We start from the raw sequence: 56344 nt of genomic DNA on the forward strand, positions 1-56344 counted from the left end.
GCGTGACCAACCTGCTCACCGCCGCGCCGCGCCAGCTGCTCGTCGCGGCCGCCTCGGTGGCCGCCCTCGCGCTCGCGGCCGTGATCGGCCTGGCCGCGGGCGGCGAGCAGGAGACGCCCGCCGCGCAGGTCTCGCCGCTGCCCACGACCACCACCCGGGTCCTGTCGACCACCGAGCCGCAGCCGACGCAGGCCCCGTCGACCACCACCGCGCCCACGACGACCACCACCCCGGCGCCCACGACCACGGCGGAACCCGCGCCGCCGGCCCCGCCGCAGCCCGAACCGGAGCCGGAACCCGAACCCCAGCCCGGTCCGGGGCCGCAACCCGAACCGGAACCCGAACCACAGCCCGAGCCGGAACCGGAGCCCGAGCCGACGCCGCCGAACCTGGTGCCGACCGTGCCCAGCGGGTTCAGCCTCACCCCCGGCGCGGACCCGGTCGCCCTGCCCATCACCGTGCGCAACTCCGGCGAGACCGCCTCCGAGCCCGCCGGCGCCGCGCTCCTGCTGCCGCCCGGCGTGCGGGCGACCGGCGGACCGGCGTCGTTCGCGGGCCGCCGCCCGGCCCAGCTCGACGGCCTGCCCGAGCAGACCGTGACCTGCCCGGCGGGCGTCGGCGCGATCACCTGCGCCGCACCGCGGGGCATCGCGCCCGGCGGCACCGCCACGTTCGTGTTCCACCTCCAGGCCGACTGGGAAGCGATGACCGGCCTGATCACCGGCACGGTCAGCGCCGGCGCCGCGATCAGCGTGGACGTCGAGGTGGACGTCGAGGTCGCCCCGGCGGAGGACGACCTGGAGCTGTCGGTGCGCAAGTGGCAGCACCACTTCTGGGAACCGCGGCTGGACGTCTCGGTCACCAACACCGGCGGCAGGCCGGGCACGGCGCGCCTGGTCGTCGAGACCGACGCGCACCTCACCCTCATCACGCTGTGGCGCGGGTGCGAGCGGTCGCACCGCCGGGTCGTGTGCGAGGTGCGGCTGGACCGGGGCGAGACGTTCCAGGTGCCCGTGTGGGTGTTCGGCCTGCCGTGGCGGAACGGCGTGGTGCGCGCCACCGCCACCCTCGGCGCCGCGACGAAGACCGTCGAGGTGCCGGTGTCGCTGCGCCCCGGCCACGACCACGGCGAACCGGAACCGCAGGCCGACGAGCCGGCGGGCACCCCCGGGCCGACCAACCCCGGGCCTGCCACCAACGCGCCCGCGACGACCACGACGGTCCCCCGCACGACCACCGCGCCGCCGACCACCACCGCGTCGTCGCCGACCACCGCCCCGGCCACCGCGCCCTCGACGCCGGCGCCCACCTCGCGGACCGAGCCGCCGCCCACCGGGCAGCCCACGACCGCGCCCACCGACCCGACGCCGGCGCCGACCGAACCGCCCACCCGGCGGCCCGAGCCGTGCCAACCGCTCCTCCCGTGGCTGCCCCCGCTGGTGGGGGACCTGCTGCCGGACCCCTGCCGAACCCCTTCGTGATCGTTCGAGCACGGGCCGGTAACCTGCCCCGGTGCTGCCACTCGTGCGCAGGATCCTGGCCCGCCTGCCGGAACCGGTCCGCTTCCTGGTCCGCGAGCACCGGGAGCTCATCCGCTTCGCCGCCGTGGGCGGCACGACGTTCCTGATCGACAACGGCGTGTGGTACGCGCTCAAGCTCACCGTCCTGGACGACAAGGTGGTCACGGCCAAGGCCATCGGCGTGCTGGTGGCCGTCATCGCGTCCTACGTGCTCAGCCGCGAGTGGTCGTTCCACACCAGGGGCGGCCGGGAGCGGCACCACGAGGCGGCCCTGTTCTTCCTGGTCAGCGGAATCGGCATCGGTGTGAACCTGCTGCCGCTGTACGTGTCGCGGCACGTGTTCGACCTGCACTCGGAGCCGGCCGACTTCGCCAGCGGCTCGGTGATCGGGATGCTGCTGGCCACCGGCTTCAAGTTCTGGGCGATGCGCAAGTTCGTCTTCCCCCAGGCCGACGCGCGCCCGCCCGTGCGGGAGCTGCGGGTCGTCCGGGAGCAGCGCGAAGTCGCCTGAACAGCGCTTTCACCGCGGCTCCGTACACTGCTGTGGTGTCCGTGGTCGAGAACGTCGTGCTGCGCCTGCCCGAACCGCTGCGTTCGCTGGCGCTGAAGCACCGGGAGCTGCTCAAGTTCGCCCTGGTGGGCGGCACCTGCTTCGTGATCGACACGGCCATCTTCTTCGGCCTGAAGTCGCTCGTGCTCAGCGAGCACCCGGTGACCGCGAAGGTCGTGGCCACCCTGGTCGCCACGATCGTGTCCTACGTCCTCAACCGCGAGTGGTCGTTCAAGACCAGGGGCGGGCGGGAGCGCAGGCACGAGGCCGCGCTGTTCTTCCTGATCAACGGCATCGGCATCGTGCTGAACTCCGCGCCGCTGTGGGTGTCGAGGTACCTGCTGCACCTCCAGGAGCCCCACGTCAGCCGGCTCGCGGAGGAGTTCTCCGACTTCATGAGCGCGCAGGTCGTCGGCACCCTGATCGCCATGGTGTTCCGCTGGTACGGCTACAAGAAGTGGGTCTTCCCGCAGGCCGACTACCGCCCGCGCCGGGTGACCAGGGCCTACGACCTGCCCGAGGACGAAGAGCGGTCCCTCGGGCACTCGTGACCTAGCGGCCGCCCGCGAGCACCGCCAGCGCGACCTCGTGCAGGTGGCCGTTGCTGGTCAGCGCGCTGCCGCCGTCGTGGCGGTCGGCGCCGGTCAGGTCGCTGAACCGCCCGCCCGCCTCGGTCACCAGCACCCGGAACGGCGCGACGTCCCACGGGTTCACGACCGCCTCGGCGGCCAGGTCGATCGCGCCCTCCGCGACCAGGCAGTGCTGCCAGAAGTCGCCGAACGCCCGGTTCTCCCAGCACGCGTCCACCAGCGCCAGGTACGCCTCGCGCGAGTGGTGCTCGACCCACGAGCCCAGGTGCGTGGTGGATAGGTAGGCGTCCGCCAGGTCGCGCACCCCCGACACGGCGATCCGCCGCTCCCCCGACGGGTCCGAGGTGAACGCGCCGCCGCCCGCCGACGCCCACCAGCGGCGGCCGAGGGCGGGCGCGCTGACCACGCCGACGACCGGCTTGCCGTCCTCGACCAGCGCGATCAGCGTCGCCCACACGGGCAAGCCGCGCAGGAAGTTCTTCGTGCCGTCGATCGGGTCGACCACCCAGGCGCGGCCGTCGCCGACCTCACCGCCCCGCTCCTCGCCGGCGACCTGGTCGCCGGGGGCCTCGGCGGCCAGCACGGCGCGGATGGCGTCCTCCACGGCCACGTCGGCGTCGGTGACGGGCGTGCGGTCCGGTTTGCGCTCCACCACGAGGTCGCCGGCGCGGAACCTCGCGGTGGTGATCCCGTCGGCTTCGTCGGCGAGGCGGAGGGCGAGGGCGAGATCTGCGCGAAGGGCGGACACGCGGTGGATCGTGCCACGCCTACGCTGAGTGCCGTGAGCGTGGTCTTGTTGGCCGAGGACGACCCGGCGATCGCGGAGCCGCTGTCGCGCGCGCTTCAGCGCGAGGGGTACCAGGTGCAGGTGGTCGGGGACGGCCCCGGCGCGTTGGACGCGGCCGCCCACGGCGGCATCGACCTGCTGGTCCTCGACCTGGGCCTGCCCGGCATGGACGGCCTGGAGGTGTGCCGCCGGCTGCGCGCCAACGGTCGTGGCCTGCCGGTGCTGATGCTCACCGCCCGGTCCGACGAGGTGGACTTCGTGGTCGGGCTCGACGCGGGCGCCGACGACTACGTGGCCAAGCCGTTCCGGCTGGCCGAGCTGATGGCCCGGATCCGGGCGCTGCTGCGCCGGCGCGCCCCCGGCACGCTGGAGGTCAACGGCGTCCGCGTGGACCTCGCCGCCCGCCGCGTCACCGTGGACGGGCAGGAGGTGCAGCTGGCCAACAAGGAGTTCGAGCTGCTGCGCGTGCTGATCCAGCGCGCGGGCCAGGTCGTGCACCGCGACGAGATCCTGTCCGAGGTCTGGAACGACCCGGAGCTCAAGAGCAGCAAGACCCTGGACATGCACATGTCGTGGCTGCGCCGCAAGCTCGGCGAGGCCCGGGGCGTGGAGCGCCGGATCGCGACCGTGCGCGGCGTCGGGTTCCGGTTCAACTCGGCCGACTGATGCGCAGCCGCATCCTCCGCGCCATCCTGCTGGCCGTGGCCGTCACCGGGTTCGCCCTGGGCATCCCGCTCGGCTACACGGCGCTCCAGCTGGTGGAGGGCGCCGCCCGCAACGACCTGAGCACGCGGGCGCAGCGGATAGCGGCCTCCATCGACGACCAGATCGCCAACGCGCAGCCGATCGACCTGGGACCGGTCGAGGTGGGCGTGCCGGAGGGCGGCCACCTCGTGGTCACCACCGGCAGCCGGGTGCTGGAGTTCGGCAGCACCCCCGGCACGGACGTGCTGTCGGTGCAGGTGCCGATCGCGCAGCAGGGCACGGTGCGGCTGGAGGTGCCCGCGGGCCCGGTGCGCACCACGCAGTACCAGGTGGCGGCGCTGGTGGTGCTGCTGGTGGTGCTGTCCGTCGGCACCGGCACGGTCGTGGCCACGGTCACCGCGCGCAAGCTCGCCGAGCCGCTGCGGCACGTGGCGGCCCGCGCCGCCCGGCTCGGCGCGGGCGACTTCCGGCGCGACGACCGGCGGCACGGCGTGCCCGAGCTGGACCTGGTGTCCGACGCGCTGGACAAGTCGGCGGGCGCGCTGGCCCAGCTGGTGCAGCGGGAGCGGGAGCTGGTCGGCGACGTGTCGCACCAGCTGCGCAGCAGGCTGACCGCGTTGCAGCTGCGCCTGGAGTCGCTGTCGCTGCACCCGGAGCCGGACGCGGCCGCCGAGGCGCGGGCGGCGCTGGAGCAGGCCGAGCGGCTGGCCGAGGTGCTGAACGAGATGCTGGCCGCCGCCCGCGCCGCCCGCTCGGTCGGCGCGGAGCCGCTGGACCTGGCCGCCGAGCTGGTCGCCATCGCCGAGGAGTGGCGCGAGCCGCTGCGCCGGGTCGGGCGCGCGCTGCGGGTCCGGGTGCCGGAGGGGCTGCTGGCCCGCGCCACGCCCGCCCGGTTGCGCGAGGCGATCGGCGTGCTGCTGGACAACGCCCTGCGGCACGGCGAGGGCCAGGTGGTCGTGTCCGCGCGCCGGGACGAGGGCACGGTGGTCGTGGAGGTCAGCGACTCGGGCACGGGCGTGCCGGACGAGCTGTCGCACCACATCTTCGAGCGCGGCGTGTCCGGCGGCGGCTCCACCGGCGTGGGCCTGGCGCTGGCGCGGGCCCTGGTCGACGCCGACGGCGGGCGGCTGGAGCTGTCCACCGCCCGGCCCGCGACGTTCGCGCTGTTCCTGCCGGTGCCGAAGGCCGAGGACGTGGTGGGCGTGAGCTGGCGGACGGACCTCACGCCCCGCTAGGCGCGGCCCGGTCCGGCTGGTCCGGCCGACTCGGCTGGTCCACCTGGTCCGCTCGGTCCGGCTGGTCCGCCCGGTCCGGCTGGTCCGCCCGGTCCGCCCGGTCCGGCAGCACGCCGACCGCGCCGCGCGCCACCTGCGCCCACACCAGGCGGCCGAACAGGTAGTGGCAGGCCACGTCCTCGCTGGTGAACGCGGCCCAGTCGTAGCGGTTGCCCTGCTCGCGCCAGAAGACCTCGAAGCCCTCCTCGGTGGGCAGCAGGCACCACCTGTTCTCGGCCTCCGCCCCGATCGACACGACCTCCGCGGGCACGCCGACGGCCAGCAGCCAGCCCTCGACCGACTCGGCGTTCACCGGACCTCCTCCAGGTGCCCCAGGGCGAGCAGCTCGGCCACGGGGTGGGTGGTGCGGTAGCGGACGCCACCGCCGGGCTGCCCGAACCACTCGGCGGACAGCGTGAACCACACCGGCAGCACCCTGGCGACCCGGTACCGGTGGTACCCGGCGTCGAGCAGGGCGGGCGGCAGCGAGCGGGCGGCGTAGGCGGTGCCCAGCTCGGACAGCACCCGGCCCTCCGGCGTGCCGAACCGGTCCAGCTCCACCCCGACCGCGAGCACGCCGGGCTGACCGGCCTCGTAACCGCCCTCGGGGAACAGCTCACCCGGCGGCCACGCGTACTCCGGCGGGTCGGACCGGACCAGGAAGCGGCGGTCCCAGTCGCGCTCGTGCAGGCCGGCCAGGGGGTCGTGGCCGACCAGCAGCCCCGGGTCGGGCGCGCCGCCCGGCGCGAGCACCAGGCGCGGGCGGGCGACGGCGGGCCGCGGCTCGGCGACCGGTTCGCCCGCCGCGCCGGACAGCCGGGACCGCAGCCGGTCGCCGTAGGTCAGGTCCAGGCCGGGCTGCGCGGACGTGTCGACCAGGTGCCGGTCCGGGTGGCCGTCCGGCTCGAACCGGAGGCCGGCCGCGAACACCCGCTCGCCCGACGGCGGCGGCAGCTGGCGGGCCGGCGCGGTGCGGGGCCGGGGCAGCGCGCCGCCGGGGAACATGTGCGACAGGAACAGCGCCGCGGCCTCGGTGCTCGGCCGCGCGGTGCTCGCCGCGGGCACCGGTTCGGTCTCGGGCCCCGACTCGTCGGCCTGCTCGGTGGGCAGGGTCGCGGGGGCGGGGCCCGGCAGGAGCGGGTTCCGGTCCGCGCCGCCCCGGCCGACCGGGATCGGCACGACGGCGAACGCGAGCGAGCCGTCCTGGACCGCGTCACCGACGTTCCGGGCGGCGGTGGCCGGCGCCTCGCGCAGGTCGCCGGCGACGGACTCGCCCTTCGCCTCGCCCCGGGCCTGGGCATCGGCCCTGACCTGGGACTCGGCCTTGGCCTGGACTTCGCCCCTGACCTGGGCGTCGGTCTTGGCGGCGCCCTGGTTCTGGCCCTGCCCCTGACCCTGGGCCTGCCCTTGGCCCTGGGCGGCGGACCCCGGCCCGGAGCCCTGCCCGGAACCCTGCGCCGACCCCTGGCCCGGCGCGCCCTGGGTCGGCACGGCCGCCTGCGCGGCTCGCGCGTCCACCTTCGGCGCGGCCTGGCCCTGCTGCGCGGGCGGCTGCGAACCGGTGTTGGCCGTCGGGGACTGGGTCGCCGCCGCACCGGCGGCCGGGGCTGCGGCGCCCGTGGCCGGTGCGGGCGCGCCACCGGTCGGCCCGCCGAACGAGGGGCCCTGCGGTGCGGTCTGGTTCGCCGGGGTCGCGGGCTGCGGCGCGGGCGCGTGCGGGGTGTCGACCGGCAGCACCGGCCGGTCCAGGACAGCGGCGGCCGACTGGCCGACCGTGTCCGCCGAGCGTCCGGGCGCGTCCACGACGGGCGCGCCCGGGGCTCCGCCGACCGCGTCCACGACCGGCTTCACCACGTGGTCGACCAGACCGGGCAGAGGGCCGGCCGGACCGTGTCCGGCACCCGGACCGTGTCCGGCACCCGGACCGTGTCCGGCACCCGGACCGGGCCCGTGCCCCGGTCCCGGTTCATGTCCGGGACCAGACCCGTGTCCGGAACCCGGTCCGTGTCCGGGACCCGAGCCCACCGGGCCGGGGAGGGCCTGGTCGACGGTGTCGCCCGCGCCCCGCGCCACGTCCTTGGCCGTGTCCACCAGCGGGTCCACCACGGCGGCGACGGGCGGCGCGACCGCGCCGACCACGTCCACGAGCGGGTCGGCCACCGCGCCGACCGTGTCCGCGACACCGCCCAGCAGGCCGCCGATGAGGCCGGGGGCCTGGTTGCCACCGTTCCCGGGACCGTTCGCGCCGGGGCCGTTCACACCGGGACCGCCGGCACCGGGCGCGGTCACACCGGGACCACCGCTGCCGCCCGCGTTGCCGCCGCCGTTGCCGTTGCCGCCGTTGTTGCCGTTACCGCCGTTGTTGCCGTTGCCGTTGTCGCTGCCGCCGCCGAGCAAGCCGTCCACGAGCCCGCCGCCACCCAGCAGCCCACCGCCACCGAGCAGCCCGCCGCCGTTGGACTGGTTGCCGCGCCCCTGGTCGCCACCAGGGCCGGCCCCCGCGCCACCGGGACCTTCGCCACCAGGTCCCTGCGCCCCCGGCCCGTGCACGCCGGGGCTGGTGTCGATCGGCGGCGGGCTCCCGCCCACGGTCACACCGCTGTCCAGCCGCACCGCGCTGGTCAGCGCGTCGGTCAGGTGGGCGACGTTGGTCGCCGCGCCGCGGATGGCCGTGTCCAGCCCCAGCAGGGCCGTCGGGTGGCCCGCGGTCGCGGCCTGCTGCGCCGCGTCGTTGTTCCTGGCCAGGTTCACCAGCTCGCGCACCAGCTCGGCCTTTGCCGCGCCGACCTGCTCGGCCGCGTGGTCGAGCCGGTCCGCGGCCGAGTGGCAGCCGCGCACGACCGAGTTCAGCACGCCGTCCGGGGCGGTGAACGCGGTCCACTGCCCGCGCGCCGCCTCACCGGCCGGGCCGCTCATCGCGCCCAGCGCCTTGCTCGCGGCGCCGTCGGACTCACCGGCCAGCGCGGCGAACCCGGCGCCCGCCTCGCGCCAGGCGGTGGCGGACGCGCGCATCGCGTCCTCGTCGGCCCGGGGCCACACGACCCCGGCCTTGGCTGCGACCTCGGCCAGTTCGGCCGGCAGCTCGATGCCCATGGCGGCTCCCCAGGAGTTTCAGACGGCGCGGAGGTCAGGTGGCGCTGACCGGGTGGTGCTGATCAGGTGGCGCGGAAGTCAGGTGGCGCGGAAGTTCAGAGGGCGCGGAACGAGTCGGCGTTGCCCTGCTCGACCGCGCGGTAGGTGCGGGCCGTCTCGGTCAGGCGCTCGCCGACGCCGCCGAAACCCGAGCCGAGCCCGCCCATGCCGCTCAGCACGTCACCGGACGGGCCGACGTGGCTCGCCGCGAAGCTCTGCCCGACCGCGTCGTCGCCCCAGCACGCGCCCAGCGAGTCGAGCGCGCCGCCCAGGTCGCCCGCGATCTTCCGGGCGCGCTCGGCGAACGCGCCGAAGTCCTGCGCCCCCTCGGTGAGGCGGGCGAGGTCGGTGTGGAAGCCGGTCATCTCAGGTGCCTCCCGGTGGCGTCGACGTTCAGCCAGTCGCGCTGCTCGAAGTCATCGTCGTCGTCGACCGGGCGGGACCGCGCCGACCGCGGGTCCTGCTCCGAGCCGACCCTGTCGGTCCGGACCTCCTCCGGCCGGATCTCCTCGGGCCGGAGGTCCGCGGTGCCGCGCACCAGCGCCTCCGGGTCGGTCCCGGCGGGCAGCACCGGGCTCAGCGCCTGGTACGTGTGCTCGGCGGCCTTGGCGACGGCCTCCCGCGCGGTGCGCACGACCAGCTGGGCGAGCCGGTCGGGCCGCAGCCGGTAGGCGTCGGCGGTCAGCTCCAGGTCGGTGAGCGTGCCGCGGGCGTCGACCACCGCGGTGACCTCGCCACCCGGGCTGGTCGCCGCGGCCGACACCCGGGCCAGGTCGCGCTGCACCGACGCGAGCTGGTCGCGGCTGCGCCGGTAGTCGGCGAGCAGCTCGTCGACCCGGGCGCGGTGATCGGTCGTCACGGCCACCTCCGGTTCCAACCGTCGCCGGGCGTGGTCGTCGGTCGCGCGTTGGACGTTACGACCCCGCACCCGGTTCCGAGCCCCTTCGGCCGAAATCCACCCCGCCGCGCCCGAACCCCCACCCCCGCGCGTGTCCTCCGCCCAGGCATCGCGTGTCCTCCACCCGGACACCACGAGTCCTCCACCGCGACACCTCGAACCCTCCACTGGGACACCGCGAACCCGCCGCCCGAGCGCTACCCCCGCAGCGCCCGGACCACCCGCGACGGGCTCGGCCGGCCCAGCCGCCGCGCCATCCACGCGCTGGTGTCGGCGAGCTTGTCCAGGTCGAAGCCGTGCCCGACGCCGAGGCCGTCGAGCATCCACACCAGGTCCTCGGTCGCCAGGTTGCCGGTCGCGGACTCCGCGTAGGGGCAGCCGCCCAGCCCGCCCGCCGACGAGTCGACCGTGGTCACGCCCGCCCGCAGGGCCGCCAGCGTGTTGGCCAGCGCCTGCCCGTAGGTGTCGTGGAAGTGCACGGCCAGCCGCTCGACGCCGCCGAACGCCGCCAGCAGCGCGGTCACCTGCCCCGGCGTGGCCACGCCGATGGTGTCGCCGAGGGACAGCTGGTCGCAGCCCATGTCCAGCAGTCGCTTGCCGACACCCACGACCTGGTCGCGCCCGACCGCGCCCTCCCACGGGTCCCCGAAGCACATCGAGACGTAACCCCGCACCCGCAGCCCCTCGGCCTTGGCGCGGGCGACCACCGGCTCGAACATGGCGAACTGCTCGTCCAGGGACCGGTTCAGGTTGCGCCGGGCGAACGACCCGGTGGCACTGGCGAAGATCGCGACGTGCCCGACGCCCGCCGCCAGCGCCCGCTCCAGGCCTCGCTCGTTGGGCACCAGCACCGGGTAGTCGACGCCGGCCCGCCGGTCCAGGCCGGCCAGCAGCTCCTCGGCGTCGGCCAGCTGCGGCACCCACTTCGGGTGCACGAAGCTGGTCGCCTCCAGCACCGTGCCGCCCGCGTCGGCCAGCCGGTCGAGGAATTCCAGCTTGGTGGCCACCGGGACCACCTCGGACTCGTTCTGGAGGCCGTCCCGCGGCCCCACCTCCCAGATCGTGACGCGGTCCGGCAACCCCTCGCCCGCGACCGACTCCGGCAGGCCGACCTCACGCGCGCCCATTCGTGCTCCTGCCCTCCTGTAGGTGCCCGCCGTCGAGCAGCCGACCCAGCGCCGCGCGCACCTCGACCACCGCCGGGATGTCGTCGAACTCCAGCGGCTCGTCCGCGTCGGCCTCGATGACCAGCGTGCCGCAGCCCAGCACCCGGTCCACCGCGCCCTGCTCGAAGCGGACGTCGCGGACCAGCTCCAGCGGCAGGTTCAGCCGGGCCCGCTTGACCACTCCGATCCGGCACATGAGCCGCCGGTCGGTGACGATGAAGTGCGTGGTGCGCCAGCGCAGCACCGGCGTGACCACCAGCCACGCCACCAGCACCGCGGCGATCCCGGTCAGCACGAGCCACGCGGTCGTCGACCACGACAGGACCGACACGGGTCCCGCCAGCCACGTGCCGCCGACGGCGAGCGCGGCCGGGACGGCCACCGGGACGGACAGCGCCTTCCAGTGCGGGTGCTTGTGGATCACGACGCGCTCTCCGGGTTCGAGCAGGTCGTCCGGGTGGGCCACTGCGGTCCCCTTCGGTGGCTGGTGCTGAGCTCACCGTACTCGCAGGTGCACCACGTCCCCGGCGGAAACCGGGTGGTCCGAGCCCTTCTCGTCGCGGACCACGAGCGTGCCGTCGTCGGCCAGGTCGTGGGCGGTGCCGAGCAGCGGCGCGGCGCCGGCCAGCTCGACCCGGACCGGGCGGCCGAGCGTGCCGCAGTTCGCCCGGTACTCCTCGCGCAGCGCCGGGTCGTCGCCCGCCAGCCCGCGCCACCGCACCTCCAGGTCGTGCAGCTGCCCGAGCAGGGCGACGGCCAGCGCGGTGCGGTCCGGCGGCTCCGGCGCGTGGTCGGCCAGGCTGGTCGGCGCGAGGCCGCCCGCGCCGGGCCGGACGTCGTCGGGCAGCTCGGCCACGTTCAGGCCGATGCCCAGCACCACGGCGTGGTCGGGGGTGGTCTCGGCGAGCACGCCCGCGGCCTTCGCGCCGCCGATCAGCAGGTCGTTGGGCCACTTCAGGGTGGCCCGGACGCCCACGTCGGCCGCGGTGCGCACCAGGGCGACCCCGGCCAGCAGGGTCAGCCACGGCACGCGTGCCGGTGGCACGCCGACCGGGCGGAACAGCACGCTCAGGTACAGGCCGCCGGTGGGCGAGGTCCAGCCCCGGCCGCGCCTGCCCAGGCCCGAGACCTGCTCCTCGGCGATCAGCGCGGTGCGGTCCGGCGCGCCCAGGCCCGCGGCGGCGCGCAGGTCGGCGTTGGTCGATCCGGTGCTGGCGACGACGTCGACCGCGGCGTAGGGGCCGACGAGCCGGTCGCGGAGGGTTGCGGCGTCCACGGTGTGCAGGGTAGGAGCGGCCCGTCCCGCGCGCTGCGTCGGAGCGGTGCGGACGGCGGGGCGGGCCGCTCGGCCAAGCCTGCTACCTCCAGCGCGCTGGAGGTCAAATCGACCGATCGTGACCTGGGCTACTAGCCCTGTCGGGGCCTGGTCCGGCCGCTAAGCTGCGCGGTCATGACCAGTGCGACCGCCCCCATCGGCGAGGAGCCGGACGTTCACACCACGGCCGGGAAGCTGGCCGACCTGCACCGGCGCAACGAGGAGGCCGTGCACGCCGGTTCGGCGCGCATGGTGGAGAAGCAGCACGCCAAGGGCAAGAAGACCGCCCGCGAGCGCATCGAGCTGCTGCTCGACCCGGGTTCGTTCGTGGAGCTGGACGAGCTGGCGCGGCACCGCTCGACCAACTTCGGCCAGGACCGCAACCGGCCCTACGGCGACGGCGTGGTGACCGGCTACGGCACCGTCGACGGCCGCCCGGTCTGCGTGTTCAGCCAGGACGTCACCGTGTTCGGCGGGTCCCTCGGCGAGGTGTACGGCGAGAAGATCGTCAAGGTCATGGACCTGGCGATCAAGACCGGCCGGCCGATCGTCGGCATCAACGAGGGCGGCGGCGCGCGCATCCAGGAGGGCGTCGTCTCGCTGGGCCTCTACGGCGAGATCTTCCGCCGCAACGTGGCCGCGTCCGGCGTCGTGCCGCAGATCTCGCTGATCATGGGCGCGAACGCGGGCGGGCACGTGTACTCGCCGGCGCTCACCGACTTCGTGGTCATGGTCGACCAGACCTCGCACATGTTCATCACCGGCCCGGACGTGATCAAGACCGTCACCGGCGAGGACGTGGGCTTCGAGGAGCTGGGCGGCGGCCGCACGCACAACACCAAGTCGGGCAACGCCCACTACCTGGGCTCCGACGAGGAGGACGCCATCTCCTACGTCAAGGAGCTGCTGTCCTACCTGCCGGCCAACAACCTGTCCGAGCCGCCCGTGTTCGACGCGCCGGACGACCTGGTGCACGGCTCGATCCAGGACTCGGTCACCGACTCCGACCGCGAGCTGGACACCCTGATCCCGGACTCGGCCAACCAGCCGTACGACATGCACGAGGTCGTCACCCGCGTGCTGGACGAGGGCGAGTTCCTGGAGGTCCAGCCGCTGTTCGCGCCGAACATCCTGATCGGGTTCGGCCGGGTCGACGGCCACTCGGTCGGCGTGGTGGCGAACCAGCCGACGCAGTTCGCGGGCTGCCTGGACATCGACGCCGCGGAGAAGGCGGCGCGGTTCGTGCGGACCTGCGACGCGTTCAACATCCCGGTGCTGACCTTCGTCGACGTGCCCGGCTTCCTGCCCGGCACCGACCAGGAGTGGAACGGCATCATCCGGCGCGGCGCGAAGCTGATCTACGCCTACGCCGAGGCCACCGTGCCGCTGGTCACCGTGATCACCCGCAAGGCGTACGGCGGCGCGTACGACGTGATGGGGTCCAAGCACCTCGGCGCGGACGTCAACCTGGCGTGGCCGACCGCGCAGATCGCGGTGATGGGCGCGCAGGGCGCGGCGAACATCGTGCACCGCAAGACCCTGGCCAACGCGGTGGGCAACGGCGAGGACGTCGACGAGCTGCGGGCCCGGTTGCAGCGCGAGTACGAGGACGCGCTGTGCAACCCGTACGTGGCGGCCGAGCGCGGCTACGTGGACGCGGTGATCCCGCCGTCGTTCACGCGGGCGCACGTGGCCCGGGCGCTGGCGATCCTGCGCGACAAGCGCGAGGTGCTGCCGCCCAAGAAGCACGGGAACATCCCGCTGTGAGCGCGCGACCGCACCTCCGGGTCGTGCGCGGCAACCCGGACGACGAGGAACTGGCCGCCCTGACCGCCGTGGTGGCGGCGCTGGCGTCCCGGCCCGCGCGGGAGGCCGGGCGGGCGCGCCGCTCGGCCTGGGCGGACCGCTCGCGCCTGGTGCGCGGGCTCCCGCAGCCCGGCCCCGGCGCGTGGCGGGCGTCGAGCCTGCCCTAGCACTCCACCCGGCGGCTGGTGACCTGCACGCCGGCGTCGCGGAGGACGCCGACCGCGCGGCACCGGACGCCGTCGGGCACGCGCAGGCGCACCCGCATCCACACCTGGCCCGCCACGACCCGCGACTCCAGCACCTCGACGCCGTCCTCCCCGGCCACCGCGCCGGGCACGGCGTCGAGGCGGCCCAGGTCGCGGGCCGCGGTGGTGACCTCGTCCATGACCCGGCTCTCGACGTGGTCCCCCACGTCGGCGAAGGGCCAGAAGGGCACGCCGTACCCGACCGGGTCGGAGGACACGACCTTCGCCGCCACCCCCAGGACCGCGACGGCGGGCAGGACGAACAACCACCGGTACCGACCGCGACGCCGGTCCGCGCGACGCACCACCAGAGCCCAACGCTGCACGTCTCCGAGGTTGCCCAACGGTGAACGGGCGCGCATCGGTAGATCTACGCAGCCGGGTCCGGCGGCTCGCGGCGGCGCTTCACGGCACGGACGGCGCCGACGGTGCCCGCGCCCCCGGCGGCGCCGAGACCGACCGCCAACGGTCCCAGCACGACCAGGGCGGCGAGGGCGAGGCCGCCCAGCAGCGCGGTCAGCAGGGCGACACGGACGAACGGCGCCCACGCCTCGCCGGTGAGGACCTCGCGCACCAGGGACCACTGGTCGGGGACCCGCGGACCGGTCACGACGACCTCCGGGCACGGCGGAGCCGGACGTCGATGAGCCGCCCCCTGGTGGAGCGGACCCAGACCGGCGCGCCGCGCGCCAGCGCCCGCAGGTCCCGGCCGGACAGGGACAGGACCGCGGGCCAGGCGGGGCGCTCGCCGGACTGGTCGGCGCCGAACTCCAGCACCGCGGCGAGGGCGCTCACCTGCCGGGTGCGGCACCAGCGGAACAGCCGGGCCGACCAGCTCGTCCACAGCTGGCGGGGCATGCGGGCCACCACGCTGAGCAAGTGGGCGCGCCGGTCGTCCGTGTCGGCCAGGAACCCGCGGTGCGCCTCGACCCACACCAGGGCCTCGTCCCGCGGCAGCAGGCGCCCCAGCGCCCGGAGGGCGTGGACCGGGCCCCGTTCGCGGTCGCGGAGGGCCCGCCGCACGCCGACGACGGCGTGCAGGCCGAACCACAGGCCGAGGACGGCGATCGCTCCCAGGCCCACCCAGCCGCCCGCCCCGTGCTGCGCCGCCAAGCCGGTGGACACCGCACCGCTCACCACGGTCAGCCCTCCTCGACCGGCGACGAGGTCCGCTCCAGCCGCAGCAACCGCGACAGGACGGGCGCCCGCTTGCGGCTCGCCTCGGCCAGGGCGTTGGTGGCCCGGGCGGCCCCGTCCCGCGTGAGCCGGTAGTAGCGGCGCCGGGGTCGGCCGCGGCGCTCGTCCGAGGGGTCCTCCTCCCAGCGGGCGGTCACCCACCCCGCCTGCTCCAGGCGCTGGAGCAGCGGGTAGACGGTGCCCGGGGGCAGCTCGGTCCCCTTGATCACGTCGAGGCCGTACGCCTCCTGCTCCGGCGCGTCGAGCAGCAGCCGGAGCACCAGCTGGGTCGGCAAGGTCATCCTGGGCGGCACACGCGGACCGTATCGAATTCGGCCTATATCGAGAAGGCCCTAACTCGATATAGGTAATCCCGTCCCACCACCTCCACCCGCTCGGCCTACCCTCGGCCTGCCGAGAGCCGCCCGCCCCCTCCCCTAGGCTTCCGACCGTGCGCTTCGTCCTGGCCTCGCAGTCACCCGCCCGCCTAGCCGTCCTCCGCGCCGCCGGCGTCGAGCCCGAGGTCCGGGTCTCCGGCGTGGACGAGGACGCCCTCGCCGCCTCGCTGACCGACCCCACCCCCGAGCAGCTGGTCACCGCCCTGGCCCTGGCCAAGGCCGAGGCCGTCGCGGACGCCTCCACCGGCGACGAGGTCGTCGTCGGCTGCGACTCCATGCTCCGCACCGCCGACGGCGAGGTGCACGGCAAGCCCGGCACCGCCGACGTGGCCCGCGAGCGGTGGAAGCGGATGGCGGGCACCACCGGCACCCTCCTCACCGGGCACGCCGTGCTCCTGGTGCGGGACGGCGCGGTCGTCGACCGGGCCGTCGACCACGAGGCCACCACCGTCCGGTTCGGCCGGCCCGCCGACGACGAGCTGGAGGCCTACCTCGCCACCGGCGAGCCGCTGCACGTCGCGGGCGCGTTCACGCTCGACGGACTGGGCGGCTGGTTCGTGGACGGCATCGACGGCGACCCGTCCAGCGTGATCGGCATCAGCCTGCCGCTCACCCGCCGGCTGCTGCGCCGGGTCGGCGTCACCGTGTCGGACCTCTGGTAGCGGTTGTCACATTTTCCCCGATCCGGGAAGCTCGCCCCAGGTGCCTCGCGTTGGGGGAGCCGATGAACGAGTTGCTGACGCGTCGTCGTCACATCGACTTCGGTCGCCGGACGAGCACGGGTTGTCGCCCCTGACACCCCGTCAGCCGCCCCTGCGCACCCACCGGAGCAGTCGTGTCGTTCATCCGCACCTACACCCAACCCAAGGTCTTCGGCATCGCCGTGCTCGCCGCGCTCGTCCTGGGCGCGCTCGCGGGCTACGTGGCCCAGGCCACCGACCAGGCGTGGCTCACCACCACCCTGGGCCACGTCGGCGACGTGTTCACCAGCCTGTTGCAGTTCACCGTCATCCCGCTGGTGTTCACCGCGATCGTCGTCGGCATCACGAGCCTGCGCCGCCTGGGCACGAACCGCGCCGCGCGGCTCGGCGGGAAGACGCTGCTGTGGTTCGCCGTGACGTCCCTGATCTCGGTGCTCATCGGCCTCGCCATCGCGCTGGTCTTCAGCCCCGGGGCGGGTGTGCAGGTCCAGCCGTCGGAGGCCGCGGTGGAGCGGCTCTCGGCCCGCGACCCCGGTTCGTGGAGCACCCTGCTGGAGACGCTGATCCCGAGCAACCTGTTCGCCGCCTTCACCGAGGGCGAGGTGCTCCAGGTCGTGTTCATCTCGGTGCTGGTCGGCTTCGCCGCCTACGCGCTCGGTGATCGGGCCGAGCCGTTCGTCACCCTCACCCGGTCGGTGTTCGACCTGATCCAGAAGGTCGTCGGCTGGATCGTGCTGCTCGCGCCGATCGGCGTGTTCGGCCTGATCGGCACCGCGTTCGCCACCTACGGCAACTCGTTCGTCCGCCCGCTGTTCTCGCTGATCGCGGCCGTGTACGGCGGGACGCTGCTGGTGCTGTTCGTGGTGTACCCGGTGCTGTTGCGGTTCGTCGGGCGGGTCAGCCCGGTGACGTTCTTCAGCAAGGCGTGGACGGCGATCCAGTTCGCCTTCGTGTCCCGCTCGTCGGGCGCCACGCTGCCGCTGAGCAGGCAGACCGCCGCCAACCTCGGCGTGGACCCGGACTACGCGTCGTTCGCCGTGCCGCTGGGCACCACGACCAAGATGGACGGCTGCGCCGCGGTGTACCCGGCGATCGCGACGGTGTTCATCGCGAACCTGTTCGGCGTCGAGCTGGGCGTCTGGCAGTACGTGGCGATCATCGCGGTGGCCGTGTTCGGCGCCCTGGCGACCGCGGGCACCACGGGCTGGTTCACCATGCTGACGCTGACCCTGGGCGCGGTGAACATGCCGCCGGAGGTCATCGCCACCGGTGTCGCGGTCGTCTACGCCATCGACCCGATCCTGGACATGGTCCGCACCGCGACCAACGTCGCCGGCCAGATCACCGTCCCGGTCCTGGTGGCGCGCGGCGAGGGCCTGCTCGACGACGAGGTCCTCAACGCGCCCAGCGAGCCGCCGCTGCTCTCCGGCCCCCGCGCCGCCGTCCCGGCCTGACCCCGAACCCCCAACCCACCAACCCCGAACCCGCGCGACCCGGACGTACGACTCACGCGAGAGTCGTACGTCCGGGTCCACCGTGTCGAACGTTCAGGACCCCCGAGTTCCACGTTCAGGACCCCCGGCCCCGGGCGAGGCGCGTTCCGGGGCCTCAGTCGCCGCACGGGCCGAGGTCGGCGGCGTCCGGCACGACCGCCGGCCAACCCGGCACCAGCTCCGGCGCGTCGACCACCTCCGTGCAGCCCAGCTCCTCACCACCGTCCACCAGCGAGAACACCTGCACGAACCGCCGCGGGCAGTCCTCACCGGCCGGGCACTCGCGCTGCACCGCCACCACGTCGGCCACCGCGTCCCGGTCCACGTCGTGCAGCGCCAGGTGGCCCCCGCTCGACACGTAGGGCACCTGCGCCCGCGACCACGCCCCCGACCTGCGCACGAGCACCTCGCCGAGCACCTCGCCCGGCACCTCGGACTCGACCTCGCCGCGCACCAGGCACACGCCGACCCCGGCGTCCGCGCACTGCAACGACCGGTCGGTGATCTCGGCGCCCGAAGCGGCGACGGTCAGCTCGAAGACGTTGGGCCCCGAAGCGCCGGACGTCCGGATCCGCCCCACCTCCGGCCCGACGAGCAGCGCCACCGAATCGGGTCCGACCTGCTGCTCCACCACCGTACGGCACGCCTCCGCACCGCACCTCAGCTCGCCGAGGGGCGGTTCCACCCCGGTCGCCGCGGGCGCCCCGGGACGGGTCGACCACGCGAAGGCCAGGCCCGCGACCGTGGTGACCACGGCCAGGCAGGCGACCAGGAGCACGGCTGCGGGTGGGCGCGTCACGGTCGCCGATTGTTTCACCGAAGCGTGAGCTGTCTCTCCGCCACCGCGTACTGCCGGGTCACTAAACTCCCCCTGCATTGCCGCTCCACATCCAGCGTTGCAGGAGGTAGGACGTCGTGTCGCTGCGCAAGGTCCTCGTCGCCAACCGCGGTGAGATCGCCGTCCGGGTCATCCGCGCCTGCCGGGACGCCGGTCTGGCCAGCGTCGCCGTGTACGCCGACCCGGATCGCGACGCCCCGTTCGCGCGGCTCGCCGACGAGGCGTTCGCGCTGGGCGGCAGCACGCCCGGCGAGAGCTACCTCTCGGTGGACAAGCTGCTGGACGTGGCCAAGCGGTCGGGCGCCGACTCGGTGCACCCCGGCTACGGCTTCCTGTCCGAGAACGCCGACTTCGCGCAGGCCGTGCTGGACGCGGGCCTGACCTGGATCGGGCCGACGCCGCAGGCCATCCGCGACCTCGGCGACAAGGTGACCGCCCGGCACATCGCGACGCGCGCGGGCGCGCCGCTGGTGCCCGGCACCAAGGACCCGGTCGGCGGCCCGGACGAGGTCGTGGCGTTCGCCGAGGAGCACGGCCTGCCGGTCGCGATCAAGGCGGCGTTCGGCGGCGGCGGCCGGGGCCTGAAGGTGGCCCGCACGCTGGAGGAGATCCCCGAGCTGTTCGACAGCGCGGTGCGCGAGGCCGTCACCGCGTTCGGCCGCGGCGAGTGCTTCGTCGAGCGCTACCTGGACCAGCCCCGCCACGTCGAGGCGCAGGTGCTGGCCGACCAGCACGGCAACGTGGTCGTCGTCGGCACGCGCGACTGCTCGCTCCAGCGCCGCCACCAGAAGCTGGTCGAGGAGGCGCCCGCGCCGTTCCTCACCGACGAGCAGCGCGAGCAGATCCACACCTCCGCGCGGGCCATCTGCCGGGAGGCCGGCTACCACGGCGCGGGCACGGTCGAGTACCTGGTCGCCCGGGACGGCACGATCTCCTTCCTGGAGGTCAACACCCGCCTCCAGGTCGAGCACCCGGTCAGCGAGGAGACCGCGGGCGTCGACCTGGTGCGCGAGCAGTTCCGGATCGCCGCGGGCGAGCGGCTGCGGTTCACCGAGGACCCGACCCCGCGCGGTCACTCGATCGAGTTCCGCATCAACGGCGAGGACGCGGGCCGCAACTTCCTGCCCGCCCCCGGCGTCGTGACCACGTTCACCGCGCCGTCCGGCCCCGGCGTCCGCGTCGACGCGGGCGTGGAGAGCGGCACGGTCATCGGCGGCCAGTTCGACTCGCTGCTGGCCAAGCTGATCGTCACCGGCGAGGACCGCGCGCAGGCGCTGGAGCGGGCCCGCCGCGCCCTGGACGAGATGGTCGTCGAGGGCATGGCCACCGTGCTGCCGTTCCACCGGGCGATCGTGCGCGACCCGGCGTTCGTCGGCTCCGAGGACGGCTTCACCGTGCACACCCGGTGGATCGAGACCGAGTTCGACAACGCGATCGAGCCGTTCGCCGGCGGCGCGGGGGCCGAGGAGGCCGAGGAGCGGCAGACCGTCGTGGTCGAGGTCGGCGGCCGGCGGCTGGAGGTCTCGCTGCCCGGTGACCTGGCGATCTCCGGTTCCGGCGGCGGCGCGAAGGCGGACGCCAGGGCCAAGCCGCGCAAGCGCGCCGGCGGCAAGTCGGGCGCGGCCGTGTCCGGCGACGCGGTGACCGCGCCCATGCAGGGCACGATCGTCAAGGTCGCGGTGGAGGACGGCGCGCAGGTCGAGGCGGGCGAGCTGCTGCTCGTGCTGGAGGCCATGAAGATGGAGAACCCGGTGACCGCGCACAAGGCCGGCGTGGTCACCGGCCTGGCCGCCGAGCCGGGCGCGACGGTCACCCAGGGCACCGTCCTGTGCGAGATCAAGGAATAGGCTCGGCGATGTGAGCGAGCGGGACATCCGGATCGGCGACGCGGAGCGCGAGCACGCACTCGAACTGCTCGGCACGCACCTCGGGGAGGGGCGGCTGACGGTGGACGAGTTCGGCGAGCGCTCCGCCCGCGTGGCCACCGCGCGGACCCGCGGCGACCTGTACGGCCTGTTCGCCGACCTGCCGGCGCCGCGACCGGAGTTCGCCAGGGTCGCGCCGCTGCCGCCGGCCGACCGGTCGGGACGCGGCGGGCAGCTCGCGCCGCGGCTGACGGGCGCGGTGCTGCCCGCGGTGGCGGTGCTGTCCGTGGTGCTGTTCGTCCTGTCCCGGTTCAACCCCCTGGTCTTCCTGCTGGTCCCCGCGGCGATGCTGCTGCTGAGCCGGATGGGCGACCGGTGAGCGCGCCGTCGCTGCTGCTGCTCGACCTGGACGGCGTGCTGCGGCGGTTCGGACCGGACGCGCCGATCGAGGACCGGTTCGGCCTGCCGCGCGGGACGCTGGCGCGGGTGTCGTTCTCGCTGTCCGGGCCCGCGGTCGTGGGCGAGGTCACCGACGAGCGGTGGCGCGGGGTCGTGCGGGACCAGCTGGTCCGCGACGGCGTCCCGGCCGACCGGGCCGCCGGGGCGGTGGCCGAGTGGACGCGCGTCGGCGAGGTCGTCCCCGAGGCCCTGGAGCTGGTGCGGCGGGCGCGGGAGCGGTGCCGGGTGGCGCTGCTGTCCAACGCCACCGACCGGCTGCCGCGCGACCTGGCGGAGCTGGGCCTGGACCGCGAGGTCGACGCGGTGGTGACCTCGGCGCGGCTCGGGGTGGCCAAGCCGTCGCCCGAGGCGTTCCGGCGCGCCCTGCGGGTGCTCCAGCACTCGGCGTCGGGCACGCTGTTCTGCGACGACACCGCGGTGAACGCCGAGGCCGCCCGGACCGTCGGCATCGACGCGGTGCACACGCCGGACTTCCCCGCCCTGCACGGCGCCCTGGCGTCGCGCGGCCTGCTCGACGAGGGGCCCACCGGTCCGGCCGGCGGCCCCGGCGACGCGCTGCTGGTGGTGCTGCACGACCGCGGCGACGCGGAGGAGGCGGCGCGGGAGCTGGTGGAGGCCGGGTGGTCGCCGTGCGCGGTGCACCGCGACCTGCTGGCCGGCGAGGACGACGCCGAGGACGCGGACTGGGTCGTCGAGCTGGTCGCCGGGCCCGACGGGCAGCCCGCCGCCGCGCACCGCGGGCTGCTCGAAGAGCTGGCCGCCCGTTACGACGGGTTCGTCACGGACTAGTCTGCGCGGCACCGCGAGGTCGGCGTCCCGGGACCTCGCCCGTCCGAGCGGAGCGAGGACAACCGCCATGGAGGCCGTGGAGATCAACGCGGGTGAGTTCTACCTGCGGCAACTGCGCGCCGACGACCGCATCGACGACCGGGCGGCGCTGGTGGGCGGCGGTCTGTGCCCCGACCCGGTCGCGGCGGGCGCGCACGTCGCCGAGCGCGCGCGGCGGTGGCACGCCGACGAGAGCTGCTCGTGGGCGGTGTGCGACCAGCTCACCGGCGTCGCGGTCGGCGTGGTCGAGCTGACCGCCGCCGGCGGCCTGACCTGCTGGATCACGCCCGAACTGCGTGGCAGGGGCATCGCCACCCGCGCGGTGGCCGCCGTGCTGCGGTTCGGGTTCGGCTTCCTCGACCTCCCCCGGATCACCGCCGAACCGCCGGACGACGCGGCGCGGCGCGTGGCGGTGAAGTGCGGCTTCGTCACAGAGGGTCCACATCCCGTGTGGACACGGCTACGGTAGGTGCTCATGAGGGCCGCTCGCGTGATCATCGCCACGTTGTGCGCGTTGACGATCTGCGCTTGCACGCCCTTACCGGAGCACACCGCGGACGGCCGCGCGGAGGAGCACGACATCGCCTCGGCGACCATCGCGCCGTCCCTGCCGCCCAGACCCCGGGAGATCAGGCTGGAGGGCCTGGACCCGTGCGCGGTGCTGACGGAGGAGCAGCGGTTGCGGCTGAGCCTGGACAACCCGCCGAGCGCCTACGTGGAGACGGGCTTCGGCAACGCGAAGGCGTGCACGATGCGCAGCACCATCAGCGGGAACGTGACGCGGCTCGCGCTCGTCACAGCTGAGGGAGTGGGTGTGTGGCTGGACGAGAACGCCCAGGTGGACGCCCGTCCGACGACGGTGGGCGGTTTTCCTGGACTGACGGTCCGCACACCGGGTATGGAGCAGGTGTGCAACGTCGAGGTGGACGTGGCGGAAGGGCAGTTCCTGGACGTCATGTTCCGCGACGGCGGCAATGAAACGAAAGCGACGCAGGACACGCTATGCCTAGGAGCGCAACGGGTGGCCGAGGCGGCGATCGCCGCTTTGCTGCAACGGCGCTGACCCGCGCGGGGGATGGAGCACGCCACCCACTCCCCGTTGTCGGACCCTCTGGCTAGAGTGACCCTGCGCGACGAGAACGTGACGGGAATAGGGAAGACGGGGAGGTCGTCCATGCCGTCGGAAGACCACGGGCGCGGTGGCGACACAGGCGCACCACCGCCCGTGTCGCACACCTTGAACGTGGAACCCGGTGCCATCCCCGGGCTCCGCAACGCGTTCTCGGGCGCGCTCACGAAGCTGGACGAGCAGATCGAGCTGGCGATCACCGAGATCAGGGTGCGGCCCTGGGCCGGGGACCCGGTGAGCCAGGAGGCCGCCGAGCAGTTCAACGAGCGGTCCCTGGAGTCCGGCGACTCGGCGCTGGCCGCGTTGCAGAACTACCAGCAGCAGCTCAAGTCGGCCATGGACGCGTTGAACCTGGTCGAACGCCAGTACCAGTCCATCGAAGACGACAACACCGGGTTGATGGGACAGCAGGGCGGCCGCTGAGCACCCGGCGCAGGCAAGGGGAATCTTCATGCCCGATGGACACCGCTGGAGCGGGTACAGCCACGAGGAGCTGTACCGGCAGATCAACGCCGGTCCCGGACCGGGCGCCTCGCACGTCTCGGTGGAGCGCTGGGTCGGCGTGTCGTCGGCGTTGACCGAGATCAACGCCGAGCTGCACGCGGGCATCCTGCGTTCCGGCGCGAGGTGGGAGGGCAACGCGGCCGACCAGGCCCGCAACGGCATCAACCCGCTGGCGGCGTGGGCGGACGAGGCCCGCACCGGCGCCGACGTGATGCGCACGTCGGCGGAGCTCCAGGCCGACTACATCGCCAAGGCGCGGGCGGACATGCCCGCGCCCGTGCCGGTGACCGCGGAGAAGCCGAACCTGGTCGTCAGCGTGCTGACCTCGCTGGTGGGCGGGCAGACGGACTACGAGAAGCAGGAGCAGGCGCAGGACGCGGCCGAGCAGCGGGCCCGCGAGGTCATGGCGACCTACGCGTCGAGCACCTCCTCGAACACCAGCACGCTCGGCCAGTTCCACCAGCCGCCGCAGCTGGTGGTCAGCGCGCCGGACGTGGTGCGCAACGACGGCGCGGGCGTGCACGGGCACGGCTGGGGTTACGGCGGGCCGCGCGGTGGCCGCGGGTACGGCGGCGGGCGGGGCCGGAACGGCGGCCGCGGGCGCGGCACGGCGCCGGCGACCCGTCCCGGCAGCGGCACGGCGCCGGGCGGCGCCACGGGCACTTCCTCGACCTCGGGGTCGCAGCAGGCCAACACCCGTCCCTCGTCGGCCTCCGCGCCCACGACGGGCCCGTCCACCGGCGGCGCGCACGGTCCGGGCGGCGTGGTGGGCGGCGGCGGCTCCGGCTCCGGCTCCGGCTCCGGCCAGGACCGCCGCAAGCAGTCCTCCGGCTCGTCCTCGGGCTCGGGTTCCGGCTCCGGAGCCACGTCCGACGTCACTGAGCAGCAGGGCAGCGCCGCCGCGCAGCAGTCGATCGGCGGCCCCGAGCACCGGGTGCCCGTCGGCACGACGTCGGTCAGCTCGGCCGACTTCGGCGCGTTCGCCGCGGCGAACGCCCAGCACGCGACGACGGCGAGCCCCGGTGGTTCGGCCGGCACGCTGGCGGGCGCGGGCCAGGCGGGCAACAACGACACCGTGCACAAGCGGACCGTGGCCGCGGCTCCCGCGCCCGCGGCGTTCGACCCGTTCGGCGGGTTGGGCGCGGCGCGCGGCGTGGCGGAAGAGGAGGAGGACGCCACGCACGACGCGGCCGACTACCTCCGGGAAACCGACGACATCTACGGGATCGGCGGCTTCTCGCCGCCGGTCATCGGGGAGAGCACCACCCACTGATGACGACCTTCGGCCTGGACCTGGGGCTCAACGACGTGCGCGAGCCGGTGACGATCTCGGCGCTCGAATTCGACGTGCTGTGGGAGCACCTGCGGCTGGAGACCATGCCGCTGGTGCTCAAGGTGCCGTCACCGGGCAAGACCGACGCCGAGCGGGCGGAGCTGGAGCACCGGGCGTGGACGGCGCTCGAACAACGGGGCCTCGGCCGCCCGGTGTCCCTGGACCCGACGCTGGAGGACTTGCTCCACCTGCTCAACCGCCCGCAGCAGGAGGTGGACGGCCGCCTGTGGCTGGGCCGCAGCGTCCGCGTCCTGGCGGCCGCCAAGGGCCAGTCAGCCGTCCTCGCCGTCCTCGACGACGACCGGCTGACCCTGCGCCCGGCGTCCAGCGAGGGCCTGCCCCGGGAGGCCCTCTCGGTCCTGCCCCCGCTCCCCGCGGGTCCGGGCCACTCGGTCACCCTCCCCAGCGCCGACCTGGACGCCGCGGCAGCCGCCGCGACCACCCCGGACGACCTGGCGCGGGTCCTGACCTCCCGCGGCATCCGCGCCGAGGACGCCCAGACCCTGGCCGACATGTTCCGCGACGCCTCGAACCGGGGCCAGTTCGGCGCGGCCCACCGCGACAAGTGGGGCAAACGCGTCCGCCCGGACAACGTGGTCGCCTTCTTCGACACCCCGGCCGGCCGCTACATCCAACTCCGCCGAGCCACCCCGGGCCAACAACCGTGGTCCACCGTCTCCCCCGTGGACCACCGCCGCCTACAACACCACCTAGAAACCCTAACCACCCCCTAACCCCGCGTGTCCTCCACTCAGACATCGCGTGTCATCCAACCGGACACCGCGAACTGACCACTGGGACACAGCCCAACCACACTTTCGGGTGGTTCAGGTACGGAATCGGCGGCTCTGCCCTCGGTTATGCATGATCACCCTCCCCGAGGGCCTGCACGGCGCTCACCTCCGCACCCGCCTCCACCACCACCTCGGCCGCGTCGAACTGCGAAATGCGATCGGCGACGGTCGCCTGGTCAGCTACTCCCGCACGGTGCTGGTCCAGCGCGAACGCATGAACCAGCTCCCCACCCGAGCCGCCGCCGCACTGCTGACCGCAGGCCCGAGCACGCTGCTCACCAGCCACACCTCAGCCTGGCTGCACGGCTGCACAGCCGCTGAGACCAACCGCATCCACCTGCTCATCGGCTACCACCAACGACACCGCGCCCGGCCTGGCGAAGCGGTGCACCAAGCCCACCACGACCCCGCCGAGGTGGCTGTGCTCGACGGCCTCCGCTGTCTGGCTCTGGAGCCGACGCTCGCCGAACTGCTGTGCCGCGCCGACCGCCCCACCGCGCTGGCGTGCACCGATCAGGCGCTGGCGGTCATGCCGCCGGACCGACGGGCGGAGATCAAGACGGATCTCGCGGTGCGAATCGCGCAGCGTCCCGACGTGCGCGGCAGGCGACGGGGCTTGTTCCTGGTCGACGTGGCGACAGGGCTGCCGGAGTCCCCGGCGGAGAGCGCGCTCCTGCTGATGGTCGTCGATGCGGGGTTTCCTCCGCCTGAACCCCAGCACCGCGTCACCGACCTCGACGGACGAGAGGTGTGGCGGATCGATTTCGCCTGGCCGCAGTCCCGGATCGCGCTCGAATACGACGGTTACGCCGCGCACGCCACCAAGGCCGAAGCGGACGAGGCGCGTGAGGAGGACCTCCGGAGGCGTGGGTGGAAGGTGCTGCGGGCGAACGCCTCCGACCTGCGCAACCCCACTCGGCTGTTCCGGGACCTCAGCGCGGCGCTCTCGGTGCCCAAGTGCAGGCCTCGAAGGTTCTGGATGTAGAACACGCGATGCCTGAGCGGAGGACACGCGGGGGGTTAGGGGCCTATGCCTTGGCAGGGGCGGGTTCGCAGGTCGGCCACGTAGTCGTCGGGGGCGCCGGCGGCTTCGGCGGCGTCCGCCACCACGCCTATGTAGCGGGCCGAGGGAAGACCGCCCTCGTAGGCGTCCAGGACGTAGAGCCAGGCGGTGACCGAGCCCTCCAGGGTCTGGACGCGCAGGCGGATCTTCTTGTAGAGGCCCAGCGCCCCTTCCCAGCGGTCCAGGCGGGACTCGTCACGCGGGCTCACGTCGTAGAGGACGCAGAACACCTGCGAGTCCGGGTCCTCGACGATCGTGGCGAGCGCGCCCTCCCACCCCAGGTCCTCGCCACCGAACGTCAGACGCCAGCCGGCGAGCCACCCGGTCCCCGCGATCGGGGAGTACGGGGCTCGCTCCATCATCTGGTTCGGGTCCATGTTGGATCCGTACGCGGCATAGAGCGGCACGACCACAGCCTAGCGACCTATCGATCACCCCGAGGTACCAGAAGACCGGACGACACGCCCCGGCACCCGACCGCGTACCTTTGACGAGGCTGCGAACAGCGCAGAAACCCCGGAGGAGGACGTGGCGTGACCCGCATCGTCATCATGGGCGGTGGCCCGGCAGGTTACGAGGCGGCGCTCGTGGCAGCCCAGCACGGCGCCGACGTGACCATCGTCGAACGCGAGGGCGTGGGCGGCGCGTGCGTCCTCTACGACTGCGTGCCGTCGAAGACCTTCATCGCCTCCGCCGGCGGGCGCAGCGCCTTCCGCAATGCCGGTGAGCTGGGCATTCGCACCAACAACGCCGCGGCCGAGGTCGAGGTGCCCGCCGTCCACGGCCGGGTGAAGGGCCTCGCGCTCGCCCAGTCCGCCGACGTCCGGGCGCGGCTCCAGCGGGAGGGCGTCCGCATCATCACCGGCACGGCGAAGTTCTGCGACGACAGCAAGGGCCTCGCCCAGCACGAGGTCGTCGCGCGCGCCGAGGACGGCGCCAAGGAGGTCCTGCCCGCCGATGTGGTGCTCATCGCCACGGGCGCGACCCCGCGCGTCCTGCCGGGCGCCGAGCCGGACGGCAAGCGGATCCTCACCTGGCGCCAGATCTACGACCTCCCCGAGCTGCCGGAACACCTGGCCGTCATCGGTTCGGGCGTCACCGGTGTGGAGTTCGCCTCCGCCTACACCGAACTGGGCGTGAAGGTGACGATGGTCTCGTCACGCGACCGGGTGCTCCCGCACGAGGACGCCGACGCGGCCGCCGTGCTGGAGGACGTGTTCGCCGAACGCGGCACCGCCGTGGTCAAGCACGCCCGCGCGGACCGGGTGGAGAACGTCGGCCACGGCGTCCTGATCCACCTGGAAGACGGTCGCACGATCGAGGCGAGCCACGCCCTGATGACGGTCGGCTCGGTGCCCAACACCAGCGACATCGGCCTGGAGAAGATCGGCATCGAGCTGGGTCGCGGCGGGTACATCCCGGTCGACCGGGTCTCGCGCACGAACATCTCCGGCGTCTACGCGGCGGGCGACTGCACCGGTCTGCTGCTGCTCGCGTCCGTGGCCGCCATGCAGGGCCGCATCGCCATGTGGCACGCGCTGGGCGAGGGCGTCAGCCCGATCAAGCTCAAGACGGTCGCCGCGAACGTGTTCACCAACCCCGAGATCGCCACCGTCGGCATCAGCCAGCAGGCGATCGACTCCGGCGAGGTGCCCGCGCGCACGATCATGCTGCCGCTGGCCACCAACCCGCGCGCCAAGATGGAGGGCCTGCGCCGCGGCTTCGTGAAGCTGTTCTGCCGCCCGGCGACCGGCGTGGTCATCGGCGGCGTGGTGGTCGCGCCGAACGCCAGCGAGCTGATCCTGCCGATCGCGCTGGCCGTGCAGAACCAGCTGACCGTGGAGGACCTGGCGACGACGTTCTCGGTCTACCCGTCGCTGACCGGGTCGATCACCGAGGCCGGCCGCCAGCTCATGCGCCACGACGACCTCGACTGACCCGGGGAGGGGGGCGGGAGCACCGCCCCCCGACCTCACTCGACCCAGTCGAAAGTCCTGGTCACGGCCTTCTTCCACAGCTGGTACTGCCGTTCCCGGGTCTCGTCGTCCATGGCCGGGTCCCACTGCTTGTCCTGCGCCCAGTTCTGCCGGATGTCGTCCTCGGACGCCCAGAACCCGACGGCCAGCCCGGCCGCGTAGGCGGCGCCCAGCGCCGTGGTCTCGTTCACCACGGGCCGGATCACCGGGACGCCCAGGATGTCCGCCTGGAACTGCATCAGCAGCTCGTTGACGACCATGCCGCCGTCGACCTTCAACGAGGTCAGCGCCACGCCCGAGTCGGCGTTCATGGCGTCGATCACCTCGCGGGTCTGGAACGCCGTGGCCTCCAGCACCGCGCGCGCCAGGTGGCCCCTGTTCACGAAGCGGGTCAGCCCGACGATCGCGCCGCGCGCGTCCGACCGCCAGTAGGGCGCGAACAGGCCGGAGAACGCGGGCACGAAGTACGCACCGCCGTTGTCCTCGACGGTGCGCGCGTGCTGCTCGACCTCGGCCGCGTCGGTGATCATGCCGAGGTTGTCGCGCAGCCACTGCACCAGCGACCCGGTGACCGCGATCGAGCCCTCCAGCGCGTAGACCGGTTCCCGGGAACCGATCTTGTAGCACACGGTGGTGAGCAGGCCGTTCTCGCTCATCACCTTCTCCGTGCCGGTGTTGAGCAGCACGAAGTTGCCGGTGCCGTAGGTGTTCTTGGCCTCGCCCGGCGACAGGCACGCCTGGCCGAACGTGGCCGCCTGCTGGTCGCCGAGGATGCCCGCGATCGGCACGCCGGCCAGCGCGCCGCGCTCCCGGACCTTGCCGTACTCCTCGGACGACGAGCGGATCTCCGGCAGCATCGACACCGGGATGCCCATGTCCGCGGCGATGCCCTCGTCCCAGCTCAGCGCGTCCAGGTCCATCAGCAGGGTGCGCGAGGCGTTGGTGGGGTCGGTGACGTGCACGCCCCCGTTCACCCCGCCGGTCATGTTCCACAGCACCCAGGTGTCCATGTTGCCGAACAGCAGGTCGCCCGCCTCGGCCTTCTCCCGGGCGCCCTCGACGTTGTCCAGGATCCAGCGGACCTTGGGCCCGGAGAAGTAGGTGGCCAGCGGCAGGCCGGTCTTGGCGCGGTAGCGCTCCTGCCCGCCGCCGAGGTCGCCCAGCTCCTGGCAGATCCGGTCGGTGCGGGTGTCCTGCCACACGATCGCGTTGTACACCGGGCGGCCGGTCGTGCGGTCCCACACCAGGGCGGTCTCGCGCTGGTTGGTGATGCCGACGGCGGCGACGTCCCCGGCGGACAGGTCGGCCTTGGCCAGCGCGCCCGCCGCCACCTGGCGGGTGTTCGCCCAGATCTCGTCGGCGTCGTGCTCGACCCACCCGGCCCTGGGGAAGATCTGCCGGTGCTCCTTCTGGTCGACCGACACCACCCGACCCGAGTGGTCGAAGATCATGCACCGGGTGGAGGTGGTGCCCTGGTCGATCGCGGCTACGTACTGCGTCATGCCGGCATGTCCTTTCAGACCGGTGGGGCTCGTCAGACCGGGAGGGCCAGGAACAGCAGGGCGGCGAGCGCGCCGCCGACCAGCGGCCCGACCACCGGCACCCAGGCGTACCCCCACTCGGCGCCGCCCTTGCCGCGGATGGGCAGGATCGCGTAGGCGATGCGGGGACCGAGGTCGCGAGCGGGGTTGATGGCGTACCCGGTGGGGCCGCCCAGCGAGTTGCCGAGGCCGATGACGACGAACGCCACGCCCGCGTAGCCGAGGGCCGAGTTGCCGAGCTGCGGCACGCCGTCCGCGGCCTCCTTGGCGGCCGGGCTCAGCAGCACCCAGGCGACCAGCACGAACGTGGCGATGACCTCGGTGACGACGTTCCAGCCCGTCCGGGGCACGGTCGGTCCGGTGCAGAAGATGCCGCGCGTGCCGGCGGGGTCGTCGTGCGCGTCGAACTGGGCCTTGTAGGCCAGCCAGGCGAGCACGGCGCCGAGGAAGGCGCCGAGCAGCTGACCGGCGAAGTAGACGGGCACCTGGCTCCACGGGGTCTTGTCCGCGATCGCCAGGCCGAGGGTCACCGCGGGGTTCAGGTGCGCGCCGCTGGGCGCGGCGACGCTGGCGCCCGCGAACACCGCGAACCCCCAGCCGAAGTTGATCAGGAGCCATCCGCCCCCGGTGCCGAGCGTGTCCTTGAGCACGACGTTGGCGACCACACCGGCACCCATCAGGATCAGGATCGCGGTGCCGAGGGTCTCCCACACGAAGATCGATCCACTGCTCACCAGCCGACCTCCTCGCCTTGTCGGGAGGCAGCACTGTCCGGGTCCGGCGGCGCTGCCCACCCCACAACGTCCGGTTGACGCTAGTTCCGGGTCGATCAGTTGTCCACGGGTGGCGTACCAGCGGGTAACGTGGTCGAGTCGGTTCCGCTGGTACCGGGTACTCCTGGCCGGGCCTGGTGTGCCGTCGACATCTGGGAGGCGATCGTGATCTCGCCCGCTACGGGTCGGCTGGGCCCCGCCGAGCGCTCCGGGTCCTGGGAGCGGCTGGGCGCGGAGACCTTCGACCTGGTGATCATCGGTGGTGGCGTGGTGGGCGTCGGCGCGGCCCTGGACGCCGCGACGCGCGGCCTGCGGGTGGCCCTGGTGGAAGCCCGGGACCTGGCCTCGGGCACCTCGTCCCGGTCGTCGAAGCTCTTCCACGGCGGCCTGCGGTACCTGGAGCAACTGGAGTTCGGCCTGGTCCGCGAGGCGCTGCGGGAACGCGAGCTGATGCTCACCCGCATCGCGCCGCACCTGGTCAAACCGGTGGCGTTCCTGTACCCGCTGGCGCACCGCGCGTGGGAGCGCCCGTACACGGCGGCCGGGCTGCTGATGTACGACACCATGGGCGGGGCGCGGTCCGTGCCGGGGCAGAAGCACCTGTCGCGGGCCGGCGCGCTGCGGCTGGTGCCCGCGCTGAAGCCGGACGCCCTGGTCGGCGGCATCCGGTACTACGACGCGCAGGCCGACGACGCGCGGCACACCATGATGGTCGGCCGGACGGCGGCGCACTACGGGGCGGTCGTGCGGACGTCGACGCAGGTCGTCGGCTTCCTGCGGGAGGCGGACCGCGTGTCGGGCGTGCGGGTGCGCGACGTGGAGGACGGGCGCGAGGTCGACGTCCGGGCCCACGCGGTGATCAACGCGACCGGCGTGTGGACCGACGAGCTCCAGCGGCTGTCCGGGTCACGCGGGCGGTTCCGCGTGCGGGCGTCCAAGGGCGTGCACATCGTGGTGCCCCGGGACCGGATCGTGTCGGAGGCCGGGCTGATCCTGCGCACGGAGAAGTCGGTGCTGTTCGTGATCCCGTGGCGCAACCACTGGATCGTGGGCACGACCGACACGGACTGGAACCTGGACCTGGCACACCCGGCGGCGACGCGAGCGGACATCGACTACGTCCTGGAGCGCGTCAACTCGGTGCTGGCGACACCGCTGACGCACGAGGACATCGAAGGCGTCTACGCCGGCCTGCGCCCCCTGCTGGCAGGCGAGAGCGAGTCGACCTCGAAGCTCTCCCGCGAACACGCGGTGGCCCGAGTGGCCCCCGGCCTGGTCGCCATCGCCGGCGGCAAGTACACGACGTACCGGGTCATGGGCGCCGACGCGGTGGACGCCGCAGGGGTCGACCTGCCGGGCAGGCTCCAACCATCGATCACCGACAAGGTCCCCCTGGTGGGCGCCGACGGCTACCACGCGCTGGTGAACCAGGCCGACCAACTCGCCACCAGGTACGGCCTGCACCCCTACCGGGTGAGGCACCTGCTGGACCGCTACGGATCACTGGTCCACGAAGTCCTGGGCTCAGCAGACCCGGAACTGCTCAAACCCGTGCCCGCCGCACCCGACTACCTCCAGGTGGAGGTGGTCTACGCCGCGTCGCACGAGGGCGCGCTGCACCTGGAGGACGTGCTCACCCGCCGGACCCGCATCTCGATCGAATACCCGCACCGAGGCGTGGAGTGCGCGGAACCGGTCGCCCGCCTGATGGCGGGGGTGCTCGGCTGGGACGACGAACGCGTCTCCCACGAAGTCGCGGTCTACACAGCCCGAGTCGAAGCGGAACGGGCATCACAAGCCGAACCGGACGACCAGGCGGCGGACGCGGTGCGAGCAGCGGCCCCGGAGGCCCGACCAGAACTCACCGAACCGGTGAGCTGACAAGACACCTGTCGCGAACGTAGAACTCACCGCTCCTGAACGTTCGACACGGTGGACCCGAACGTTCGACTCGCGCGTCCGGAACGTACGACACGCCCGACCGGAACGTACGACTCGCGATGCCTCACCGGAGGACACGCGATGTCTGAGTGGAGGACACGCCGACGGGAAGGGACCGGCTACGCGAGGTGGGCGGCTTGGCAAATTTGGAGCCGCTCGTGGTTTCCCGTATGGCCTGGGCGCAGCCCTACCGCGCTTGTCAAGGGGTGTCGCACGCCCTTCGCGACACCCCTTGACAAGGGTGGTTGCCTCCGGCAGGCCATGCGGGAGACCACGAGCCCCACGCACTTCCCCCGGAGGCCTGCCCAGCGGCGAGCGACCGCTCGTGAACCCCGCGAACCTATAGAAAGCCCGTGAACACCCGAAAAGGATCAGGCCAGAGCGGCCAGCGCCGTGTGCACCATCACGCGCACCCCCACCATCAGCGCCCGCTCATCCAGGTCGAACGTCGGCTGGTGCAGGTCCCGCTGCTTCCCCACCCCGTCCCACACGCCCAACCGCGCGAACGACCCCGGCACGTGCTCCAGGTACCACCCGAAGTCCTCGCCGCCGGACGACTGCTCCGTCCCCGCCAACGCGTCCTCGCCCAGCGCCGCCTCGATGCCCGCCCTCAGCAGCACCGTGCTCTCGCGGTCGTTGACCACGGGGGGCACGCCGCGGCGGTGGTGCAGGTCGAAGCCGACCCCGGTGGGCGCCAGCAGCGCACCGACGAGCTCCTTGATCAGCGGCTCCAGCTCGGCCCAGATGTCCCGGTCACCGGTCCGCAGGGTCCCGCGCAGCACACCGTCCTGCGGCACCGCGTTGGGCGCCTCGCCCGCGTGCACCGCGCCCCACACGAGCACCGTCCCGGACCTCGGGTCCACGCGCCGCGACAGCAGTCCCGGCAGGCCGGTGATGACCGTGCCCAGCGCGTGCACCAGGTCGGCCGTGAGGTGCGGCCGGGACGTGTGGCCGCCCGGCGAGGTCAGGCGCAGCTCCAGCATGTCCGAGGCGGACGTGATGGCCCCGATCCTGGTGCCCAGCCTGCCGACCTCCAGCCGCGGGTCGCAGTGCAGGCCGAAGATCCGCTCCACGCCGTCGAGGCCGCCCGCCGCGAGCACGTCCAGCGCGCCGCCCGGCATGACCTCCTCGGCGGGCTGGAACACCAGGCGCACCCGGCCGGGCAGCTCGGTCGCCGACGCCAAGGCCAGCGCCGCGCCCAGCAGCACCGCGGTGTGCGCGTCGTGGCCGCACGCGTGCGACGCGCCCTCGACGGTGGACGAGTGGGGCAGGCCCGTGCTCTCCGTCAGCGGCAGCGCGTCGATGTCCGCGCGCAGCGCCACGCACCGCGGCCCGCTGCCGATGTCGCAGACCAGCCCGGTGCCACCGGGCATGAGGCGGGGCTTGAGGCCCACCGAGCGGAGGATCTGCTCGATCATCGCGGTGGTGCGGTGCTCCTTGCGCGACAGCTCGGGGTGCGCGTGGATGTGGCGGCGCCAGGCGACGACCTCTCCGGCGTTGGCCGCCAGCCAGTCGTCCAACCACGAGGGGCCGCGCCCCTCACCGGGATCATCCACAGGGGCAATGCTGACCCCCCGTTCCGTCAACAGCACGTCGGAACCTTCTTCCGGAAGACGCGAATCCAGGACCGTCATGCGGCACCCGCCAGGAGCCGCGCGCGCTGCTCGTCGTCGAGCGCGGCGGAGATCGTTGTCCAGGCGAGGGCCAGTGCCCCGTCGAGCACTGCCCGGTCGGCCGAAGCCGAGGCGCAGGCGGTCGCGAACTCGATTTGGTGGTTCACCGCGTCTCCGCAGTCGATGGCGATGGTCGGGTGGATGGCCGGCAGCGCACGGGTGATGTTGCCCATGTCCGTGCTGCCGATCTTCTCCTTGAGCTCCTCCTCGGGGCTCAACGGACGACGCCCCAGCTCGACGGCGACACGCCGGTAGGCGTCCGCGAGCCAGGGGTCGGGGGTCAGCTCGGCGTACACCGGTGAGACCTTGACGACCTCGTGGGTGCAGCCGGTGGCCAGCGCGCCGGCCTCGAAGCAGCGGTTGATCCGCTCCTCCAGCCGGCGCAGGGACTCCAGGTCGCCGGCCCTCAGGTCGAACATCGCCGAGGTGTTGGCCGGCACCACGTTGGGCACGGCGCCGCCGCGGGTGACGATGCCGCTGACCATCTGCCCCGGTTCCAGGTGCTGGCGGGCCAGGCCGATGGCGACCTGGGCGACCGTGATCGCGTCCGCCGCGTTCACGCCCAGGTGGGGCGCCGCGGCGGCGTGCGAGGGCTTGCCGGTGTAGTGGACCTCGACGTCGGTGATGGCCAGCGAGCGCGCGGCCACCGCCTCGTACGGCGCGGGGTGCACCATCATCGAGAACGACACGTCGTCGAAAACGCCGCGTTCGAGCATCAGCACCTTGCCGCCGCCGACCTCCTCGGCGGGCGTGCCGAGCACCCGGACGGTGAGGCCCAGCTCGTCGGCCACGTCGCGCAGCGCGAGCGCCGCGCCGGTGGACGCGGCGGCGATCACGTTGTGCCCGCACGCGTGGCCGACCTCGGGCAGCGCGTCGTACTCGGCGCACAGGCCCAGCACCAGCTCACCGGAGCCGAACGACGCGGTGAACGCGGTCTCCAGGTCCGCCACGCCGCGCTCGACCTCGAAGCCCTCCGCGGCGAGCAGGTCGGCGACCTTGGCCGCGCTGCGGTGCTCGGCGAAGGCCTGCTCTGGCTCCGCGTGGATGCTGCGCGAGAGTGCGATCAGCGCATCCGAGTACCGCTCGACGGCCGAGCGCGTGCTCATCTTGAAGTCGGTACCCATTTCGCGTCCATCCTGCATCACTGCCCGGTAGGCGCGACGCACCTCGCGTTGATCAACCGGCAACCGGTCGCGCGGGTGCGCCGAGCGGTGCTCGGAGTTCGGTCAGACCGATCAAGTCTGCGCAGACTCCGCCCGGGACGAGGACGAATTCCGGCTGCGAGGTGAGACTCCGTCAGGTCCGGGGCCGGCCGGGAGCCGGCTCCGGAACCGGGTTCAGCCGGACTTCCGCCCTGCCTTCCACTTGTCCCAGCGCTTCTTGTTCCGCCAGTAGACGAGGCCGAACAACGCCAGCGCGACACCTCCGAGCCACAACTTCTTGCGGGTCTCGGGGTTCGCCGGCGCGGCGGGGTCCTGGGGGGCGTCGATGCCGGGCCCCGGCCCGACGGTGCCGCCGGGTTGCAGGGTCTCGTTACCGGGGGCGGGCGCGTCCGTCTGCGCCGCCAGGTACCCGACCTGCGAGGACGGCACGGCAGCCGCTGTGCCCGACGCGGTGAGAGCGCCGGCGAGCACGAGCAGGCACACCGCGAGCACAGAACGCCACATGGTCACCTAGCCTAGTCACCGCTTCTCCCGGTTACCACTGTCAGTGGTCATCCAAACCGGTGAGTCATCACGTCCCGTGCACGCCGGCGACACCAGCACCAGCACCTGCACCAGCGGCACCACCAGCCCCACCGCCGAACGCGGCCAGGATCCGCTCGGCGGCCAGCGTCGCGGTCAGCTCGCCGTCCCGCACCTGCCGCTCGACCTCGGGCACCACGGCCCGCACCGCGGGCGCCGAGCGCAGCCCGCTCAGCAGCTGGTCGTTGACCATCGCCCAGGTCCACTCGACCTGCTGGCGGCGGCGGCGCGCGTCCAGCTCGCCCGCCGCGTCCAGCGTCTCGCGGTGCTTCCGGACCTGCTCCCACACGGTGTCCAGCCCGTCCCCGGCCAGCCCGCTGCACGTCAGCACCGGCGGGTGCCACACCGCGTCCGGCGGGCGCAGCAGCCGCAGCGCGCCGGCCAGCTCGCGGGCGGCCTTGCGGGCGTCCAGCTCGTGGGGGCCGTCGGCCTTGTTCACCGCGATGACGTCGGCGAGCTCCAGCACGCCCTTCTTGATGCCCTGGAGCTGGTCGCCGGTGCGCGCCAGGGTCAGGAACAGCGAGCAGTCGGTCATGTTCGCCACCGCGACCTCGGACTGCCCCACGCCGACGGTCTCGACCAGCACCACGTCGTGGCCCGCCGCCTCGACCAGCACGATCGACTCACGGGTCGCCCTGGCCACGCCGCCGAGCGTGCCGGAGGTCGGTGACGGCCTGATGAACGCCGCCGGGTCCACCGCCAGCCGCGCCATCCGGGTCTTGTCGCCCAGGATCGAGCCGCCGGTGCGGGTGGACGACGGGTCCACGGCCAGCACCGCCACCCGGTGGCCGGCCGCGGTCAGCATCGAGCCGAACGCGTCGATGAACGTCGACTTGCCCACGCCGGGCACCCCCGTGACGCCGACCCGGTGCGCGCCACCCGACCTGGGCAGCAGCTCGACCAGCAGCTCCTGGGCGGCGGCCCGGTGGTCCGGGCGCGTGGACTCGACCAGCGTGATGGCCCGCGCCAGGGTGCCGCGGTCGCCGGCGAGCACGCCCTCGGCGTACGCGCCGACGTCGACCGGCCTGGCCATGCCCCGGCTACCCCTGCCCGTTGTGCTCGGCCTGACCAGCGGCGACCTGGCCGGCCACAGCCTGACCAGCCCCAGCCCCAGCCGCGACCTGCCCGTGCCCCAGCTGCTCGGCCAGCTTCCGCAGCAGGTCGCCCGCCGCGTCCGCGATCACCGTGCCGGGCGGGAAGATCGCCGCCGCGCCGGCCTCGCGCAGCGCGTCGAAGTCCTGCGGCGGGATCACGCCGCCGACCACGATCATGATGTCCTCGCGGCCCGCCTCCGCGAGCGCGGCGCGCAGCGCGGGCACCAGCGTGAGGTGCCCGGCGGCCAGCGACGACACCCCGACGATGTGCACGTCGGCCTCCACGGCCTGGCGGGCGACCTCGTCCGGGGTCTGGAACAGCGGGCCGACGTCCACGTCGAAGCCGAGGTCCGCGAACGCGGTCGAGATCACCTTCTGGCCGCGGTCGTGCCCGTCCTGGCCCATCTTGGCGACCAGGATGCGCGGGCGACGGCCTTCCTCCTCCGCGAAGCCCTCGACGAGCTCGCGGGTGGCGTCCACGTTGGACACGGCCCCCGCCTCCTGCCGGTAGACACCCGTGATGGTGCGGATCTGCGCGGAGTGCCTGCCCCACACCTTGCCCAGCGCCTCGGAGATCTCGCCGACGGTCGCCTTGGCGCGAGCCGCCTCGACGGCCAGCTCCAGCAGGTTCCCCCCGCCGCCCGCGGCGCCGGTCAGCGCGTCCAGGGTCCGGTCCACAGCGGACTGGTCGCGTTCGGACCGCAGCCGCTCCAGCTTCGCCAGCTGCTGGGCCCGCACGCCCGCGTTGTCGACCTTGAGCACCTCGATCCGCTCGTCGACCGCGACCTGGTACTTGTTCACGCCGATCACCGGCTGCCGCCCGGAGTCGATGCGCGCCTGCGTGCGCGCCGCGGCCTCCTCGATGCGCAGCTTCGGGATGCCCGCGTCGATGGCCCGCGCCATGCCGCCCGCCGACTCGACCTCGGTGATGTGCGCCCACGCGCGGTGCGCCAGGTCGTGGGTGAGCCGCTCGACGAACGCGCTGCCGCCCCACGGGTCGATCACCCGCGTGGTGCCGGACTCCTGCTGGAGCAGCAGCTGGGTGTTGCGGGCGATGCGCGCGGAGAAGTCCGTGGGCAGCGCCAGCGCCTCGTCCAGCGCGTTGGTGTGCAGCGACTGGGTGTGCCCCTGGGTCGCGGCCATCGCCTCGACGCACGTGCGGGCGACGTTGTTGAACACGTCCTGCGCGGTCAGCGACCAGCCGGAGGTCTGGCAGTGCGTGCGCAGCGACAGCGACTTGGGGTTCTTCGCGCCGGAGGCCTTGACCAGCTTCGCCCACAGCAGCCGGGCGGCGCGCATCTTGGCGACTTCCATGAAGAAGTTCATGCCGATCGCCCAGAAGAACGACAGGCGCGGCGCGAACGCGTCCACGTCCAGGCCCGCGTCCCGGCCGGCGCGCAGGTACTCCACGCCGTCGGCCAGCGTGTACGCCAGCTCCAGGTCGGCGGTCGCGCCCGCCTCCTGCATGTGGTAGCCGGAGATCGAGATGGAGTTGAACTTCGGCATCCGCCGCGAGGTGAACGCGAAGATGTCGGAGATGATCCGCATCGACGGCTGCGGCGGGTAGATGTAGGTGTTGCGGACCATGAACTCCTTGAGGATGTCGTTCTGGATGGTCCCCGCGAGCTGCTCCGGCTTCACCCCCTGCTCCTCGGCCGCGACCACGTAGAGCGCCAGGACCGGCAGCACCGCGCCGTTCATGGTCATCGACACGCTCATCCGGTCCAGCGGGATGCCGTCGAACAGCTGGCGCATGTCGTAGATCGAGTCGATCGCCACGCCCGCCATGCCGACGTCGCCCGCCACGCGCGGGTGGTCGGAGTCGTAGCCGCGGTGCGTGGCCAGGTCGAACGCCACCGACAGGCCCTTCTGGCCCGCCGCCAGGTTGCGCCGGTAGAAGGCGTTGGACTCCTCGGCGGTGGAGAACCCGGCGTACTGCCGGATGGTCCACGGCTGGTTGGCGTACATCGTCGGGTACGGGCCGCGCAGGAACGGCGCGATGCCCGGGTAGGTGCCCAGGAAGTCCAGGCCCTCGGTGTCCGCGCCGGTGTAGACGGGCTTGACCCCGATGCCCTCGGGCGTCTCCCGCACCAGCGCGTCCGCGCCCTTGCCGGTCGCCTCCTGGAGCGCGGCGTGCCACCGGTCCGCGCCGACCGGGGCGGGCTCGCCCAGCTCGACGTCGGCGAAGTTCGGGATCATCGCGGCACCCCCAGGAAGTCGAACGTGCGCTCCAGGACGTCCAGCGCGCGGCAGCCGGTGAACACGTGCTCGTCGACCCGCGCCTCCGACTTCTTCCCCGCCAGCAGGACGCGTTCGGCGCCGGCCTCGCGCAGGGCCTCCGCGACGGGCGCGGCCAGTTCGGCGTAGCTCTGCTCGCTGCCGCACAGGCACGCGATCCGGGCGCCGCTGGCGCGGAACCGCTCGACGACCTCCTCGGGGGTCCTCGCGGGCCCCGCGTCGGGCGTCTCGATGCCGCCCGCCTGGAAGAGGTTCGCGGCGAACGAGGCCCGCGCGGTGTGCGCGGACACCGGGCCGAGCGTGGCCAGGAAGACCTTCGGCCGCTCGGGGCTGGCGTCGGCGGCGTCGCGCAGCGCCTCGTAGTCCTGGGCGTACCTGATGCGCGGCAGCGGCCGGGACGCCGGAATTGTCGGACCCCTCTGGGAGAATGAATTCAGGGGACCCCCTGCGGGGGACTCCTGCGCAGCGCGTTCGCCGGTCATCTCGCCGGCCGCCTCGCCGGTCGTCCGTGCGGCGCTTCCGCCGGCCGTCTCGCCGGTCGTCTCATCGGTCGTCTGCCCAGCGCGTTCGCGAGCCGTCTCGCCGGCCGCCTCGTCGGGCGCGGGCCGCCGGACCACGGGCTGCTCGGCCAGGTTGGGGAACTCGCTGACGCCGGTGATGGCGTCGGTGCGGTCGGCCAGGTTGGCCCGGCGCTTCTCCCAGGTGGCCGCGATCCTGTCCGCGACCAGGTCGAACGCCTCGGGCAGGCCGCCCACGGCCTCGATCTCCCGGAACCAGGACCACGCGGCGCGCGCCAGCTCGTCGGTGAGGTTCTCCACGTACCAGGAGCCGCCGGCGGGGTCGATCACGCCCGCCAGCTTCGACTCCTCCAGCAGCAGCGACTGGGTGTTGCGGGCGATGCGGCGGGAGAAGTCGTCGGACAGGCCGATGGCGGAGTCGAACGGCAGCACGGTGACCGCGTCGGCGCCGCCGAGGCCCGCGCCGAAGCAGGCCACGGTGGTGCGCAGCATGTTCACCCACGGGTCGCGGCGGGTCATCATCGCGGGCGAGGTGACCGCGTGCTGGAGCTGCGGCGCGGGCTCGTCGACGACCTCGGTGACCCGGGCCCACAGGCGTCGGGCGGCGCGGAACTTGGCGATGGTGAGGAACTGGTCGGCGGTGGCCGCGTACCGGAACTCCAGCAGCCGCACGGCCTCGGCGGCGCTCAGGCCGGCCCCGGTCAGCTGCCGCAGGTAGGCCACGCCGGCCGCGAGCGAGGCGCCGAGCTCCTCGGCGTCGCTGCCGCCCGCCTCGTGGAACGGCAGGCCGTCCACCACGACCAGGCGCAGTTCGGGGAACCGCCGCGCCTTCGGCAGCAGGTCGACGAGGGCGTCGAAGTCGGCGGGCTGCCCGGTGCGCGCCCGCACGCCGAGGGGGTCCGCGCCGACGTTGCCCCGCACCTCGCTCGGCAGCACCGGCCGCTGGTCCCACAGGCGCAGCACCGCGCGCCCCGCGGCGTGGAAGTCCGCGCCCGCGTCGACGACCACGGGCGCCAGGTCCAGGTAGACGTCGGCGAGCAGGTCGTCGTAGGAGGCCGGGTCGAGGCCCTTCAGCCACAGCGACGTGACGCCGTTCTCCAGGTCGGCCATGACCGCCTCGCGGTCCGCGACCCGGTGCTGCTGGCGCACGTCCCAGCCGTCCACCGCGCCCTGCGGCCTGCCCGCCCTGGTGAACGGGGCGAGGCCGGGGAACCCGGCGGCCGGGGCGCGGTCGTCGGCGGTGTAGAGCGGCCGGACGTCGATGCCGTCGTAGGTGGTGGTGATGAGGGACCCGAACTCCGCGCCCGACTTGTCCAGCACGCTTCGGACGAGGCCCAGCCATTGCTCGCGGTCGGGCGCGGGGAACTCCGCGGCCAGCGCCAACTCGCCTGACGGCTCCATCATGCTCCGCAGTGTTACTCAACAGTAGGGTCACGGCTATGTGAGGTGCGACGCCGTGAACGATGCAGATGGCAGTCTTTCACGCTGATGGACGATGGCGCAGTGGAGACCGCAGACGGCGGGGGTAACTCTGGGGTAACCCCTGAAGATCTCGATGGGGTGACCCCAGAGACCCCTGGTGGTACCCCAGAAGGGGTTTCGGGTAGCGGACGGCTCATCGCCGGCCGCTACCGGCTCGAACACGTGCTGGGTCGCGGTTCGATGGGCACGGTGTGGGCGGCGCACGACGAGGTGCTGCGCCGGGACGTGGCGGTCAAGGAGATCCTGCTCCCGCCCGGCGCGCCCGACGGCGAGGCGACGGTGCTGCGCGAGCGCACCCTGCGCGAGGCGCGCTCGGCGGCGGCGCTCGCGCACCCGAACCTGGTGACGCTGCACGACGTGGCGCAGGTCGACGGCGACCCGTACGTGGTGATGGAGCTGGTGCCGTCCTCGTCGCTGGCCGAGGTCGTGCGGCAGCGGGGGCCGCTGACCGACCAGCAGGGCGCGGTGGTGGCGGACGCGGTGGCCGCGGCGCTGGAGGCGGCCCACCGGGCGGGGATCACGCACCGGGACGTGAAACCGGGCAACGTTCTCGTCGCCGACGACGGCCGGGTGAAGCTGACCGACTTCGGCATCGCCCGCAACGTCGCCGAGGCCACCCTGACCAGCCGCGGGATCATGCTGGGCACGCCCGCGTTCATCGCGCCCGAGGTGGCCGCGGGCGAGCCGGTGTCCTCGGCGGCCGACCAGTGGTCGCTGGGCGCGACGCTGTTCGCCGCCATGACCGGCAGCCGGCCGTACGAGGGCGCGAACGTGCTCCAGACGATCAACCAGGTCGTGCACGGCGAGGTGCCGTCGGCCTCGGTGTGCGGCGCGCTGGAGCCGGTCGTGGCGGGGCTGATGGTCCGCGACCCCGCGGCCAGGATGCCGCTGTCCGAGGTCCGGCGGCTGGTGCGCCCCCTGCTGCCGGAACCGGGCGCCGACGTCTTCCCCTCGGACGCGCCCGCCAGACCGGTGGTGAAGGTCGCCCGCCCGCCCGCGGTCGCCCCGGACACCCCGTTGGCGGCGGACCCGGGCCCCCTGCCGTTCCTGCTGACCGCCGCACCGCCCCCTCCCCCGCCCGCGCCCCGGTGGCGCCGCGCGGTCGTGGCCGTGGCGGCGGCGGTGCTGTTCGCGGCGGCCGGCGCCGGCGGTTTCGCCCTGACCAGGGCGGTGGCCGGCGCGCCGCTCCTGCCGCCACCTGCCGCGGCGCTCCACGAAGCCCCGCCGCTGCCGTCGCTGACCGGCGCCCCGCCCCTGCACCCCACCACGGCCTCCGCCGCCACGGCGAACGGCGAGCAGGGCGGCGAGTTCACCATCTCCGTCGGGGCCGGGTGGACCAGCTTCCTGGAGCAGCGGGCCAACCGGGGACTCGTGCCGAGCACGGTCGTGCACCTGGTCGACCCGACCGGGGCGTACGAGGTGGCGGTGCAGCGGTTCCCGGACTACCACCCGCGGCGCGCGGTCGAGGACTACGTCGGGATGGTCCGGTCCCGGTGGGACGGGGACCGGTACTTCGGGGAGGTCGTGGAACCCGCCGACGCGGCCGGCGGCTGGGAGGAGGCGGTCCGGTACAGCTACCGGACGGCCGAGAGGGCGACCGACGTGGACGGGGAGGGAGGCCCCGACCTGCGGCGGACGCGGTACTCGCTGGTGCTGCCGCGGGAGGCGGACCTGTGGGTGGTGGAGGTCGTGGTGCCCACCGAGCAGGAGGAGACGGGGCGGCAGCTGTTCGACGCGATCGCGCCGACGTTCACGGTGGCGGGTTAGCGGTTCCGCCGTGCCACGGCACCACGGGCAGGCGTTCCGGGCGGCTATTAGGCTGCCGGCCGTGACCGCCATCAGTGAGAACACCACCCCCGAGGCCCTGGCCACCGACGCCGCGCGGGCCCTGGCCGAGCGCACCGGGGTGGACAGGCACGACATCGCCGTGGTCCTCGGGTCGGGTTGGCGCCCGGCCGCGGACCTGATCGGGGAGGCCGCCGCCGAGGTGCCCCTGGCCGAGCTGCCCGGTTTCGAGGCGCCCACCGCGGTCGGGCACGGCGGCACGATCCGCTCGGTGCCCGTCGGCGGCAAGAACGTGCTGGTCATGCTGGGGCGCACGCACGGCTACGAGGGCAAGGGCGTGACCAAGGTCGTGCACGGCGTGCGCACCGCCGCCGCGGCCGGGGTCGGGACCGTGGTGCTGACCAACGCCGCCGGCGGCCTGCGGCAGGGCATGTCGGTCGGCCAGCCCGTGCTGATCAGCGACCACCTCAACCTGACCGCGTCGTCACCGCTGGTCGGCGCACGCTTCGTCGACCTCACCGACCTGTACTCGCCGCGGCTGCGCGACCTGGCCCGGGAGATCGACCCGTCGCTGGAGGACGGCGTCTACGCGGGCCTGCCCGGACCGCACTTCGAGACGCCCGCCGAGATCCGGATGCTGCGCGCGATGGGCGCCGACCTGGTCGGCATGTCGACCGTGCTGGAGGCCATCGCGGCGCGCGCCGAGGGCGTCGAGGTGTTCGGGCTGTCGCTGGTCACGAACCTGGCGGCGGGCATCACCGGCGAACCGCTCAACCACCAGGAGGTGCTGGAGGCCGGCCAGGCCGCGGCGAGCCGGATGGGCGGGCTGCTGCGGGAGCTGGTGACCCGCGCATGAGCCTGTCCCCGGCGCTGCGCGACGCGGCGTTCCGCTGGATCGCCGACGACCCCGACCCCGACACCCGCGCCGAGCTCCAAGGTGTGCTGGCCAGGGCCATGGCCGGCGACGCGGCGTCCGCCGACGACCTGGCCGACCGGATGGCCGGGCCGCTGGCGTTCGGCACCGCCGGGCTGCGCGGCCCCGTGCGGGCCGGGCCCAACGGCATGAACCGGGCCGTGGTCGTCCGCACCACCGCCGGGCTCGCCGCGTGGCTCAAGGCGAACGGCCGGACCGGCACGGTGTTCGTCGGCCGGGACGCGCGGCACGGGTCGGAGGCGTTCGCGTCGGCCGCCGCCGGGGTGCTGGCCGCCGAGGGCTTCACCACGCGGGTGCTGCCCGGACCGCTGCCGACGCCGGTGCTGGCGTTCCTGGTGCGCACGCGCGGCGCGGTCGCCGGGGTGCAGATCACCGCGTCGCACAACCCTCCCGCCGACAACGGCTACAAGCTGTACCTGGAGGGCGGCGGGCAGATCGTGCCGCCCGCCGACCGGGAGATCGAGGCGGCGATCCGGGCGGTGCCCGCGGCCGTGTCGGTGCCGCTGTCCGACGACCACGAGACCGTGCCCGACGCCGAGGTGGACGCCTACCTGGAACGGGTCGCGTCGCTGCCGCGCGGCACGGCCCGGGACCTGCGCGTCGCGCTGACCCCGATGCACGGCGTGGGCGGCGCGACGGCCGTGGAGGCGTTGCGGCGGGCCGGGTTCACCGACGTGCGGGTGGTGCGCGAGCAGGCCGTTCCCGACCCCGGCTTCCCGACCGTGGCGTTCCCGAACCCGGAGGAGCCGGGCGCGGCGGACCGGCTGCTGGAGCTGGCCGCGGCGGTGGACGCGGACCTGGCGATCGCGCTGGACCCGGACGCCGACCGGTGCGCGCTGGGCGTCCGCGGGCGCGACGGGTCGTGGCGGATGCTGCGCGGCGACGAGACGGGCGTGCTGCTCGGGTCCCTGGTCCTGTCCACTTCGGACGCCCCGGACCCGCTGGTGGCCACGACGATCGTGTCGTCGTCGCTGCTCAAGTCGATCGCGGCGGCGCACGGCGCCCGGTACGCGGAGACGCTGACCGGGTTCAAGTGGCTGGTGCGCGCCGGCGAGGGGCTGGTGTTCGCCTACGAGGAGGCGCTGGGCACCTGCGTCGACCCCGGGTACGTCAACGACAAGGACGGCATCTCGGCGGCCGTGCTGGCGTGCGACCTGGCGGCCGGGCTGAAGGCGTCCGGCCGGGACCTGCTCGACGCGCTGGACCAGCTGGCCGTCGACCACGGCCTGCACCTGACCGACCAGGTGTCGCTGCGGTTCACCGACCTGAGCCGGATCGGGGCGCTGATGGCGCGGCTGCGGGCCGAGCCGCCCGCCGGCTTCGCGTTCGAGGACCTGCTGCCCGACGCCGACGTCGTGCGGTTGACGCGGGAGGGCACGCGGGTGGTCGTGCGGCCGTCCGGCACCGAACCGAAGCTGAAGGCGTACCTGGAGGTCGTCGAACCGGTGCCCGGCGACCTGTCCGCGGCCCGCTCGCGCGCCGCGGACAGGCTGGCCGAACTCCGCGCTCAGGTCTCCGAGCTGCTCACACCGCGATAGCGAGCAGCAGGCACAGCACGGCGACGAGCAGCGCCCCGCCCGCCACCATGTACGGCCGCTTGGTCGGCGGGCTGACCGGGTTGCGCCGGTGCTCCGTGAACGCGGCCACCGAGATCCGGCCCGAGATGTAGCTGATCGAGCACAGCGCCACCCCCGTGGCCAGGATCATCGTGTTGACGTCCCACGGGCTGTGGTCGACCCCGGGCCACAACGAGATGAAGACCAGCGGCAGGCCGATGAGGCCGACGCTGACGCCCACCCCCGCGCCCCAGGTGATCCGCCGGTTCCGGTTCATCGTGGCGATGCTGCGAGTGTCCATGACTCCCTCCTGGTCACCATTAAAGACGTGCGGGGGCGCGGTCGGTTGCCGGGGCCGGTTCGTCGATCCGGGTGAGGTGGCGGGCGATGGTCCGGGTGGGGTGGCGGCGGAGCGGTGACCAGCGGTTACCGCCCGAGGACGCGGCGCGGTTGCGCCACCGGGGCGCTTTGGGCAGCCTGGCCGGGTGCCCCGACTGCTGATCGTGCACCACACGCCGTCGCCCGCCACGCACGAGCTGTTCGAGGCGGTGGTGGAGGGGGCGACGGACCCCGAGGTCGAGGGCGTCGAGGTGGTGCGCCGCCCGGCGCTGGGCGCGACCGCGTCGGACGTCCTGGAGGCCGACGGCTACCTGCTCGGCACGCCCGCCAACATCGGGTACATCAGCGGCGCGCTCAAGCACTTCTTCGACACGGTCTACTACCCGTGCCTGGACGCCACGCGCGGGCGGCCGTTCGGCGCGTACGTGCACGGCAACCAGGGCGCGGAGGGCGCGGTGAAGGCGATTCGCGACATCACCACGGGCCTGCGGTGGCGGCCGGTCGCCGCGACCCTCGTGCTCACCGGGGCTCCCGACGCCGCCGCGTTGCGGCAGTGCCGGGAGCTGGGCGGCACGGTCGCCGCGACCCTGCTGTGAGACGACCCGAAGCCCTTCGGACCTCGCAGCCCTTCGGACCCGCAGCCTTCCGACCCACAGCCCTCGGGCCCCGTAGCCCTTCCGGCCCACCGCCCTCCGGCCTGCCGCCCTGCCGCCCTGCCGCCCGCCGATCCCGCCGCCCCTTCGGCCTCCTACCTCCCCTACCTTCTCCCTACCTTCTGGCTAACCCAACTCCTCCTACCGGCCGATCAGCTGCATCGTGTCGGCGTTGTAGCGGGTGCCGGCGACCGCGTCGGCGGGCACGGCCGCGGCGATGCGCGCCAACTGCTGCTCGGTCAGCCGGATGTCCGCCGCGGCGGCGTTCTCCTCCAGGTACTCCACCCGCTTGGTGCCCGGGATCGGCACCGCGCCCTGGTGGTGCACCCAGGCGAGGGCGATCTGCCCCGGCGTGACGCCGTGCTCCTCGGCCACCTCGCGCAGGGACTCCACCAGCGCCAGGTTGCGGGCGAGGTTCTCATCGGTGAAGCGGGGCATGTGGGTGCGGCGGACGTCGCCGGCCGCGAAGTCGTCCGCCGACGTGTAGCGGCCGGTCAGGAAGCCCCGGCCCAGCGGTGAGTAGGCCACGACGCCGATGCCCAGCTCGCGACAGGTCGGCGCGACCTCGGCCTCGATGTCCCGCGACCACAGCGACCACTCGGTCTGCACGGCCGCGACCGGGTGCACGGCGTGGGCGCGCCGGATCGTGGCCGGGCCCGCCTCGGACAGGCCGATGTGCCCGACCTTGCCCTCCCGGACCAGCTCGGCCAGCGCGCCGACGGTGTCCTCAATGGGCACGTTCGGGTCGACGCGGTGCTGGTAGTACAGGTCGATGTGGTCGGTGCCCAACCGGCGCAGCGACGCCTCGGCCGCCTGCTTGACGTACTCCGGGTCGCCCCGCAGGCCCCAGTCGGCGCCGGGTTCCCGGACCACGGCGAACTTCGTGGCCAGCACGACCTCGTCCCGGCGGCCCTTGACCGCCCGGCCGATCAGCTCCTCGTTGGTGAACGGGCCGTACATGTCGGCGGTGTCGAGGAAGGTGACGCCCAGGTCCAGCGCGCGGTGGATGGTGGCGGTCGACCCGGCCTCGTCACCGGGGCCGTAGAACTCGCTCATCCCCATGCAGCCCAAGCCCTGGGCGCTCACCTCCAGCGCGCCCAAACGACGTTTCTCCACGGTGTTTCCCCTCCCCTTCGCGGCACCCTGCGCAAGCCCCGCTGTGCAAACCCTGCTGCGCAAGCCCCACTGTGCAGGGCCCGCGAAGGGCGGCCAACGTCCCCGGGACCACTCGGTCAACTACCGGTTCGACAGCTTCAACATCTCCGGCGTGTAGCGCTCGCCGGAGACGGTCGGCGCGGCGTCCTCGATCGCGCGGAGGTCGTCGGCCGACAGCACCAGGTCGGCTGCGGCGGCGTTCTCCTCCAGGTACCGCACCCGCTTCGTGCCCGGGATCGGGACCACGTCGTCGCCCTGGTGGTGCACCCACGCCAGCGCCAGCTGGCCGGCCGTGACACCGCGCTGGTCAGCGAGCGCCCGCAGCGCGTCGACGATGGCGGTGTTGCGGGCGAAGTTGTCCCCCGAGAAGCGGGGCAGGCCGCGACGCATGTCGTCGGCGGCGAGGTCGTCCACCGACGTCACGCGACCGGTCAGGAACCCGCGCCCCAGCGGCGAGAAAGGGACGATGCCGATGCCCAGCTCGCGGCAGGTCGGCAGGACCTCGGCCTCGATGTCCCGCGACCACAGCGACCACTCGCTCTGGAGGGCGGTGATCGGGTGCACGGCGTGGGCGCGCCGGATCGTGGCCGCGCCCGCCTCGGACAGGCCCAGGTAGCGGACCTTGCCCTGGTGGACCAGCTCGGCCATCGCGCCGACGGTCTCCTCGATCGGGACCTCCGGGTCGACGCGGTGCTGGTAGTACAGGTCGACGTGGTCGGCGCCCAACCGCCGCAACGACGCCTCGACGGCCCGCGCGACGTAGGGCGCGTCACCGCGCGGACGCCGGTCGGGGTCGCCGAGGGCGAACTTCGTGGCGAGCACGACCCGGTCCCGGCGGTCCCCGATCGCCCGGCCGACCAGCTCCTCGTTGGCGCCCGCCCCGTAGACGTCGGCGGTGTCGAGGAGGGTGACGCCCAGGTCCAGGGCGCGGTGGATGGTGGCGATGGACTCGACCTCGTCACCGGCGCCGTAGGACTGGCTCATGCCCATGCAGCCCAGCCCCTGCTTGCCGACGCGGAGTTCTCCCAGCTGGGTCACGCGGTGATCCCTTCCACGGTGATCCCTTCGACGAAGGTGCTCTCGATCTGCTCGTAGTGCGTGATCTTGTACTCCAGCACGTCGAGGCACGACTGGAGTTCGGCGATGCGCTCGCGCACCGAGGTGCGGTGCTCGTACAGCATCTGCTTGCGGCGGCTGGTGGTGGCGTCGCCGCGATGCCTGAGCTGCGCGTACTCGCGCATCATGCGAATGGGCATGCCGGTGGTGCGCAGGCGGGTGAGGAAGACCAACCAGCCGAGGTCTTCGTCGCTGTAGGTGCGCCGCCCGCCCGAGTCCCTGGCCGGCGGGTCGACCAGACCGATGCGTTCGTAGTAGCGCAGCGTGTCGATCGACAACCCGCTGCGCTCAGCCGCCTGGGCGATCGAGTAAGTCACGGTGTTGACCGTAGGAGCTGGAGTGCACTCCAGGTCAACCCGGTTCAACCGCCCGATGCGCTCAGCCACCCGACACGATCACAGCGCCCGGCACCCGGCACGCTCAGCACCCGCGACACCCACGAGCCACACCCACCTCCGGCCAACTCACCACCCTCCGCCTGGAGCCGCACCGCCTGGGCCTCGTCCGACACCGCAGCGGACAGGCGCGGCCATGCTCAGTCAGGCACGGCCAACCGCCGACGAGCACGATCAGGCCCGGACAACCGTGAACAGCCACGATCAAGCTCGGCAGGCTCGGCCAGGTGTTGGAATCGCTCTCACAGAGGAGCCGGATGACGGTTCCGGCGGGCAGGACGACCGCCGGGTCGGTCAACCGCAGGTCGCGGGCCGCCGGACCGGTAGGTCGGGCCTTCGACGACGAGGCGACGTGGTGTCCTGTCGCCCGCTGCGGGGTGCTGCGTGGTCCGGAGTGCCGGGTGGTTCGGAGTGCTGCGTGGTCCGGAGTGCCGGGTGGCACGGCCTGACGCTTGGTCCGGCCTACCGCGTGCTCTGGCTCGACCTACCGCGCTTGGCCTGGTCCGGCCTACCGCGTGGTCTGGCGCAGTGCGTGGTCAGGAGCGCCGCGTGGCGTGGCCTGCTGCGCAGTGCGACGTGACGCCGACACGAGCACCGGTCGGTTCGCGCGTGACCGCCGGGCATAGTTGTCGAATATTCAACCAGTGGAGGCGCGCGCTTCTCCGCGCCAGGTCCCAGGGCCCACGTGCTCGCGAACCCACCCGCGACCTGTCGACGCGCGACTTCTGTGCGTCACCCCTGCGCGTCGTCCTGCGCACTGCCTCTGCGCATCACCTCTGCGCGCCACCTCTGCGCGCGGTCAGTCCTCCTTCGGTTTGGGCATGCTCCACGCCTCCAGGTGTGCCGCCATCCCGGGCACGTCGATCTGCTCCCTGCCCAGCGCCCGCACCAGGTCCAGGGCCTCGTCCTCGTCGGCGTCGATCCACCAACCGTTGATGTCGCACAAGGTCACAGCCGCCACCCAGCCCAGGCGCCAGTTGCCCTCGGAGAGCGGGCGCGTGCGCACGATCGAATCGAGCAGGGCGGAAGCTTTCAACCAGAGCGTGTCGTACGCCTCGACCCCCAGCACTGTCGCCCGGGGGCGGTGGGCTGCGGAATCGAGGAGACCTAAGTCGCGCACGACGAGGTCTCCACCGGTGACGGCAGTAGCCAGCACGAGCAAGTCGCCGGCGTCGAGGTAGTTGACCACTGCTTGACGCGCTCCCTGTCCCTGGGGGCGGGAGCCGTGGCCGTAGTGCGGCCTCACCGCATCCGGGCAGCATCTACCGCCACTACCCACCTCCTCAGGTCCGTGTCGCCTCCCCGCCCGAACGGCGGCGAGGATGGTGTCGGCCGCGTTGTGCACCGAAGCGCAACCAGAACGCGACCCGATCTTCAACGGCGCACCATACCGGTGCGGTCTCGATCGGCGTGGGCGTTCGCACGGGTAACAGGGCGGCAAGCGGGAGCGGGGGTCGTTGAGCTGCATGGATTGATCGTATCGAACATGTGTTCGAACGAGGAAGGTGTAGCGCCGAGCGGCACCCGAACGTGTGCACGGGTGCGGGAAGCCGCAACCGTCAGGCTGACCCGAGCCGGTCCAGCAGACCCCTGTACTTGGGGAGCACGCGCCCGAGCACCTCGGACAGCTGCTCCTCCTTCTGCAACCGGGCCCAGCGCTCGGCCAGCGCCAGGCGCACGACCTCCTGCTTGGAACGCCCCTCGGCCGCGGCGAGCTCGTCGAGCCGCCGGTTCTCCTCGTCGCTCAGACGCAGGGTCATAGCCATGGGAAATGACGGTACCAACTTGATACCACGTTGACCAGACCAAGTTTTATAACGTTGTTTTGATACGATCGGGCCGTGCCACGACCGAAAACCCACGACGACGCGCTCCGCGTCCGCCTGCTCGACCGCGCGGGCGAGTTGCTGTCCACCGAGGGACCGGGCGCTTTGAGCTTGCGCAGGCTCGCGGCGGATGTCAACACCTCGACCACGGCCGTGTATTCGCTGTTCGGCGGCAAGTCCGCCCTGCTGAACGCCCTGTACGACGAGGCGTTCCGCCGTTTCGGTGAACGCGTCGCGGCGGTGCCCGAGACCGACGACCCGGTGGAGGACATCGTCCGGATGGGCCTGGTCTACCGGGACAGCGCGCTGGCCGACCCGCAGTTCTACCTGGTGATGTTCAGCAAGGTCGTGCCGAACTTCGAACCCGTCGCGGAGAGCCGGGAGGCCGCCAACCGGACGTTCCTGCCGCTCGTGCGCAACGTCGGCCGCGCGGTGCGGGCGGGCCTGTTCGTCGAGGTGCCGCACGAGGACGTCGCACTGGCCCTGTGGGGACTGGCGCACGGCCTGGTGAGCCTGGAGATCAACGGCAACCTGCCGCCCACCACGGAGGTCGCACCGGTGTACGAACGGGCGATCCGCTCCCAGGTGGGCGGCTGGCGCAGGTAGAACGGCCGGCGCAGGTGATGGGCGGCGGCGCGGGCAAAAGGGTGGGGCCCGGGGAGGCGGCCGCCGCGAAACCTCCCCGGGCCCCGGTGGACTGCCCTTGTCAGGACAGTCCGCTGGTGAGCGCCTTGATCAGCTCGCCGTCGGCGGTGTCACCGTCGAGGGACCAGATCATCGCGCCGCCGAGGCGCCGTTCCGCCACGTAACGGCCCTTGCGCTTCATCTCGGTGGGGTCGTCCCAGGTCCAGAAGGTCGTGCCGTCGAACAACCACGCGTGACCGGCCTTGGGGTCGCGGTGCACGGTGAAGTTGCCCAGCTGCGCCTTCAGGACGCGGTAGTCCTCGTAGCCGGCCTCGTACGTCGCCGGGGCGGGCCCGGTGGCGTCCTGGAACAGGCCGTTGTTCGCGTTGGTCACGCCGGTCCAGCCGCGGCTGTAGAAGGGCACGCCCAGCACGACCTTGTGCTTCGGCGCGCCGTTCTTCAGGTAGTGGTCGACGGTGACCTGGGAGCTGAACGGCAGCGGCGCCGGGTCGCCCGCGGGGGTGCGGAGCGAGGACTGCTGGTTGGTCTGCGGGTCCCACGAGCCGTGGAAGTCGTAGCCCTGGACGGTGCCGAAGGTCAGCAGCCCGAACACGCGGGCGACCTCGAAGCCCCGGTCGATCTGGCGCGGGTCGGCGGGCAGGAACGCGGTCAGGTCGTAGGCCTCGCGGGTGCGCCAGGTCAGCCTGCCCAGCTGCTTGCGGTACTCCACCAGCAGCGCGGTGAAGTTCTGCTTGTCCTCGGGTCGCACGACGTTGCCGGGCGCGGCCTCGGAGGAGGGCCACTCCCAGTCGAGGTCGATGCCGTCGAAGATGCCGGCCGCCGCGCCGGGCGCGAGGCCGGGCAGGTTGCCCTTGAGCCACATGTCCAGGCAGGACGCCACGTGCGCGGCGCGCGACTGGGGCGTGAGGGCCGCGTTGGAGAAGTACTTCGAGCCGGTCCAGCCGCCGAGGGAGATGTTGACGCGCAGCTCGGGGTACTTGGCCTTGAGCTGCTTGAGCTGGTTGAGGTTGCCCGACAGCGGCTGGCCCTCCACGTCGGCCTTGCCGTTGACGCTCTGCTCGGCGGAGAACGGGCGCTGGTAGTCGGCCCACGGGTCGGAGCTGACGCACTTGCCGGACTCGTCGAGGAACCCGAACGCGTAGTTCAGGTGCGTGAGCCTGGGCGCGGTGCCGTTGGTGACGAGGTTCTTGACCAGGAAGTTGCGGTCGTAGCCGCTCCACTGGGTGTAGTACCCGACGGTGCGCGTCTTGGCGTGCCCGTGACCGTGCCCGCGGTCGTTGTCGTGCGCGGCGGCGTGCGGGGCCAGTGACGCGGCGATCGCGGTGGCCAGGAGGGCGGGGAGCACCCATCTCCTGCTCGACATGCTTCTCCTCGCGGGGTGCGGCGGCTCACTTCGTTGTGGTCTGGACCACGGTAGTGATGAGGTCTAGACCATTGCTACGGCTGAACGGCGCAATCCGGACCGTCGGCGCGTTGCAAAAGTTTGCATGTGCGCGCCGGGGCACCTCCGCGCTAGCTTCGGTGCTCAAGTTTGAACACCGATTCACCGGGGGAAATGATGACGATCCTGGTCACCGGGGCGACCGGCACCATCGGCGGCGCCGTGGTGCGGCAACTGGCAAAGCGAGGCGTGCCGGTCAAGGCGCTGACCCGCAACCCCGACCGGGCCGACCTGCCGGCCGGCGTGGAGGTGGTGGCGGGCGACCTGACGCGGCCCGGCGAACTGCCGCTGACCGGCGTGACGGCGGTCTTCCTGGTCGCCGTGCTCGGGGCGGAGGACCCGGCCACGCACGTGGCGGCGTTCCTCGAACACGCCCACGACCTGCGGAAAGTGGTGTACCTGTCCAGCAGCGCGGTCACGTTCGAGCGGCCGGGCAGCTACGAGGAGCACCAGGACGCGGAACGCGTGATCGAGCAGTCGGGCGTGGTGTGGACGCACGTCCGGCCCGGCGAGTTCATGAGCAACAAGCTGATCTGGGCGCGGGACGTCAAGGCCGGGGACGTGGTGCGCGCCCCGTTCCCGGACGCGGTCGGCGCGCCCGTGCACGAGGACGACGTGGCGGAGGTCGTCGTGCACGCCCTGCTCGACGAGGGGCACGGGGGCAAGGCCTACACGCTCAGCGGGCCGGAGGCGCTGACGCACCGGCAGCAGGCCGAGGCGTTCGCGCGGGGGCTCGGGCGGCCGATCGGCTTCGAGCGGTTGACCTACGGGCAGGCGCGGGCGGCGCTGATCCGCCACGAGGGGCTGCCGTGGGACGTCGCCGAGTACCTGATGGGGTACATGGCGCAGCACAACGAGGAACCCGCCGTGGTCACGCCCGACTTCGAGCAGGTCACCGGCAGGCGCGGCCGGACCCTGGCCGAGTGGGCCGCCGACCACGCCGCAGCCCTCACCTGACCGGCGCGAGTCGAACGCCCAGGACCACCGTGTCGAACGCCCAGGACCCCCGAGTTCTCCGTTCAGGGGTCCGGAACGTACGACACGACGGGTCTGGGCGTTCGACTCGCGATGGGTCCGTGATCTAGACGGCGCCGTACTGGCGGTCGCCGGCGTCGCCCAGGCCGGGGACGATGAAGCCCGAGTCGTTCAGGCGCTCGTCGACGCTGGCGGTCACCAGGCGGACCGGCAGGCCCGAGCTCCCCAGGTGCTCGATGCCCTCGGGGGCGGCCAGGCAGCAGATCGCGGTCACGTCCGTGGCGCCCCGGTCGGTCAGCAGGCGGATCGTGTAGGCCATGGAGCCGCCGGTGGCCAGCATCGGGTCCAGCACGAACACCGGGCGGCCGGCCAGGGACTCCGGCAGGGACTCCATGTAGGGGGTGGGCTGGAGGGTCTCCTCGTCGCGCGCCAGGCCGACGAAGCCCATCTGCGCGTCCGGGATCAGCTTGTGCGCCTGGTCGGCCATGCCCAGGCCGGCCCGGAGGACCGGCACCAGGAGGGGCGGGGTGGCCAGGCGGTACCCGGTGGTGCGGGCGACAGGCGTGTGCACGCGCTGCTCGGCCACCGCCGCGTCGCGGGTGGCCTCGTACACGAGCATCACGGTCAGCTCTTGCAGCGCGGCGCGGAACGCCGCGTTGTCGGTGCGGGCGTCGCGCATGGTGGTCAGTCGCGCCCGTGCCAGCGGGTGGTCGACAACGAGGACGTCCATGGTCGAACAGTATGTGGCACCCCCGGCCGGTGCCCGACGGCTCCTCACCCGCTGTCGCGGCCGGTCGAGCTGTCACGGCCGGTCGAGCGGCGGCGGTCCGAGGTGGGCGGGTCGGACCCCCGCCACCCGGAGATCCGCCGCTTGGCCCCCGATGAACCGCCGCCCGGGGTAGTAGCGTCGTCGACGTGGCTGATCACGTGCGGATCGGGGTCCTGGGTGCGGCGCGGATCGTGCCGGCCGCGCTGGTCAGACCGGCGCGTTCCACGAGCGCCGTGGTGGTGTCGGCGGTGGCGGCCCGGGACGCCGGGCGGGCGCGGGAGTTCGCGGACCGGCACGGGATCGCCCGGGTCCACGACGACTACGAGGCGTTGTTGGCCGATCCCGACCTCGACGCGGTCTACGTGCCGCTGCCCAACGGGTTGCACGGGCGGTGGACGTTGGCGGCGCTGGCGGCGGGGAAGCACGTGCTGTGCGAGAAGCCCTTCGCGGCCAACGCGGAGGAGGCCGCGCGGGTCGCGGAGGCCGCCCGGAACAGCGGGCTGGTGGTGATGGAGGCGTTCCACTACCGGTACCACCCGCTGGCGGCGCGGATGGCGGAGGTCGTGGGCGAGCTGGGTGAGCTGCGGCACGTGGACGCGCGGTTGGCCTTCCCGCTGCCCCGGTTCTCCGACATCCGGTACTCGCTGGAGCTGGCGGGCGGCGCCCTGATGGACGCCGGGTGCTACCCGGTCAACCTGGTGCGGCTGCTGGGCGGCGGTGAGCCGGAGGTGAGGTCGGCGCGGGCGCTGCTCAAGGGCGACGGCGTCGACCGGGCGATGCGCGCCGAGCTGAAGTTCCCCGGCGGGCACACGGGGACCGTCGTCGCGTCGATGTGGTCGCGCACGGTGCTGAAGGTGACCGCGAAGGTGTTGGGCGCCAACGGGGAGATGCGGGTGGTCAACCCGTTCGCGCCGCAGGCGGGCCACCGGTTGGCCGTGCGGCTGAAGGGGCAGCGCAGGGTCGAGCGCTTCGACCGGCGGCCGTCCTACGAGTACCAGCTGGAGGCGTTCGCGGACGCCGTGCTGCACGGCAAGCCGTTCCCGACCACGGCGGACGACGCGGTGGCCACCCTGCGCGTGATCGACGACATCTACCGGGCGGCCGGGTTGCCGGTGCGCCTGCCGAGCTGAGCGAACCGGTTGGGGCGAACCTGTCGTCACCTGCGGCCCCGCCTCCTAGACTCACCCGGGTGAGCGACGAGCTGG

56 protein-coding genes and 2 pseudogenes (1 of these 58 cut by a window edge) are annotated in these 56344 nt (G+C 73.4%); 28 read left to right on the top strand and 30 right to left on the bottom strand.

Annotated elements, in window-relative coordinates; all coding sequences use genetic code 11:
- The 3 genes and pseudogenes from ABD223_RS10595 to ABD223_RS10605 form a co-directional block, all read left to right on the top strand.
- Nucleotides 1-1481, top strand: a pseudogene (locus tag ABD223_RS10595) (hypothetical protein); the annotation flags it as partial.
- Between the two features lie 34 nt (nt 1482-1515).
- Nucleotides 1516-2031 (top strand): GtrA family protein, encoded by a 516-nt coding sequence (locus tag ABD223_RS10600; protein WP_344036377.1) that lies wholly within the window; start codon nt 1516-1518, stop codon nt 2029-2031.
- 35 nt (nt 2032-2066) lie between these two features.
- Nucleotides 2067-2621, top strand: a complete 555-nt coding sequence (locus ABD223_RS10605; protein ID WP_344035891.1) for a GtrA family protein — start codon at nt 2067-2069, stop codon at nt 2619-2621.
- A 1-nt stretch (nt 2622) separates the two neighbouring features.
- Here ABD223_RS10605 and hisN read toward each other — a convergent pair whose 3' ends face one another.
- Nucleotides 2623-3408: a histidinol-phosphatase gene (gene hisN / locus ABD223_RS10610; protein WP_344035893.1), complete on the bottom strand. Its 786-nt coding sequence runs from the start codon at nt 3406-3408 to the stop codon at nt 2623-2625.
- 33 nt (nt 3409-3441) lie between these two features.
- Here hisN and ABD223_RS10615 point away from each other — a divergent pair, with 33 nt between their 5' ends.
- Together ABD223_RS10615 and ABD223_RS10620 are read left to right on the top strand one after the other, a co-directional pair.
- Nucleotides 3442-4113 carry a response regulator transcription factor gene (locus tag ABD223_RS10615; RefSeq protein ID WP_344035894.1) on the top strand — a complete coding sequence of 224 codons (672 nt, stop codon included), beginning with the start codon at nt 3442-3444 and terminating at the stop codon, nt 4111-4113.
- Nucleotides 4113-5387, top strand: a complete 1275-nt coding sequence (locus ABD223_RS10620) for an ATP-binding protein (protein WP_344035895.1) — start codon at nt 4113-4115, stop codon at nt 5385-5387. Before ABD223_RS10615 ends, ABD223_RS10620 begins: the two co-directional genes overlap by 1 nt.
- Nucleotides 5388-5490: 103 nt before the next feature.
- Here the strand turns inward: ABD223_RS10620 and ABD223_RS10625 are convergent.
- The 7 genes and pseudogenes from ABD223_RS10625 to ABD223_RS10655 form a co-directional block, all read right to left on the bottom strand.
- Nucleotides 5491-5739, bottom strand: a pseudogene (locus ABD223_RS10625) (hypothetical protein); the annotation flags it as partial.
- Nucleotides 5736-8519 carry a glycohydrolase toxin TNT-related protein gene (locus ABD223_RS10630; protein WP_344035896.1) on the bottom strand — a complete coding sequence of 928 codons (2784 nt, stop codon included), beginning with the start codon at nt 8517-8519 and terminating at the stop codon, nt 5736-5738. The pseudogene ABD223_RS10625 and the gene ABD223_RS10630, both read right to left, overlap by 4 nt.
- Before the next feature lie 95 nt (nt 8520-8614).
- Nucleotides 8615-8923, bottom strand: coding sequence for a WXG100 family type VII secretion target (locus ABD223_RS10635; RefSeq protein ID WP_344035897.1), 309 nt, complete (start codon nt 8921-8923; stop codon nt 8615-8617).
- Nucleotides 8920-9417, bottom strand: a complete 498-nt coding sequence (locus ABD223_RS10640; protein WP_344035898.1) for a YbaB/EbfC family nucleoid-associated protein — start codon at nt 9415-9417, stop codon at nt 8920-8922. The genes ABD223_RS10635 and ABD223_RS10640 overlap by 4 nt, the downstream gene beginning before the upstream one ends.
- Before the next feature lie 236 nt (nt 9418-9653).
- The gene (locus tag ABD223_RS10645; protein ID WP_344035899.1) at nt 9654-10583 is read right to left on the bottom strand and encodes a hydroxymethylglutaryl-CoA lyase; all 930 of its coding nucleotides are present in this window, start codon (nt 10581-10583) and stop codon (nt 9654-9656) included.
- Entirely contained in the window at nt 10570-11088 is a 519-nt protein-coding gene (locus ABD223_RS10650) for a PH domain-containing protein (RefSeq protein ID WP_344035900.1), read from the bottom strand. Before ABD223_RS10650 ends, ABD223_RS10645 begins: the two co-directional genes overlap by 14 nt.
- A gap of 30 nt (nt 11089-11118) precedes the next feature.
- Nucleotides 11119-11898 (bottom strand): biotin--[acetyl-CoA-carboxylase] ligase, encoded by a 780-nt coding sequence (locus ABD223_RS10655; RefSeq protein WP_344035901.1) that lies wholly within the window; start codon nt 11896-11898, stop codon nt 11119-11121.
- Between the two features lie 174 nt (nt 11899-12072).
- Here ABD223_RS10655 and ABD223_RS10660 point away from each other — a divergent pair, with 174 nt between their 5' ends.
- Entirely contained in the window at nt 12073-13704 is a 1632-nt protein-coding gene (locus tag ABD223_RS10660; RefSeq protein ID WP_344035902.1) for an acyl-CoA carboxylase subunit beta, read from the top strand.
- A complete protein-coding gene (locus ABD223_RS10665) occupies nt 13701-13910 on the top strand; it encodes an acyl-CoA carboxylase subunit epsilon (protein ID WP_344035903.1) in 210 nt (69 codons plus the stop codon). Before ABD223_RS10660 ends, ABD223_RS10665 begins: the two co-directional genes overlap by 4 nt.
- Here the strand turns inward: ABD223_RS10665 and ABD223_RS10670 are convergent.
- Genes ABD223_RS10670 through ABD223_RS10685 form a run of 4 tightly spaced genes read right to left on the bottom strand, consistent with a single transcriptional unit; the run spans nt 13907 to nt 15466 of the window.
- A complete protein-coding gene (locus tag ABD223_RS10670) occupies nt 13907-14314 on the bottom strand; it encodes a hypothetical protein (RefSeq protein ID WP_344035904.1) in 408 nt (135 codons plus the stop codon). The genes ABD223_RS10665 and ABD223_RS10670 overlap by 4 nt on opposite strands.
- A 44-nt stretch (nt 14315-14358) precedes the next feature.
- A complete protein-coding gene (locus tag ABD223_RS10675) occupies nt 14359-14598 on the bottom strand; it encodes a hypothetical protein (RefSeq protein ID WP_344035905.1) in 240 nt (79 codons plus the stop codon).
- Nucleotides 14595-15128 carry a hypothetical protein gene (locus ABD223_RS10680; protein WP_344035906.1) on the bottom strand — a complete coding sequence of 178 codons (534 nt, stop codon included), beginning with the start codon at nt 15126-15128 and terminating at the stop codon, nt 14595-14597. The genes ABD223_RS10675 and ABD223_RS10680 overlap by 4 nt, the downstream gene beginning before the upstream one ends.
- 2 nt (nt 15129-15130) lie before the next feature.
- Complete coding sequence (locus ABD223_RS10685; protein ID WP_344035907.1) at nt 15131-15466, bottom strand: PadR family transcriptional regulator; 336 nt, start codon at nt 15464-15466, stop codon at nt 15131-15133.
- Between the two features lie 149 nt (nt 15467-15615).
- Between ABD223_RS10685 and ABD223_RS10690 the strand changes: the two genes are divergently transcribed.
- Together ABD223_RS10690 and ABD223_RS10695 are read left to right on the top strand one after the other, a co-directional pair.
- Nucleotides 15616-16224, top strand: coding sequence for a Maf family protein (locus ABD223_RS10690; protein WP_344035908.1), 609 nt, complete (start codon nt 15616-15618; stop codon nt 16222-16224).
- Nucleotides 16225-16397: 173 nt separating this feature from the next.
- A complete protein-coding gene (locus tag ABD223_RS10695) occupies nt 16398-17717 on the top strand; it encodes a dicarboxylate/amino acid:cation symporter (RefSeq protein WP_344035909.1) in 1320 nt (439 codons plus the stop codon).
- Nucleotides 17718-17871: 154 nt separating this feature from the next.
- Here the strand turns inward: ABD223_RS10695 and ABD223_RS10700 are convergent, their stop codons facing one another.
- On the bottom strand, nt 17872-18555 hold the full coding sequence (locus tag ABD223_RS10700) for a hypothetical protein (protein ID WP_344035910.1): 684 nt from the start codon (nt 18553-18555) through the stop codon (nt 17872-17874).
- 116 nt (nt 18556-18671) lie between these two features.
- Between ABD223_RS10700 and ABD223_RS10705 the strand changes: the two genes are divergently transcribed.
- The 9 genes from ABD223_RS10705 to ABD223_RS10745 all read left to right on the top strand — a co-directional run bounded on the left by ABD223_RS10705 (nt 18672) and on the right by ABD223_RS10745 (nt 26491).
- Nucleotides 18672-20441: an acetyl/propionyl/methylcrotonyl-CoA carboxylase subunit alpha gene (locus ABD223_RS10705; RefSeq protein WP_344035911.1), complete on the top strand. Its 1770-nt coding sequence runs from the start codon at nt 18672-18674 to the stop codon at nt 20439-20441.
- Between the two features lie 10 nt (nt 20442-20451).
- Nucleotides 20452-20838 (top strand): DUF1707 SHOCT-like domain-containing protein, encoded by a 387-nt coding sequence (locus ABD223_RS10710; protein WP_344035912.1) that lies wholly within the window; start codon nt 20452-20454, stop codon nt 20836-20838.
- Nucleotides 20835-21707, top strand: a complete 873-nt coding sequence (locus ABD223_RS10715; RefSeq protein WP_344035913.1) for an HAD family hydrolase — start codon at nt 20835-20837, stop codon at nt 21705-21707. Before ABD223_RS10710 ends, ABD223_RS10715 begins: the two co-directional genes overlap by 4 nt.
- A gap of 67 nt (nt 21708-21774) precedes the next feature.
- On the top strand, nt 21775-22215 hold the full coding sequence (locus ABD223_RS10720) for a GNAT family N-acetyltransferase (RefSeq protein ID WP_344035914.1): 441 nt from the start codon (nt 21775-21777) through the stop codon (nt 22213-22215).
- Nucleotides 22216-22236: 21 nt separating this feature from the next.
- Nucleotides 22237-22809, top strand: a complete 573-nt coding sequence (locus tag ABD223_RS10725; RefSeq protein WP_344035915.1) for a DUF3558 domain-containing protein — start codon at nt 22237-22239, stop codon at nt 22807-22809.
- A gap of 180 nt (nt 22810-22989) precedes the next feature.
- Entirely contained in the window at nt 22990-23298 is a 309-nt protein-coding gene (locus ABD223_RS10730) for a transcriptional regulator (RefSeq protein ID WP_344035916.1), read from the top strand.
- 28 nt (nt 23299-23326) lie between these two features.
- Nucleotides 23327-24652 (top strand): PPE domain-containing protein, encoded by a 1326-nt coding sequence (locus ABD223_RS10735; RefSeq protein WP_344035917.1) that lies wholly within the window; start codon nt 23327-23329, stop codon nt 24650-24652.
- Nucleotides 24652-25446, top strand: a complete 795-nt coding sequence (locus ABD223_RS10740; RefSeq protein ID WP_344035918.1) for an ESX secretion-associated protein EspG — start codon at nt 24652-24654, stop codon at nt 25444-25446. Before ABD223_RS10735 ends, ABD223_RS10740 begins: the two co-directional genes overlap by 1 nt.
- An 88-nt stretch (nt 25447-25534) precedes the next feature.
- Nucleotides 25535-26491 (top strand): endonuclease domain-containing protein, encoded by a 957-nt coding sequence (locus ABD223_RS10745; RefSeq protein WP_344035919.1) that lies wholly within the window; start codon nt 25535-25537, stop codon nt 26489-26491.
- A 35-nt stretch (nt 26492-26526) separates the two neighbouring features.
- Here ABD223_RS10745 and ABD223_RS10750 read toward each other — a convergent pair whose 3' ends face one another.
- The gene (locus ABD223_RS10750; RefSeq protein ID WP_344035920.1) at nt 26527-26976 is read right to left on the bottom strand and encodes a gamma-glutamylcyclotransferase family protein; all 450 of its coding nucleotides are present in this window, start codon (nt 26974-26976) and stop codon (nt 26527-26529) included.
- Nucleotides 26977-27102: 126 nt separating this feature from the next.
- On the opposite strand from ABD223_RS10750, the gene ABD223_RS10755 reads away from it, so the two are divergent.
- A complete protein-coding gene (locus ABD223_RS10755) occupies nt 27103-28506 on the top strand; it encodes an NAD(P)H-quinone dehydrogenase (RefSeq protein WP_344035922.1) in 1404 nt (467 codons plus the stop codon).
- A 35-nt stretch (nt 28507-28541) separates the two neighbouring features.
- Here ABD223_RS10755 and glpK read toward each other — a convergent pair whose 3' ends face one another.
- Together glpK and ABD223_RS10765 are read right to left on the bottom strand one after the other, a co-directional pair.
- Complete coding sequence (glpK, locus tag ABD223_RS10760; protein WP_344035923.1) at nt 28542-30047, bottom strand: glycerol kinase GlpK; 1506 nt, start codon at nt 30045-30047, stop codon at nt 28542-28544.
- Between the two features lie 32 nt (nt 30048-30079).
- Nucleotides 30080-30820, bottom strand: a complete 741-nt coding sequence (locus tag ABD223_RS10765; protein ID WP_344035924.1) for an MIP/aquaporin family protein — start codon at nt 30818-30820, stop codon at nt 30080-30082.
- 204 nt (nt 30821-31024) lie between these two features.
- Between ABD223_RS10765 and ABD223_RS10770 the strand changes: the two genes are divergently transcribed.
- Entirely contained in the window at nt 31025-32740 is a 1716-nt protein-coding gene (locus tag ABD223_RS10770; RefSeq protein WP_344035925.1) for a glycerol-3-phosphate dehydrogenase/oxidase, read from the top strand.
- Nucleotides 32741-33171: 431 nt separating this feature from the next.
- Here ABD223_RS10770 and ABD223_RS10775 read toward each other — a convergent pair whose 3' ends face one another.
- The 6 genes from ABD223_RS10775 to ABD223_RS10800 form a co-directional block, all read right to left on the bottom strand.
- Nucleotides 33172-34434 carry an amidohydrolase gene (locus ABD223_RS10775; RefSeq protein ID WP_344035926.1) on the bottom strand — a complete coding sequence of 421 codons (1263 nt, stop codon included), beginning with the start codon at nt 34432-34434 and terminating at the stop codon, nt 33172-33174.
- The gene (locus tag ABD223_RS10780; protein ID WP_344035927.1) at nt 34431-35597 is read right to left on the bottom strand and encodes a M20 family metallopeptidase; all 1167 of its coding nucleotides are present in this window, start codon (nt 35595-35597) and stop codon (nt 34431-34433) included. Before ABD223_RS10780 ends, ABD223_RS10775 begins: the two co-directional genes overlap by 4 nt.
- Nucleotides 35598-35810: 213 nt before the next feature.
- The gene (locus ABD223_RS10785; RefSeq protein ID WP_344035928.1) at nt 35811-36140 is read right to left on the bottom strand and encodes a hypothetical protein; all 330 of its coding nucleotides are present in this window, start codon (nt 36138-36140) and stop codon (nt 35811-35813) included.
- A gap of 67 nt (nt 36141-36207) precedes the next feature.
- Entirely contained in the window at nt 36208-37251 is a 1044-nt protein-coding gene (gene meaB, locus ABD223_RS10790; RefSeq protein WP_344035930.1) for a methylmalonyl Co-A mutase-associated GTPase MeaB, read from the bottom strand.
- A gap of 7 nt (nt 37252-37258) precedes the next feature.
- Complete coding sequence (gene scpA / locus ABD223_RS10795; protein ID WP_344035931.1) at nt 37259-39511, bottom strand: methylmalonyl-CoA mutase; 2253 nt, start codon at nt 39509-39511, stop codon at nt 37259-37261.
- Nucleotides 39508-41469 carry a methylmalonyl-CoA mutase family protein gene (locus ABD223_RS10800; protein WP_344036378.1) on the bottom strand — a complete coding sequence of 654 codons (1962 nt, stop codon included), beginning with the start codon at nt 41467-41469 and terminating at the stop codon, nt 39508-39510. Before ABD223_RS10800 ends, scpA begins: the two co-directional genes overlap by 4 nt.
- 159 nt (nt 41470-41628) lie before the next feature.
- On the opposite strand from ABD223_RS10800, the gene ABD223_RS10805 reads away from it, so the two are divergent.
- The 3 genes from ABD223_RS10805 (at nt 41629) to ABD223_RS10815 (ending at nt 45807) form a co-directional block, all read left to right on the top strand.
- Entirely contained in the window at nt 41629-43317 is a 1689-nt protein-coding gene (locus ABD223_RS10805) for a serine/threonine-protein kinase (RefSeq protein ID WP_344035932.1), read from the top strand.
- Between the two features lie 61 nt (nt 43318-43378).
- The gene (locus tag ABD223_RS10810) at nt 43379-44191 is read left to right on the top strand and encodes a purine-nucleoside phosphorylase (protein ID WP_344035933.1); all 813 of its coding nucleotides are present in this window, start codon (nt 43379-43381) and stop codon (nt 44189-44191) included.
- Complete coding sequence (locus ABD223_RS10815; protein WP_344035934.1) at nt 44188-45807, top strand: phospho-sugar mutase; 1620 nt, start codon at nt 44188-44190, stop codon at nt 45805-45807. The genes ABD223_RS10810 and ABD223_RS10815 overlap by 4 nt, the downstream gene beginning before the upstream one ends.
- On the opposite strand, the gene ABD223_RS10820 is transcribed toward ABD223_RS10815, so the two are convergent.
- Nucleotides 45794-46126 (bottom strand): hypothetical protein, encoded by a 333-nt coding sequence (locus ABD223_RS10820; protein WP_344035935.1) that lies wholly within the window; start codon nt 46124-46126, stop codon nt 45794-45796. The two genes, ABD223_RS10815 and ABD223_RS10820, sit on opposite strands and share 14 nt — an antisense overlap.
- Before the next feature lie 184 nt (nt 46127-46310).
- On the opposite strand from ABD223_RS10820, the gene ABD223_RS10825 reads away from it, so the two are divergent.
- Nucleotides 46311-46760: a flavodoxin family protein gene (locus ABD223_RS10825; protein WP_344035936.1), complete on the top strand. Its 450-nt coding sequence runs from the start codon at nt 46311-46313 to the stop codon at nt 46758-46760.
- 198 nt (nt 46761-46958) lie between these two features.
- On the opposite strand, the gene ABD223_RS10830 is transcribed toward ABD223_RS10825, so the two are convergent.
- The 5 genes from ABD223_RS10830 to ABD223_RS10850 all read right to left on the bottom strand — a co-directional run bounded on the left by ABD223_RS10830 (nt 46959) and on the right by ABD223_RS10850 (nt 51249).
- Nucleotides 46959-47933, bottom strand: coding sequence for an aldo/keto reductase (locus ABD223_RS10830; RefSeq protein ID WP_344035937.1), 975 nt, complete (start codon nt 47931-47933; stop codon nt 46959-46961).
- Between the two features lie 120 nt (nt 47934-48053).
- Nucleotides 48054-48962 (bottom strand): aldo/keto reductase, encoded by a 909-nt coding sequence (locus ABD223_RS10835; protein WP_344036379.1) that lies wholly within the window; start codon nt 48960-48962, stop codon nt 48054-48056.
- Nucleotides 48963-49006: 44 nt separating this feature from the next.
- Nucleotides 49007-49405 carry a MerR family transcriptional regulator gene (locus ABD223_RS10840; protein ID WP_344035938.1) on the bottom strand — a complete coding sequence of 133 codons (399 nt, stop codon included), beginning with the start codon at nt 49403-49405 and terminating at the stop codon, nt 49007-49009.
- 877 nt (nt 49406-50282) lie between these two features.
- A complete protein-coding gene (locus ABD223_RS10845) occupies nt 50283-50672 on the bottom strand; it encodes a type II toxin-antitoxin system death-on-curing family toxin (RefSeq protein WP_344035939.1) in 390 nt (129 codons plus the stop codon).
- A gap of 370 nt (nt 50673-51042) precedes the next feature.
- Complete coding sequence (locus ABD223_RS10850) at nt 51043-51249, bottom strand: type II toxin-antitoxin system VapB family antitoxin (RefSeq protein WP_015105038.1); 207 nt, start codon at nt 51247-51249, stop codon at nt 51043-51045.
- A 75-nt stretch (nt 51250-51324) separates the two neighbouring features.
- Here ABD223_RS10850 and ABD223_RS10855 point away from each other — a divergent pair, with 75 nt between their 5' ends.
- Nucleotides 51325-51915, top strand: a complete 591-nt coding sequence (locus ABD223_RS10855; RefSeq protein WP_344035940.1) for a TetR/AcrR family transcriptional regulator — start codon at nt 51325-51327, stop codon at nt 51913-51915.
- Between the two features lie 100 nt (nt 51916-52015).
- Here the strand turns inward: ABD223_RS10855 and ABD223_RS10860 are convergent, their stop codons facing one another.
- Nucleotides 52016-53317, bottom strand: a complete 1302-nt coding sequence (locus ABD223_RS10860) for a glycoside hydrolase family 18 protein (RefSeq protein WP_344035941.1) — start codon at nt 53315-53317, stop codon at nt 52016-52018.
- 192 nt (nt 53318-53509) lie between these two features.
- On the opposite strand from ABD223_RS10860, the gene ABD223_RS10865 reads away from it, so the two are divergent.
- Nucleotides 53510-54352: an NAD(P)H-binding protein gene (locus ABD223_RS10865; RefSeq protein WP_344035942.1), complete on the top strand. Its 843-nt coding sequence runs from the start codon at nt 53510-53512 to the stop codon at nt 54350-54352.
- Between the two features lie 124 nt (nt 54353-54476).
- Here ABD223_RS10865 and upp read toward each other — a convergent pair whose 3' ends face one another.
- Complete coding sequence (upp, locus tag ABD223_RS10870; protein ID WP_344035943.1) at nt 54477-55100, bottom strand: uracil phosphoribosyltransferase; 624 nt, start codon at nt 55098-55100, stop codon at nt 54477-54479.
- Between the two features lie 185 nt (nt 55101-55285).
- Here upp and ABD223_RS10875 point away from each other — a divergent pair, with 185 nt between their 5' ends.
- A complete protein-coding gene (locus ABD223_RS10875; RefSeq protein WP_344035944.1) occupies nt 55286-56269 on the top strand; it encodes a Gfo/Idh/MocA family protein in 984 nt (327 codons plus the stop codon).
- 59 nt (nt 56270-56328) lie between these two features.
- Nucleotides 56329-56344, top strand: the start of a protein-coding gene (locus ABD223_RS10880) for a DUF1707 SHOCT-like domain-containing protein (protein ID WP_344035945.1). It continues 635 nt past the right edge of the window; 16 of the gene's 651 nt are visible here — the first part of the coding sequence; its start codon is at nt 56329-56331; its stop codon lies beyond the right edge, outside the window.

The sequence above is a fragment of the Saccharothrix xinjiangensis genome, from assembly GCF_039527585.1.
In the GTDB taxonomy this organism is placed as follows: Bacteria; Actinomycetota; Actinomycetes; order Mycobacteriales; family Pseudonocardiaceae; genus Actinosynnema; species Actinosynnema xinjiangensis.

Excerpts from the sequence above, each read along its gene's own strand:
- glpK (WP_344035923.1), bottom strand. The coding sequence starts at position 30,047 with ATGACGCAGTACGTAGCCGCGATCGACCAGGGCACCACCTCCACCCGG.
- ABD223_RS10740 (WP_344035918.1), top strand. The coding sequence starts at position 24,652 with ATGACGACCTTCGGCCTGGACCTGGGGCTCAACGACGTGCGCGAGCCG.
- ABD223_RS10780 (WP_344035927.1), bottom strand. The coding sequence starts at position 35,597 with ATGGGTACCGACTTCAAGATGAGCACGCGCTCGGCCGTCGAGCGGTAC.
- upp (WP_344035943.1), bottom strand. The coding sequence starts at position 55,100 with ATGGACGTCCTCGTTGTCGACCACCCGCTGGCACGGGCGCGACTGACC.
- ABD223_RS10660 (WP_344035902.1), top strand. The coding sequence starts at position 12,073 with ATGACCAGTGCGACCGCCCCCATCGGCGAGGAGCCGGACGTTCACACC.
- ABD223_RS10775 (WP_344035926.1), bottom strand. The coding sequence starts at position 34,434 with ATGACGGTCCTGGATTCGCGTCTTCCGGAAGAAGGTTCCGACGTGCTG.
- ABD223_RS10735 (WP_344035917.1), top strand. The coding sequence starts at position 23,327 with ATGCCCGATGGACACCGCTGGAGCGGGTACAGCCACGAGGAGCTGTAC.
- ABD223_RS10820 (WP_344035935.1), bottom strand. The coding sequence starts at position 46,126 with ATGGACACTCGCAGCATCGCCACGATGAACCGGAACCGGCGGATCACC.
- ABD223_RS10835 (WP_344036379.1), bottom strand. The coding sequence starts at position 48,962 with ATGGGCATGAGCCAGTCCTACGGCGCCGGTGACGAGGTCGAGTCCATC.
- ABD223_RS10630 (WP_344035896.1), bottom strand. The coding sequence starts at position 8,519 with ATGGGCATCGAGCTGCCGGCCGAACTGGCCGAGGTCGCAGCCAAGGCC.
- ABD223_RS10865 (WP_344035942.1), top strand. The coding sequence starts at position 53,510 with ATGATGACGATCCTGGTCACCGGGGCGACCGGCACCATCGGCGGCGCC.
- ABD223_RS10635 (WP_344035897.1), bottom strand. The coding sequence starts at position 8,923 with ATGACCGGCTTCCACACCGACCTCGCCCGCCTCACCGAGGGGGCGCAG.
- scpA (WP_344035931.1), bottom strand. The coding sequence starts at position 39,511 with ATGATCCCGAACTTCGCCGACGTCGAGCTGGGCGAGCCCGCCCCGGTC.
- meaB (WP_344035930.1), bottom strand. The coding sequence starts at position 37,251 with ATGGCCAGGCCGGTCGACGTCGGCGCGTACGCCGAGGGCGTGCTCGCC.
- ABD223_RS10815 (WP_344035934.1), top strand. The coding sequence starts at position 44,188 with ATGAGCCTGTCCCCGGCGCTGCGCGACGCGGCGTTCCGCTGGATCGCC.
- ABD223_RS10850 (WP_015105038.1), bottom strand. The coding sequence starts at position 51,249 with ATGGCTATGACCCTGCGTCTGAGCGACGAGGAGAACCGGCGGCTCGAC.
- ABD223_RS10800 (WP_344036378.1), bottom strand. The coding sequence starts at position 41,469 with ATGGAGCCGTCAGGCGAGTTGGCGCTGGCCGCGGAGTTCCCCGCGCCC.
- ABD223_RS10620 (WP_344035895.1), top strand. The coding sequence starts at position 4,113 with ATGCGCAGCCGCATCCTCCGCGCCATCCTGCTGGCCGTGGCCGTCACC.
- ABD223_RS10785 (WP_344035928.1), bottom strand. The coding sequence starts at position 36,140 with ATGTGGCGTTCTGTGCTCGCGGTGTGCCTGCTCGTGCTCGCCGGCGCT.
- ABD223_RS10720 (WP_344035914.1), top strand. The coding sequence starts at position 21,775 with ATGGAGGCCGTGGAGATCAACGCGGGTGAGTTCTACCTGCGGCAACTG.
- ABD223_RS10645 (WP_344035899.1), bottom strand. The coding sequence starts at position 10,583 with ATGGGCGCGCGTGAGGTCGGCCTGCCGGAGTCGGTCGCGGGCGAGGGG.
- ABD223_RS10860 (WP_344035941.1), bottom strand. The coding sequence starts at position 53,317 with ATGTCGAGCAGGAGATGGGTGCTCCCCGCCCTCCTGGCCACCGCGATC.
- ABD223_RS10685 (WP_344035907.1), bottom strand. The coding sequence starts at position 15,466 with ATGACCTTGCCGACCCAGCTGGTGCTCCGGCTGCTGCTCGACGCGCCG.